The 54,706-nt window shown below is 68.8% G+C and carries 59 protein-coding genes (2 of these 59 cut by a window edge); 38 read left to right on the forward strand and 21 right to left on the reverse strand.

What is annotated here, in order from left to right:
- Nucleotides 1–76, forward strand: partial view of a GNAT family N-acetyltransferase gene (locus tag KV397_RS17025; protein WP_131491688.1) — the end only. The gene continues 428 nt to the left of window position 1, outside the view; only the last 76 of its 504 coding nucleotides appear in the window; its start codon lies off the left edge, out of view; the stop codon is at nt 74–76.
- Between the two features lie 6 nt (nt 77–82).
- On the opposite strand, the gene KV397_RS17030 is transcribed toward KV397_RS17025, so the two are convergent.
- Entirely contained in the window at nt 83–994 is a 912-nt protein-coding gene (locus tag KV397_RS17030; protein ID WP_131491689.1) for a LysR family transcriptional regulator, read from the reverse strand.
- Between the two features lie 106 nt (nt 995–1,100).
- Here KV397_RS17030 and KV397_RS17035 point away from each other — a divergent pair, with 106 nt between their 5' ends.
- Entirely contained in the window at nt 1,101–2,462 is a 1,362-nt protein-coding gene (locus KV397_RS17035) for an MFS transporter (protein ID WP_131491690.1), read from the forward strand.
- 18 nt (nt 2,463–2,480) lie between these two features.
- Nucleotides 2,481–3,227 carry a 3-hydroxybutyrate dehydrogenase gene (locus tag KV397_RS17040; RefSeq protein ID WP_131491691.1) on the forward strand — a complete coding sequence of 249 codons (747 nt, stop codon included), beginning with the start codon at nt 2,481–2,483 and terminating at the stop codon, nt 3,225–3,227.
- A gap of 85 nt (nt 3,228–3,312) precedes the next feature.
- On the opposite strand, the gene KV397_RS17045 is transcribed toward KV397_RS17040, so the two are convergent.
- A complete protein-coding gene (locus tag KV397_RS17045; protein WP_261811820.1) occupies nt 3,313–3,813 on the reverse strand; it encodes a GNAT family N-acetyltransferase in 501 nt (166 codons plus the stop codon).
- 124 nt (nt 3,814–3,937) lie between these two features.
- Nucleotides 3,938–4,579, reverse strand: coding sequence for a TetR/AcrR family transcriptional regulator (locus KV397_RS17050; RefSeq protein ID WP_131491693.1), 642 nt, complete (start codon nt 4,577–4,579; stop codon nt 3,938–3,940).
- 64 nt (nt 4,580–4,643) lie between these two features.
- Here KV397_RS17050 and KV397_RS17055 point away from each other — a divergent pair, with 64 nt between their 5' ends.
- Nucleotides 4,644–5,957 (forward strand): glycosyltransferase, encoded by a 1,314-nt coding sequence (locus KV397_RS17055; protein ID WP_261811821.1) that lies wholly within the window; start codon nt 4,644–4,646, stop codon nt 5,955–5,957.
- A gap of 23 nt (nt 5,958–5,980) precedes the next feature.
- On the opposite strand, the gene KV397_RS17060 is transcribed toward KV397_RS17055, so the two are convergent.
- Entirely contained in the window at nt 5,981–6,265 is a 285-nt protein-coding gene (locus tag KV397_RS17060; RefSeq protein WP_131491695.1) for a DUF1905 domain-containing protein, read from the reverse strand.
- Nucleotides 6,266–6,283: 18 nt separating this feature from the next.
- Nucleotides 6,284–6,664, reverse strand: a complete 381-nt coding sequence (locus tag KV397_RS17065; RefSeq protein ID WP_261811822.1) for a DUF1761 domain-containing protein — start codon at nt 6,662–6,664, stop codon at nt 6,284–6,286.
- 75 nt (nt 6,665–6,739) lie between these two features.
- On the opposite strand from KV397_RS17065, the gene KV397_RS17070 reads away from it, so the two are divergent.
- Entirely contained in the window at nt 6,740–7,354 is a 615-nt protein-coding gene (locus KV397_RS17070; RefSeq protein WP_261811823.1) for a TetR/AcrR family transcriptional regulator, read from the forward strand.
- 221 nt (nt 7,355–7,575) lie between these two features.
- On the opposite strand, the gene KV397_RS17075 is transcribed toward KV397_RS17070, so the two are convergent.
- Nucleotides 7,576–8,679 carry a DUF3137 domain-containing protein gene (locus KV397_RS17075; protein WP_248569970.1) on the reverse strand — a complete coding sequence of 368 codons (1,104 nt, stop codon included), beginning with the start codon at nt 8,677–8,679 and terminating at the stop codon, nt 7,576–7,578.
- The gene (locus KV397_RS17080) at nt 8,676–9,644 is read right to left on the reverse strand and encodes a hypothetical protein (RefSeq protein WP_261811824.1); all 969 of its coding nucleotides are present in this window, start codon (nt 9,642–9,644) and stop codon (nt 8,676–8,678) included. Before KV397_RS17080 ends, KV397_RS17075 begins: the two co-directional genes overlap by 4 nt.
- Nucleotides 9,645–9,721: 77 nt before the next feature.
- Here KV397_RS17080 and KV397_RS17085 point away from each other — a divergent pair, with 77 nt between their 5' ends.
- Nucleotides 9,722–10,078 carry a hypothetical protein gene (locus KV397_RS17085; protein ID WP_226533924.1) on the forward strand — a complete coding sequence of 119 codons (357 nt, stop codon included), beginning with the start codon at nt 9,722–9,724 and terminating at the stop codon, nt 10,076–10,078.
- A 13-nt stretch (nt 10,079–10,091) separates the two neighbouring features.
- Here KV397_RS17085 and KV397_RS17090 read toward each other — a convergent pair whose 3' ends face one another.
- Nucleotides 10,092–10,772, reverse strand: a complete 681-nt coding sequence (locus KV397_RS17090; RefSeq protein ID WP_261811825.1) for an Lrp/AsnC family transcriptional regulator — start codon at nt 10,770–10,772, stop codon at nt 10,092–10,094.
- A 57-nt stretch (nt 10,773–10,829) separates the two neighbouring features.
- Between KV397_RS17090 and KV397_RS17095 the strand changes: the two genes are divergently transcribed.
- From KV397_RS17095 to KV397_RS17140, 10 genes are all read left to right on the forward strand, one after another.
- A complete protein-coding gene (locus KV397_RS17095) occupies nt 10,830–12,416 on the forward strand; it encodes an ABC transporter substrate-binding protein (protein ID WP_261811826.1) in 1,587 nt (528 codons plus the stop codon).
- 11 nt (nt 12,417–12,427) lie between these two features.
- Complete coding sequence (locus KV397_RS17100) at nt 12,428–13,489, forward strand: ABC transporter permease (RefSeq protein WP_153243187.1); 1,062 nt, start codon at nt 12,428–12,430, stop codon at nt 13,487–13,489.
- Nucleotides 13,486–14,397, forward strand: a complete 912-nt coding sequence (locus tag KV397_RS17105; RefSeq protein ID WP_131491701.1) for an ABC transporter permease — start codon at nt 13,486–13,488, stop codon at nt 14,395–14,397. Before KV397_RS17100 ends, KV397_RS17105 begins: the two co-directional genes overlap by 4 nt.
- Nucleotides 14,394–15,212, forward strand: coding sequence for an ABC transporter ATP-binding protein (locus KV397_RS17110; protein WP_153243186.1), 819 nt, complete (start codon nt 14,394–14,396; stop codon nt 15,210–15,212). The genes KV397_RS17105 and KV397_RS17110 overlap by 4 nt, the downstream gene beginning before the upstream one ends.
- Nucleotides 15,205–16,044, forward strand: coding sequence for an ABC transporter ATP-binding protein (locus tag KV397_RS17115; protein ID WP_261811827.1), 840 nt, complete (start codon nt 15,205–15,207; stop codon nt 16,042–16,044). Before KV397_RS17110 ends, KV397_RS17115 begins: the two co-directional genes overlap by 8 nt.
- Nucleotides 16,045–16,305: 261 nt before the next feature.
- Nucleotides 16,306–16,674, forward strand: a complete 369-nt coding sequence (rpsF, locus tag KV397_RS17120; protein WP_047523969.1) for a 30S ribosomal protein S6 — start codon at nt 16,306–16,308, stop codon at nt 16,672–16,674.
- A 5-nt stretch (nt 16,675–16,679) separates the two neighbouring features.
- On the forward strand, nt 16,680–17,192 hold the full coding sequence (locus tag KV397_RS17125; protein ID WP_045262453.1) for a single-stranded DNA-binding protein: 513 nt from the start codon (nt 16,680–16,682) through the stop codon (nt 17,190–17,192).
- Between the two features lie 56 nt (nt 17,193–17,248).
- A complete protein-coding gene (gene rpsR / locus KV397_RS17130) occupies nt 17,249–17,503 on the forward strand; it encodes a 30S ribosomal protein S18 (RefSeq protein ID WP_017203799.1) in 255 nt (84 codons plus the stop codon).
- Nucleotides 17,504–17,514: 11 nt separating this feature from the next.
- Nucleotides 17,515–17,967 (forward strand): 50S ribosomal protein L9, encoded by a 453-nt coding sequence (rplI, locus tag KV397_RS17135; RefSeq protein ID WP_047523968.1) that lies wholly within the window; start codon nt 17,515–17,517, stop codon nt 17,965–17,967.
- Nucleotides 17,968–18,110: 143 nt separating this feature from the next.
- On the forward strand, nt 18,111–18,842 hold the full coding sequence (locus KV397_RS17140) for a GntR family transcriptional regulator (protein WP_052193777.1): 732 nt from the start codon (nt 18,111–18,113) through the stop codon (nt 18,840–18,842).
- Nucleotides 18,843–18,966: 124 nt separating this feature from the next.
- Here the strand turns inward: KV397_RS17140 and kynU are convergent, their stop codons facing one another.
- From kynU to KV397_RS17185, 9 genes are read right to left on the reverse strand one after another with little or no spacing between them, the layout of a single operon-like run.
- Nucleotides 18,967–20,241 carry a kynureninase gene (gene kynU / locus KV397_RS17145; RefSeq protein ID WP_261811828.1) on the reverse strand — a complete coding sequence of 425 codons (1,275 nt, stop codon included), beginning with the start codon at nt 20,239–20,241 and terminating at the stop codon, nt 18,967–18,969.
- Nucleotides 20,242–20,270: 29 nt separating this feature from the next.
- Entirely contained in the window at nt 20,271–21,263 is a 993-nt protein-coding gene (locus tag KV397_RS17150) for an amidohydrolase family protein (protein WP_261811829.1), read from the reverse strand.
- Nucleotides 21,264–21,269: 6 nt separating this feature from the next.
- A complete protein-coding gene (locus tag KV397_RS17155) occupies nt 21,270–21,794 on the reverse strand; it encodes a 3-hydroxyanthranilate 3,4-dioxygenase (protein ID WP_248569976.1) in 525 nt (174 codons plus the stop codon).
- Nucleotides 21,791–22,243, reverse strand: a complete 453-nt coding sequence (locus KV397_RS17160; RefSeq protein WP_047523964.1) for a RidA family protein — start codon at nt 22,241–22,243, stop codon at nt 21,791–21,793. Before KV397_RS17160 ends, KV397_RS17155 begins: the two co-directional genes overlap by 4 nt.
- A complete protein-coding gene (locus KV397_RS17165; RefSeq protein ID WP_261811830.1) occupies nt 22,240–23,043 on the reverse strand; it encodes a 2-keto-4-pentenoate hydratase in 804 nt (267 codons plus the stop codon). The genes KV397_RS17160 and KV397_RS17165 overlap by 4 nt, the downstream gene beginning before the upstream one ends.
- Nucleotides 23,040–24,071, reverse strand: coding sequence for a 4-hydroxy-2-oxovalerate aldolase (dmpG, locus tag KV397_RS17170; protein WP_261811831.1), 1,032 nt, complete (start codon nt 24,069–24,071; stop codon nt 23,040–23,042). The genes KV397_RS17165 and dmpG overlap by 4 nt, the downstream gene beginning before the upstream one ends.
- Nucleotides 24,068–25,006, reverse strand: coding sequence for an acetaldehyde dehydrogenase (acetylating) (locus KV397_RS17175; RefSeq protein ID WP_261811832.1), 939 nt, complete (start codon nt 25,004–25,006; stop codon nt 24,068–24,070). Before KV397_RS17175 ends, dmpG begins: the two co-directional genes overlap by 4 nt.
- On the reverse strand, nt 25,003–25,821 hold the full coding sequence (locus KV397_RS17180) for a 2-keto-4-pentenoate hydratase (protein ID WP_315972133.1): 819 nt from the start codon (nt 25,819–25,821) through the stop codon (nt 25,003–25,005). The genes KV397_RS17175 and KV397_RS17180 overlap by 4 nt, the downstream gene beginning before the upstream one ends.
- Nucleotides 25,818–27,326 carry a 2-hydroxymuconic semialdehyde dehydrogenase gene (locus KV397_RS17185; protein ID WP_261811833.1) on the reverse strand — a complete coding sequence of 503 codons (1,509 nt, stop codon included), beginning with the start codon at nt 27,324–27,326 and terminating at the stop codon, nt 25,818–25,820. Before KV397_RS17185 ends, KV397_RS17180 begins: the two co-directional genes overlap by 4 nt.
- 83 nt (nt 27,327–27,409) lie before the next feature.
- Here KV397_RS17185 and KV397_RS17190 point away from each other — a divergent pair, with 83 nt between their 5' ends.
- The 14 genes from KV397_RS17190 (at nt 27,410) to KV397_RS17255 (ending at nt 41,993) form a co-directional block, all read left to right on the forward strand.
- Nucleotides 27,410–28,378, forward strand: a complete 969-nt coding sequence (locus KV397_RS17190; protein ID WP_047524465.1) for a LysR substrate-binding domain-containing protein — start codon at nt 27,410–27,412, stop codon at nt 28,376–28,378.
- A 124-nt stretch (nt 28,379–28,502) separates the two neighbouring features.
- Nucleotides 28,503–30,116: an LVIVD repeat-containing protein gene (locus KV397_RS17195; protein WP_261811834.1), complete on the forward strand. Its 1,614-nt coding sequence runs from the start codon at nt 28,503–28,505 to the stop codon at nt 30,114–30,116.
- Nucleotides 30,117–30,227: 111 nt separating this feature from the next.
- Entirely contained in the window at nt 30,228–31,718 is a 1,491-nt protein-coding gene (locus KV397_RS17200; protein WP_131491714.1) for a DHA2 family efflux MFS transporter permease subunit, read from the forward strand.
- A 56-nt stretch (nt 31,719–31,774) separates the two neighbouring features.
- On the forward strand, nt 31,775–32,899 hold the full coding sequence (locus tag KV397_RS17205) for an ABC transporter ATP-binding protein (RefSeq protein ID WP_248569983.1): 1,125 nt from the start codon (nt 31,775–31,777) through the stop codon (nt 32,897–32,899).
- A gap of 59 nt (nt 32,900–32,958) precedes the next feature.
- A complete protein-coding gene (locus KV397_RS17210; protein WP_261811835.1) occupies nt 32,959–34,119 on the forward strand; it encodes an ABC transporter substrate-binding protein in 1,161 nt (386 codons plus the stop codon).
- A 2-nt stretch (nt 34,120–34,121) separates the two neighbouring features.
- A complete protein-coding gene (locus KV397_RS17215) occupies nt 34,122–35,987 on the forward strand; it encodes an ABC transporter permease (protein WP_261811836.1) in 1,866 nt (621 codons plus the stop codon).
- 163 nt (nt 35,988–36,150) lie between these two features.
- The gene (locus KV397_RS17220; RefSeq protein WP_261811837.1) at nt 36,151–37,143 is read left to right on the forward strand and encodes a TIGR03557 family F420-dependent LLM class oxidoreductase; all 993 of its coding nucleotides are present in this window, start codon (nt 36,151–36,153) and stop codon (nt 37,141–37,143) included.
- Nucleotides 37,140–37,955 (forward strand): coenzyme F420-0:L-glutamate ligase, encoded by an 816-nt coding sequence (gene cofE / locus KV397_RS17225; RefSeq protein WP_261811838.1) that lies wholly within the window; start codon nt 37,140–37,142, stop codon nt 37,953–37,955. The genes KV397_RS17220 and cofE overlap by 4 nt, the downstream gene beginning before the upstream one ends.
- Nucleotides 37,952–38,965, forward strand: a complete 1,014-nt coding sequence (fgd, locus tag KV397_RS17230) for a glucose-6-phosphate dehydrogenase (coenzyme-F420) (protein ID WP_047524719.1) — start codon at nt 37,952–37,954, stop codon at nt 38,963–38,965. The genes cofE and fgd overlap by 4 nt, the downstream gene beginning before the upstream one ends.
- Nucleotides 38,966–38,975: 10 nt before the next feature.
- Nucleotides 38,976–39,647 carry a 2-phospho-L-lactate guanylyltransferase gene (gene cofC / locus KV397_RS17235; RefSeq protein ID WP_261811839.1) on the forward strand — a complete coding sequence of 224 codons (672 nt, stop codon included), beginning with the start codon at nt 38,976–38,978 and terminating at the stop codon, nt 39,645–39,647.
- Nucleotides 39,644–40,657: a 2-phospho-L-lactate transferase gene (gene cofD, locus KV397_RS17240; RefSeq protein ID WP_261811840.1), complete on the forward strand. Its 1,014-nt coding sequence runs from the start codon at nt 39,644–39,646 to the stop codon at nt 40,655–40,657. Before cofC ends, cofD begins: the two co-directional genes overlap by 4 nt.
- Before the next feature lie 112 nt (nt 40,658–40,769).
- Entirely contained in the window at nt 40,770–41,048 is a 279-nt protein-coding gene (locus KV397_RS17245; protein ID WP_261811841.1) for a hypothetical protein, read from the forward strand.
- Nucleotides 41,045–41,401, forward strand: coding sequence for a hypothetical protein (locus KV397_RS17250; RefSeq protein ID WP_232763106.1), 357 nt, complete (start codon nt 41,045–41,047; stop codon nt 41,399–41,401). The genes KV397_RS17245 and KV397_RS17250 overlap by 4 nt, the downstream gene beginning before the upstream one ends.
- Before the next feature lie 148 nt (nt 41,402–41,549).
- Nucleotides 41,550–41,993 (forward strand): hypothetical protein, encoded by a 444-nt coding sequence (locus tag KV397_RS17255; RefSeq protein WP_134352551.1) that lies wholly within the window; start codon nt 41,550–41,552, stop codon nt 41,991–41,993.
- Between the two features lie 12 nt (nt 41,994–42,005).
- Here the strand turns inward: KV397_RS17255 and KV397_RS17260 are convergent, their stop codons facing one another.
- Genes KV397_RS17260 through KV397_RS17270 form a run of 3 tightly spaced genes read right to left on the reverse strand, consistent with a single transcriptional unit; the run spans nt 42,006 to nt 44,865 of the window.
- A complete protein-coding gene (locus tag KV397_RS17260) occupies nt 42,006–42,818 on the reverse strand; it encodes an ABC transporter ATP-binding protein (RefSeq protein ID WP_261811842.1) in 813 nt (270 codons plus the stop codon).
- Nucleotides 42,815–43,888: a putative F420-0 ABC transporter permease subunit gene (locus tag KV397_RS17265; RefSeq protein WP_407665271.1), complete on the reverse strand. Its 1,074-nt coding sequence runs from the start codon at nt 43,886–43,888 to the stop codon at nt 42,815–42,817. Before KV397_RS17265 ends, KV397_RS17260 begins: the two co-directional genes overlap by 4 nt.
- Nucleotides 43,885–44,865, reverse strand: a complete 981-nt coding sequence (locus tag KV397_RS17270) for a putative F420-0 ABC transporter substrate-binding protein (protein WP_261811843.1) — start codon at nt 44,863–44,865, stop codon at nt 43,885–43,887. The genes KV397_RS17265 and KV397_RS17270 overlap by 4 nt, the downstream gene beginning before the upstream one ends.
- 230 nt (nt 44,866–45,095) lie before the next feature.
- On the opposite strand from KV397_RS17270, the gene KV397_RS17275 reads away from it, so the two are divergent.
- From KV397_RS17275 to KV397_RS17300, 6 genes are read left to right on the forward strand one after another with little or no spacing between them, the layout of a single operon-like run.
- Nucleotides 45,096–46,061 (forward strand): alpha/beta hydrolase, encoded by a 966-nt coding sequence (locus KV397_RS17275; protein WP_261811844.1) that lies wholly within the window; start codon nt 45,096–45,098, stop codon nt 46,059–46,061.
- A complete protein-coding gene (locus tag KV397_RS17280) occupies nt 46,058–47,464 on the forward strand; it encodes a dihydroorotase (protein WP_261811845.1) in 1,407 nt (468 codons plus the stop codon). Before KV397_RS17275 ends, KV397_RS17280 begins: the two co-directional genes overlap by 4 nt.
- A gap of 1 nt (nt 47,465) precedes the next feature.
- Complete coding sequence (locus tag KV397_RS17285) at nt 47,466–48,440, forward strand: LLM class flavin-dependent oxidoreductase (RefSeq protein ID WP_131493186.1); 975 nt, start codon at nt 47,466–47,468, stop codon at nt 48,438–48,440.
- A gap of 40 nt (nt 48,441–48,480) precedes the next feature.
- Complete coding sequence (locus tag KV397_RS17290) at nt 48,481–49,308, forward strand: ABC transporter ATP-binding protein (protein WP_232763112.1); 828 nt, start codon at nt 48,481–48,483, stop codon at nt 49,306–49,308.
- On the forward strand, nt 49,305–50,138 hold the full coding sequence (locus KV397_RS17295; RefSeq protein WP_232763113.1) for an ABC transporter permease: 834 nt from the start codon (nt 49,305–49,307) through the stop codon (nt 50,136–50,138). The genes KV397_RS17290 and KV397_RS17295 overlap by 4 nt, the downstream gene beginning before the upstream one ends.
- Nucleotides 50,135–50,968, forward strand: a complete 834-nt coding sequence (locus KV397_RS17300; RefSeq protein ID WP_131493192.1) for an ABC transporter permease — start codon at nt 50,135–50,137, stop codon at nt 50,966–50,968. The genes KV397_RS17295 and KV397_RS17300 overlap by 4 nt, the downstream gene beginning before the upstream one ends.
- A gap of 320 nt (nt 50,969–51,288) precedes the next feature.
- On the opposite strand, the gene KV397_RS17305 is transcribed toward KV397_RS17300, so the two are convergent.
- Nucleotides 51,289–52,365 carry an ABC transporter substrate-binding protein gene (locus tag KV397_RS17305; protein WP_261811846.1) on the reverse strand — a complete coding sequence of 359 codons (1,077 nt, stop codon included), beginning with the start codon at nt 52,363–52,365 and terminating at the stop codon, nt 51,289–51,291.
- A gap of 193 nt (nt 52,366–52,558) precedes the next feature.
- On the opposite strand from KV397_RS17305, the gene KV397_RS17310 reads away from it, so the two are divergent.
- A complete protein-coding gene (locus KV397_RS17310) occupies nt 52,559–53,563 on the forward strand; it encodes an alcohol dehydrogenase catalytic domain-containing protein (protein WP_261811847.1) in 1,005 nt (334 codons plus the stop codon).
- A gap of 33 nt (nt 53,564–53,596) precedes the next feature.
- Nucleotides 53,597–54,706 carry the 5' portion of a CaiB/BaiF CoA transferase family protein gene (locus KV397_RS17315; protein WP_131493198.1) on the forward strand. 87 nt of this gene lie beyond the right edge of the window, so the window shows 1,110 of its 1,197 coding nt (coding positions 1–1,110); the start codon lies at nt 53,597–53,599; the stop codon falls past the right edge of the window.

Below are 54,706 nucleotides of genomic sequence, written 5' to 3' on the forward strand. Positions count from 1 at the left end.
TTTCGAACGGTTCCCCGGAGCGCAGCGCTCGCTGTTCCTCCTCGCCCAGGATGCCAGGGCGACGCTTTCGGCGTGACCGACCTCAGCCGCTCACGCCGTCGAGCATCGCCTTCGACGCGCGCGTCTGGGCGCGCAGCGCTGCGGCGAGGGCGGAGACGGCGGGCAGACGCAACGACTCCGGACGGGCGACCAGGTAGTACGGAAGCTTCTCGGCGAAGACCGTGGGCAGCAGTCGCACGAGGTCGGCATGGCGGTCGGCCGCGAAACAGGGGAGGAGCCCGACGCCGGCACCTGCGCGCGTCGCCTCCACGTGCACGAAGACATTGGTCGAGGTGAGGCCGTCCTGCATGCGGGGGACGAGTCGACGGGGCAGATCGAGGGCATCGACCTGCAGCATCGAGTCGACGAAGTAGACCAGGTGGTGCTGCTCCAAATCGGCGGCGGTGCTCGGTGTTCCGGCCCGAGCGAGGTAGTCGCGGGATGCGTACATGCCCAGCGTGTACGTGCCGAGCTTCACCGCGTGTGCGCGACGCGTCTGCGGAGCTCCCACCACCACTTCGAGATCGAGCCCGGCGCGATGCTCGGCAGCGCGCCGGGTCGCCGCGACGATCTCGACCGTGAGCCGCGGATGCGCGATGCGGAGGGCGGCGACCGCGGGAGCCGCGATGTAGGCGCTGAAGCCATCGGTGGCCGACATGCGGACGACTCCCGAGACCGGATCGGGGGTCTCGGCGCCGCTGTCGAGCTGAGACAGCGCGGCTTCGATACGGCCTCCCGTCTCCGCGGCGGATCGGCCGAGGTCGGTCAGCTCCCATCCCGTCGCGGACTGCGCGACCACGCGACCGCCGAGCACGTCCTCGAGGGCCGCGATGCGCCGGGCGACCGTCGTGTGGTCGAGGCCCAGATGCGTGGCGGCACTGGTGTAACGCCCGGTGCGCGCGACCGCGAGGAGCACGAGCAGATCGTCGGCACGGGGGCGCTTGGCGGCATCCATTCTGCAATTATGCACATGCGATGTGCAGCACTGGGCGTTGTTGCAAAGCCGCAGGTGCCTGACACTGGGACGCGGGTGTCACCGGCGACACCCGAAGGAGACAGACATGACATCCTCAGTGAGCGCGGCCCCCGCCGCCCCCTCGGCCCCGACCTCGAAGCTCAAGCGCGTCGTCGCGGCCTCCATGGCCGGCACGGTCGTGGAGTGGTACGAGTTCTTCCTCTACGCCACGGCCGCGAGCCTGGTCTTCGGCACCTACTTCTTCCCGGCCACCGGCTCCCCGCTCGACGGCATCATCGCCGCCTTCGTCACCTACGCGGTCGGTTTCATCGCCCGCCCGCTCGGTGGCATCGTCTTCGGGCAGATCGGTGACCGGTTCGGCCGCAAGCCCACGCTGCAGGCGACGATCATCATCGTGGGCGCGGCGACGTTCCTGATGGGGTGCCTGCCCGGGTTCCAGAGCATCGGCTACTGGGCCCCGGCGCTACTGGTCGCGCTGCGCTTCCTCCAGGGGTTCGCGGTCGGCGGTGAGTGGGGTGGCGCGGTGCTGCTCGTCGCCGAGCAGAGCCCTGACCGCTCCCGTTCCTTCTGGTCGAGCTGGCCGCAGGCCGCCGTGCCGGTGGGCAATCTGCTCGCCACGCTCGTCCTCCTCGTGAGCTCCTGGGTGATGACCTCCGACGCGTTCCTCGAGTGGGGGTGGCGCATCGCCTTCTGGCTGTCGGCCGTGATCGTCCTGGTCGGCTTCTACATCCGTCGTCACGTCGAGGAGGCGCCGATCTTCCTCGAAGCGAAGGCACAGGTCGAGGCGGAGAAGGCCACGTCCTACGGCGTCGTCGAGGTGCTGCGCCGCTACCCGAAGGGTCTCCTCCAGGCGATGGGACTCCGCTTCGCCGAGAACATCGTCTACTACATCGTGGTCAGCTTCACGATCGTGTATCTGAAGACGGTGCACGAGTACGACACGAGTCAGCTTCTGCTCGCTCTGCTCATCGCGCACGTGGTGCATTTCGCGATCATCCCGCAGCTCGGGCGTCTCGCCGATCGCTGGGGACGCAAGCCGGTATACCTGACCGGTGCGATCCTCAGCGCGACCTGGGCGTTCTTCGCCTTCCCGCTGTTCGACACCCTCAACCCGGTGCTGATCGTGCTCGCGGTGACGGTCGGGCTCTGCTTCCACGCGTTCATGTACGCGCCGCAACCCGCGGTGATGGCCGAGCTCTTCCCGACCCGCATGCGCTATTCCGGCGTCTCGCTCGGATCCCAGGTCACGGCGATCCTCGCCGGATCGCTCGCACCGATCCTCGCGATCCAGTGGCTGCGCGACTTCGGCTCCTGGCTGCCGATCGCGATCTACATCGTCATCGCGTGCGTCGTCACCGCCGTCGCCGTGCTGTCGTTGCGGGAGACCAAGGGCATCTCGCTGCAGTCGATCGACGACGCGGACGCGGCGCGCACCGCCGCGGCCTGAACCACGGAGGAGCACGACATGACCGATCTGCACGGACGCAGGGCTCTCGTCACCGGCGGCGCGAGCGGGATCGGCGCGGCGTGCGCCCGAGCCTTCGCCACGGCGGGCGCGCGGGTCATCGTGGCCGATATCGATCGCACGGCGGCGGAGGCGCTCGCCGCGGAGATCGGGGGAGAGGCGTGGCACATCGATCTGTCGGATGTCGCAGCGCTGGCCGACGCGCACCTCGACGTCGACATCCTCGTCAACAACGCCGGCGTCCAGCACGTGAGCCCGATCGAGGACTTCGCGCCGGAGCGGTTCTCGTTCATCCTGCGCCTCATGCTCGAAGCGCCGTTCCTCCTCATCCGGGCCGCTCTGCCCGGGATGTACGAGCGGGGGTTCGGGCGGGTGATCAACGTGTCGAGCGTGCACGGCGTGCGCGCTTCCGCCTACAAGTCGGCCTATGTCGCGGCGAAGCACGGCCTGGAGGGCCTGTCGAAGGTGACGGCGCTGGAAGGCGGCACCCGCGGGGTGACGAGCAACTGCATCGATCCCGGCTACGTGCGCACGCCGCTCGTCGAGAAGCAGATCGCCGACCAGGCCCGGGTGCACGGCATCCCGGAGAGTGAGGTGCTCGAGACCGTGATGCTCACCGAGTCGGCGATCAAGCGGCTCGTCGAACCGCATGAGGTCGCGTCACTCGCACTCTGGCTCGCCGGCGATACCGCGGGCATGGTGACGGGCGCGAGCTACACGATGGACGGTGGCTGGTCGGCGCGGTGAGGTACGAGACGACCAACCCTGCGTGCGACCGCTCACGAGGTGGTCGAGCGAGGGCTGCGACCGGTTGGCTCCCCTGGATCAGGAATCAACCAGAGGCAGGATCCTCGCGGACGTTCCGGCGAAGCTCATACCAGAGCAGACTCGATGCGTCCGAGCCGCCCCAGGTGATCGGTGTGCGCGAGCGAAGAGACCAGCCGCGTTCGCGGTAGAGGCGTTGGGCGTGGTGGCCGTTATCCGCCACTGCGAGGAGCGCCAGTTCCGCATCACCATGGGCCGTGGCCACATCAAGCAATCGCGCTCCGATCCCGCGGCCATTGACCGAAGGTGCGACAAAGAGCCGTTCGACGGTCACCACCCTCGCGTCGTCGTCCGATATCGTCGCGGCGACGTGCCCAACCACCCGACCGTCGATCTCCGCAACCCACGCGGACTCAACTTCCGCGAGCCAGCTCTCGGCATCCGCGGGCCAGTTGACCGGGTACGAATCCCGCAGGTGAACTGCGCGGAGGACCTCGGCGCATTCGGCCATGTCACCCGAAACACGCGGACGGATGATCGGTCCACGGGCGTCGGCTTGCAGATTCATCGATCTTTCTGACACGCTGACAACCCTCTTCGCAACATGTATAGCAGCGTACGACGATCGAGCTTCCTCCTCGAAGAAGGGGGTGGGTCCTCGAGGGAACCTCTACACGATGGACGGCGGCTGGTCAGCTCCTGGCGGCGATCTCGGCGTGCACCGCGCGGCGGAGCCACTCGGCGTAGCGCTCACTCGTCCACCCCGACTGCGTGACCAGCTGCTGGTAGCTTTCGGGGGAGAGCAGGAACGACAGGGCATCGGCGACTGCGGAGTCGTCGATGTCCGGTGAGGCGAGGTCGCGGCGGCGCAGTTCCGAAACCAGCCCCCGGTAGTCCGCGCTGCGGTGCTCGAGGATCCGGCGGAGCGCTTCGTCGACGACGGGATCCGACAGCGCAGCCCCCAGCAGCACCGTCCACAAGCCGTGTCCGCGCGCGTTCGCGGTCGTGATCTGCGTCAGCACGGTATCGAGGAAGACGTCGTCCGGCAGGTCCAAGAGTCCGTTCGCGACTTCGGTGTCGGCGAGCGTCTCCGCTCCTTCCGAGCCGGAGAAGGTGACCTCGAAAGCGGCGATGAGCAGCTCGGCTTTCGATGCCGTCGTCTTCACGGTCTCGGCCGAGACCCCTGCCTCGCGTGCGATCGCGGCGATCGTGGTCGCCTGGTAGCCCTGCGTGGCGAACAGGCGGGCGGATGCGGAGACGATGCGCTCGCGGGTCTCCAGCGCCTGGCGTGCACGCAACTCGGATCGATAGGCGCGGGGAGCGATCTCAACCATTGACTTTCCTGTCAGTGTTATGAATACTACGACGGTACATTCAATCTTAGCGAAAGGGCTCGGCATGTCCAGCTACCTCCTCACCTGCACACCGGCTCACGGTCATGTCCTGTCGCTGTTGCAGGTCGCGCGCCACCTCCTCTCCCGCGGCCACGAGGTGAGCTTCCTCACGAGCAGCCGCTACGCCGAGCGGGTGGCCGATGCAGGCGCACGCTTCCTCGCTCTGCCTGCCGAGGCGGACGTCGACCTCGACGACGCCGACGGCTCGTTCCCGGAGCGCGCGGGACTCACCGGCCCCGCCGCGCTGCGGTTCGACATGAGCACTCTCTTCGTGCGTCCTGGCGCGGCGCAGCTCGCTGCCGTCCGGGCCGAGCTCGACGCCCACCCGGTCGATGCCGTGCTCACGGAGCCGCTCTTCGTCGGGGGTGCTCTCCTGCAGCTGATGCCCGTCCACGAACGACCGCCGGTCGTCGTCCTCGGCATCTTCCCGCTCGGAGTGCGCAGCAGGGACACGGCGCCGTTCGGCCTCGGGGCCGCGCCCATCCCGGGGCCGTTCGGTCGCCTCCGCAACGCCGCCCTGCGTGTGATCGCCGAGAGAGCGATCTTCGGGGGCGTGCAGAAGGAGGCCGACGAGATGGCGCGCCGCACGGTCGGCCGTGAGCTCGGCGGTTTCGTGCTCGACTGGGCCGGCCGCGCCGACGCCTACGTGCAGTTCACCGTGCCCGAGTTCGAGTACCCGCGCGCCGACCTGCCCGCGACCGTGCACTTCGCGGGACCATTGCCGGCCGCGACGTCGACGGCGGGCGTGCCGGAGTGGTGGCCCGATCTCGATGGATCCCGTCCCGTGGTGCATGTCACCCAGGGCACGATCGCCAACTCCGACTTCGGGCAGCTCGTCCTCCCGACGGTCACGGCGCTCGCGGGCTCCGATGTCCTCGTGGTGGTGACCACCGGCGGACGACCGGTCGACGCCCTGGGGATCACGCTGCCGGACAACGTGCGCGTGGCGGAGTATCTGCCCTACGACCGCCTGCTCCCGCTGGTCGACGTGCTGGTCACCAACGGTGGCTACGGCGGCGTCCAGCAGGCGCTCGCCCACGGGATCCCGCTCGTGGTCGCGGGCCAGACCGAAGACAAGGTCGAGGTGTCGGCGCGTGTCGGGTGGTCGGGTGCCGGGGTGAACCTGCGAACGACCAACGCGACGCCGGTTCAGGTCTCCCGTGCCGTGGAGCGTGTCCTGTCGGAGCCCGCGTTCCGTGCGAACGCGGAACGCATCGGCGCCGCCATGCGCGATGCCGATGCAGGACGCGCGCTCGATCGCGCCCTGGCCGAAGTCTCGGTGGGGAGGGGGCAGTCGCGTCGAGACGTGCGACGGTGAGGGGCGCGCCGACGCGGACGGTGTCAGCCGTTGAGACGCTCAGTGAGGTGCACGGTCACGTCATCGCCGTCGGTCTTGCCGATGCGCTTGCGGATGGCGGCCGAGACGGGGAGCTTGTGCGTCCCGTCACCGAGAGCCATGAACGCCCCGCGAAAGGGCTCGCCGTCGACGGTGCCGACGACCTTGACGAGACCGCGGGTGCCGAAGATCGTCGCCGAGCCGTCGAGCTGGACGCAGGTCCAGGTGTCTCCCTCGCGCACCTTGCCGAGCGTGGCCGTGAAGGTGATGTCGAGTGGGGTGGTGGTCATGTCTCTCTCCGTTCTCGATCAGAGGAACGATCCGACGATCGCGCCGATGATGGTGAGTTTGAGGATCCAGTCGAGCAGGTGGATTCCAGCCGCGGGCAGTGCGGTGTTCTCGTGTACGACGCCACCCATCAGCAGCACCAGGGGGAGGGCGCACAGCGACAGGCCCAGGAGGGCTCCGCTTCCGGCGCCGTGCCACCCGGCTGCGAGCATCAGGCCTGCCACGAGGCACGAGACGATGAGGCTCCGCAGGACGACGGAGGCCATCTGCGCGGCCATCGGGAGGCCGGGGCGAGGAGTGCTCGTCCTCGAGATGACTGCGGCCACCGGGGGCATGGCGTAGAGCACGGCACTGGCGATGAACGAGGCCACCGTGGCGAGGGAGATTGCGAGGACGATCATGTCCGTCTCCTTTAGTACTTGATGGTACTCAATGTAGGTCGACCGGACGGTACTGTCAAGTACTAAACTTCACTCATGACTGCGACGACTCGTGCACCCGGACGCCCAGCCGGTCGCACCGGGGACGCCTTGCTCGACACCGCCCGCGAGGTCTTCCTCGAGTACGGCTACGCCGGAGCCTCGATGGATGAGGTGGCGAAACGGGCGCGCATCTCCAAGGCCTCGCTCTACCGGGAACACTCCTCCAAGTCCGCGCTCTACGCCGCTGCCGTTCGGCAGTGGGCGCGTGCCGGCAGGGATGCCATGAAGCCCGCACTCGAGGAGCTCACGACGAGCCAGGATCTGAGGCAGGGTCTCGTGTCCCTCGGGGAGACCATGCGGGCGGGGATCCTGAGTCCTCCCGTGGTCGCGATGCGCCGCCTGGTGATCGCCGAGGCGGCCGCGCAGCCCGAGGTGGCGCGGGACTATCTGGCACAGAGCTGGGACACGAACATCCATGACCTCGCGAAGGCGCTGGCGCACCTGGCGGACGCCCACGGGCTGCGGGTCGACGATGCCGACGCGCTCGCGAGCGAGTTCACCTGGCTGGTGGTGGGGGCACCGCTGAACGCGGCGCTTCTGGGCGTCGAGCGCGATCCGCCGCCGGTTGCGAGAGCCGTCGATCTCTTCCTCACCGGCTCGCTGCGCTGACGCCTCGAAGAAAGCGCATTCCGACGCATGGATGCAACGTGTTGCAACCTCTCGCGGTATACCATTTCGGTATACGCCCAGCAGCGTCAGTCCCCAGCTGACCGTGGGCGGGGCGGCTCAGCCGCCATGCGGAGGGAGAGTCGATCTTCTTTCGATCCCGAGGGGGGATGGGGTGGGAGTTCGGTCCCCAGCCGGCACCCACCCCCACACTCGGTTCTGCGTCAGATGATCCGGCTCACGATCCAGAACGCGATGAACCCGATCACGATGATGATCGGCACCCAGGTTCCGCCGCGCTTCAGACGCCGCCCCTGCGGCGCGACGCCCGGCGGCGGTGTGAGCAGGCCCGCGGGTGGTGCAAAGGGGAGTGCCTGGTTCGGCGGGGCGGCGGATGCCGTGGCCCCCGGATTCTCCGCGATCAGCCGGTCATCACGCCACCGCGCCCACTGATCGAACTTGGTCAGCAGCGCGCCGACCACGCCGAACAGCCAGGCCCAGGTGGCGGGATCGAGGGTCGATACCTTCCGCTGCGTGTAGAGGAACAGCCAGTCGTCGACGATCTCGACGTCGAGCTGGGCGGCGTTGTCGATGAACCGCGCCATGATGTCGGGCGTGAACAGGTACAAGGCGTCGCGCTCGTACCCGGCGGGGCAGTACAGGGTGAAGTGCTGGTCGAAGTCGCCCTCGAGCGACAAGCGTTGCGCCTTCTGGAACGACGCGGGCAGGTTCGACCCGAAACCGTTGTTCCCCTTGGCGTCGAGGACGATGTTCGGCAGCGGCACGTCGAGCTTCACGGCGACGTAGCCCCAGCGGTAGGTCGTCGAGTTCTTCCCCGACTGCACCGTGTACTGGTAGTTGCCGAACTCGACGAAACGTGGCCGGGTGCCCCGGATCAGATCGGTCGACTGGCGCGCGCGGCCGAGACTGAAGATCATGCCGGGAAGAGGCGGATCGACGATCTTCGGCTCGTACGACATGCCGTTCGCCCGGGCGAAGCGATCGAGTCGGTACCGCGTCGCCTGGGCGTTGCGCACGCTCAGCCAGATCATGACCCCCACTGCCGCGAGCAGGAGCAGGATGAGCACCAGCGGGATGGCCGCGGTGGCGGGAGAGCCGCCGAAGGACGCGAGCGCCAGCACCACGCTCACGAAGATCGGGATCATCACGACCGCGGCGATCACCGCCACCGCGATGCCGATGACGGTGGACGCCGACATGCCTGCAGTGCGGCGGGAACGGAGCTCCGCGGCGAACGCGCGCACCGATGCTGCGTCGACCGGCTCGGTGAGCGGCCGCGGGTCGAAGCTCAGCTGCGGCGGGGTCACCGGTTCACCGTGTCGGCATCCCACGTGAGCGCGGCACCCTCGGGGATCGGCAGGGCCTCCAGGCGTTCGTCCGCGCAGATCGCGTCGATCAGGGCGGACGAGCCGGCCACGATCGTCGAATCGAAGTCGACCTCGCTCACCAGGACCCACGAGCGGTCTTCCGGCCACAGCATGCTCGGACTCTGGGCCGACGGCAGGAACCCGTGCTCCTCGGCCACGTGATCGCGCCAGGGAACGTGCAGGATCCAGTCCGGGTCGGCGAAGGCGCTCGGGGCGGCGGAGAACAGCACGTGGGCGCGGTCGGTCAGCTGAAGGCGTGGCCCCTCGGAGATCTCGCGAGACAGGATGCCCTCCTGCCACGTGGGTTTGCGGAAGACGTTGTTGAACGGGTCCTTCGTACTGCGATCGAGCATCGCCTGATGGTTCGGGTCATCCGAGAAGGTCAGGAACGCCCGAGAAGGCGACATGCCGACGAACCCGAGCAGGCCGCCTCGTCCCTCCCAGAGCGCTGCGACCCCGGCGCCGGGGGTCTGCGTGTGGTCGGCGAGATGTTCGGCGACGGCCGCCAGGAGGTCCGGGTCGAGCTCCCCCTCGATCGGGGCCGAGAACTCGCGGCCGTCGGGGGCGATCCTGACGCCCCAGTCGCCACCCGCGGGCGTGCGCACGATCCGTTGCCACTGCGCGAGCGGATGCAGGACCGTGCCGAATGCGGCTGCCGTCTGCGCCCAGGTGACGGGCTCATCCACGAACCGGGCGACGAGGGCCTGATGCTCCGCCTCGGGCATCCGCACCAGTTCCTCGGCCGTCGGCACCGCGCGATCCGGCAGGGTCCGGGCGATGGCGGGATGCAGCACCCGGGCGTAGGCGGCATAGCCGCGGGGGACCACCCCGTGCATCGTCTCGTGACCTGCGTCGAGCCGCTCGCGCAGCCATGCCCCCGCCGAGGGATCGGAAATCCACTCCATGCCACCACGCTACCCGGGGGCAGTGCCTCCGATGCTCGCACGGACGACTCGTGGCGGGATCCCCCATAATCGAGGGTGTGACTGCGACTGCAACCCTCCCCTCCCTCGACGGCCGCCGCTTCCGGATGATCTCGTCCACCACCTCGGCGGTCGACCCGGAATCTCCGAGCATCTTCGAGTACTTCGAGCGCGACGGCGCGATCTGGGGCGGGTACGAGGGTGACACGGTCACGTTCGGCAAGTTCGTGGGCACCCGCACCGGTGACACGATCTGGGTGTCGTTCGTGCACGTGCTCAAGGCCGACGGCACGGTCGTGACCGGAGACGGCGAGAGCGAGCTCGAGCTCACCGACGACGGTGGCATCCGTCTGGTCGAGCACTACGAGATGCACGGACTCCCGCAGCTGAGCGTGTGCGAGGAGATCGCAGCCTGACGTCGAGCCGGCCTCAGCGCGGCGGCAACGTGTCGCGTCCGGGTGAGGCCGGTGTCCAGCGCGTCATCCCGAGCGGGATCTCGGTGTCGCGCTCGGGCAGGTCTCCCGGCAGCAGATAGGGCCGGCGGATCACCTCGTCGAGCACGACGACGCTGACGACCGTTCGCACCTCGGGAAGCTGCGCGATCACCCCGGTCGAGAATTCGTGCACGCCGCTGACGTCGACCGCGCGGATCAGCAGCATGGCATCGTGCTCGCCGGTCGTGATGGCGCACCACTCCACGTCGGGCATCTCAAGTACCCGCTCGCGGAACGACGCCCAGGCCTGGGGCATCACGGTGACGAACACCAGCGCTCCGATCGAGAGCCCCGCCTTCGCCTGATCGACACGCGCCGTGAATCCCGTGATGACGCCGTCGTGCACCAGCGACTCGACCCGGGTGTAGGCGTTCGCGCGCGATATTCCGATCTTCTCGGCGAGCGCCGCGATCGAGACGCGACCGTTATCCCGGAGGACTTCGAGGATTCTGTATGCCGTCTCGTCCAAAGGGGCAGCACTTCGTCCAGAATGCTTCGAGTGTTCCGCATCCTTGCTGGACATATTGTTCCTCACGGTCGAGGTTCTGGACAGAGCGTGTCGACGTGACCCACTCTTGCTGGACACATCGTCGCATATGATGCGAATCTGATCCACGGTCGTCCACATCGGTGGCGACTCACCCGAATGTACTCCTCGCCTCTGGAGGCCCTCATGTCGTCACGCCGTATCACGCCGGTCATCGCGCTCGGAGCCGTCGCGCTCCTCGCGCTCGCAGGATGCTCGGGAGGGAACTCCGCCAACAACGGCGACAACTCCTCCGGCTCCGACTCCCTCGTCATCGACACCGCGTTCTCGATCGAGACCACCGACCCGGGTCACACCTACGACCCGACCGGCAACATGATCGCGAAGGCACTGTACGAGACCCTCGTCGACTTCGAGGGCTCCGATGTCTCGACCCCCGTTCCCGGGCTCGCCTCGTGGGAGCAGAACGACGAGGCCACCGAGTTCACGTTCACGCTCGAGGGCGACCGCGTCTTCTCCGACGGGACGCCGATCGAGGCCAAGGACGTCGTCTTCTCGTTGCAGCGCATCCAGGGCATGGAAGACGCCAAGCCGAACTTCCTCCTGGGCGGCCTGACCATCACCGAGGTCGACGACAAGACGATCCGCTTCACCTCCGAGACCCCGCTGTTGCAGCTGCCCGCGATCCTCGCGAACCCCGCCCTGGGCATCGTCAACTCCGATGTCGTGCTCGAGAACGGCGGTGCCACTGACGGCACCGACTCGGCGCAGAAGTTCCTCGACGGTGCCTCCGCGGGCTCCGGCCCCTTCGTGCTCGACACCCTCGACCTCAGCTCGCAGGTCGTGCTGACCAAGAACGACGAGTACAACGGCGACGAGGCATCGGACTACAAGCGCGTGGTCGTGCGCAACGTGTCGGAGAGCGCCACGCAGCTCGCCAACCTCAAGGGCGGCGACTCCATGGTCGCGATGGACCTGAACGGCGACCAGGTGGCCGGTCTCGGCGACGGCATCACGGTCGACTCGGTCCCCTCCGGCCAGACGATCTTCCTGCTGCTGAACCAGTCCGAGGCCGTCGCCGGTGACCTGGCGAACGTCAAGATCGCCGAGGCCATCCGCTACGCACTCGACTATGACGCGCTGCTGGAGCTGGCCGGAGCCGGATCCGTGCAGGCGACCGGTGTCATCCCGCCCGGATTCGAGGGCGCACTCGACAGCGGCGTGGAGCAGGACCTCGACAAGAGCGCGGCCGCACTCGAAGAAGCCGGCTACACCGGGCAGACGCTGAAGCTGCAGTTCCCGAACGACTACCCGGTCGGCGGCGTGGAGTTCACGCCGCTCGCCGAGCGCATCCAGGCGCAGCTCAAGGACGCCGGCATCACGGTCGACCTCGCCCCCGCGCCGTTCGCGACCGAGCTCGACGCCTACGTCAACGGCGCCGAGGGCTTCGGCCTCTGGTTCTGGGGCCCCGACTACGCGGACTCCGCGAACTTCCTGCCGTTCGGTCCGGGGCTGAAGGTCGGCCTGCGTGCCGGCTGGGCCGCAGAGGCAAACCCGGAGATCGCCGGGATCGCCGCCGGTGCCGCTGCCGCGACCGACGCCGACCAGCGCACGGCCGCCTTCACGGAGTTCGCCGAGGCCATGCAGGCCGAGGGTCCGTTCGTCCCGATGATCGTCCCCGGTCGCAACATCTCCTCCGCCGACAGCGTGAAGGGCGCCGTGTACAACTCCGTGTGGGAGATGGACATCGCCGAGATCGCGCCGGCCGGCTGAGCGGACATCTCATGACGACAGTGGCGGTGCAGAGGCAGGCGCAGCGGCGTCGATCGCCTCTGGTCGGATACCTGCTGCGGCGGGCCGGCACCTCCCTGCTCCTGTTGGTGGGCGTGACGATCGTCACGTTCGCGCTCACCAACCTGGTGCCGGGGGACCCGGTCTCGGCCGCGCTCGGTGAGGGCGCGTCGCAGAACCCCGCGACGCGCGAAGCGTTCATCAAGGAGCAGGGTCTCGACCAGCCACTGTTCGTGCAGTACTTCATCTACATGGGGAATCTGCTCCGCGGAGACCTCGGCACGTCGCTGGTGACCGGACGCCCGGTCACCAGCGACCTCGCCACCGCGGTGCCGGCGACCATCGAGATCGCGATCGGTGCGATCATCGTCAGTCTCGCTGTGAGCATCGTGCTCGGCACCCTCGCCGCCTACCGTCGCGGACTGGTCACCGACCAGGTCATCCGCGTGGTCACGCTGGTGGGCCTGAGCGTGCCGACGTTCTGGCTGGCGCTGGTCAGCTTCTACGTCTTCTTCCTGGAGCTGCGGATCGCTCCGGGCTCCGGGCGCATCTCGCCGTCGATCACCCCGCCGCCGCGCGTGACCGGGCTCTACACGGTCGACTATCTCCTGAACGGAGACGCGGTCGGGTTCTTCGACGCCCTCGCGCACCTCGCCCTCCCCGTCATGGTGCTCTCGCTCGTGACGATCGGCCTGCTGACCCGCTTCATCCGCACCTCGGTGCTCGAGGTCCTGGGCAGCGACTACGTGCGCGCCGCCCGCGCCAAGGGGCTCCCGGCCATGCGCGTGATCGTCGGCTACGTCCTGCGGGGCGCCTCGCTGCCGATCCTCACGGTCGTGGGTGTCGCGTTCGGAGCCCTGCTCTCGGGCACGGTGCTCGTCGAGTCCGTGTTCGCCTGGCCCGGACTGGGTACCTACGCGTACAACTCGGCAGCGAACCTCGATCTGCCCGGCATCATGGGGGTCGGTCTCGTGGTCGGCATCATCTACCTCCTCATCAACTTCATCGTCGACATCCTCTACGGCGTGCTCGACCCGAGAGTGAGGATCGCATGAGCCGCATCGCCGCCGCCACCCCGGCCGGTCGCTTCCGCTTCCGCTGGCCCCGAGCCTGGCGCACCCCGCTCGGCATCATCGGCACCGTCATCGCGGGCGCCTGGGTCATCGTGGCCTTCACCGCCCAGTGGTGGGTGCCGTATCCGCCGAACGCGCAGGTGCTGCCCCGTCTGCAGGCACCGGGGATCGACACGCTCCTCGGCACCGACGGCAACGGCCGCGACATCTTCTCCCGGCTGATGACGGGCGCGACGGTGAGCCTTCCGCTCGCGCTCATGCTCGTGATCGCCGCCATGATCATCGGCACGGTCATCGGCGCCGTCGCCGGGTACTTCGGCGGCTGGGTCGACGAGACCCTGATGCGCATCACCGATCTGTTCATGGCGTTCCCGACCGTGATCCTGGCCATGGTGGTCGCGGCTTCGCTCGGACCTTCCCTCTTCAACGCGGTGATCGCCGCGATCGTCGTGTCCTGGCCGCAGTACTCGCGTGTCACACGGAGCATCGTGCTGGGGCTGCGCGGGCAGAACTACGTGATCGCGGGCCGGCTCCTCGGACACTCGCCGGTGCGCACGCTGGTCGTCGACATCCTGCCGAACATCGCCGGCCCGATCCTGGTCCTGGCCACGCTCGACATCGGCGCGGCCATCCTCCTCCTCTCCGGACTCTCCTTCCTCGGTCTCGGTGCACAGCCGCCGACGGCGGAGTGGGGGTCGATGATCTCCGCAGCGATGCAGAACTTCGACGCCTGGTGGCTCGGGGTGTTCCCGGGCCTCGCGATCCTCACGGTCGTGCTGGCGTTCAACTTCCTCGGTGACGCGATGCGCGACGTGCTCGACCCGACCGCGGAGATCACGCACGAGAAAGCCGACGAGCACGCGGCATCGGCGACGGGGGCGACGGCATGAGCGCCCAGGGAGCCACGGTCCTGCGCATCCGCGACCTCACGATCGACATCGGCCGTCCGCTGGTGAAGGGCGTCTCGCTCGAACTCGAGGCGGGTCGTGTCCAGGGGCTCGCGGGGGAATCCGGATCCGGCAAGACCCTCACCTCGCTCGCCGTGCTGGGGCTGCTGCCGCGGCAGGCGCGCACCGGGGGATCGATCCTGCTCGGGGACGAGGAACTCGTCGGCCTGCGTCGCCGCGCGCTCAACCGCGTGCGGGGCAAGCGGATCGCCATGGTGTTCCAGGATCCGTCCGCCTCGCTGCACCCGCAGCTTCCGGTCGGCCGTCAGCTCACCGATCACATGCGCGTGCACCTCGGGCTCACGGGCGCCGCCGCACGGGCGCGGGCGGTGGAGCTGCTCGAGACCGTGCAGGTGCCGAATCCCGCCGAGGCGCTGAAACGCTATCCGCATCAGTTCTCCGGCGGACAGCGCCAGCGCATCGCGATCGCGTGCGCCCTCGCGTGCGACCCCGAGGTGCTGCTGGCCGACGAGCCCACGACGGCCCTCGACGTCACGGTGCAGGCCGGCATCCTGAAGCTGCTGCGCGACCTCGCGGTCGAGCGGAACCTCGCGGTGCTGCTCGTGACGCATGACCTGGGCGTGATGAGCGCGATCGCCGACAGGGTGGCCGTCATGAAGGACGGGCGGATCGTCGAGCTCGCCGACCGGGAGACGCTCTTCCTCGATCCTCAGCACGACTACACGCGCATGCTGCTCGCGGCCCTGCCGGGCTCGCGGGTCGACGAGGCACCGGAACAGGAGTCCGCAGATGAGTGAGGTCGCCGTCCTCGACGCGCAGGACGTGGTCGTGCGCTACCCGGGACATCCGCCCGTCGTCGCCGTGAACGGCGTGTCGATCAGCGTGGCCGCGGGGGAGACCGTGGCTCTGGTCGGCGAGTCCGGAAGCGGGAAGTCGAGCCTCGCCCGCGCCGTCGTCGGCATCGAGAAGATCGCGGGCGGTGCCGTCCGTTTCCGCGATGTGCCCGTCGCACCGCTCGGCATCCGTCGTCGACCGACCGCGATGACCGGTATCCAGATGGTGTTCCAGGACCCGTCCACGTCGCTGAACCCCCGACGGCGTGTGGGCGACCAGATCGCGGACGGCATCGCGACGGCACGGGCCCGCGGCGAGGCCGGATCGACGGTCGATGAATGGCTCGACCGCGTGGGGCTGCCGACCGAGGTCAGCACGCGCTTCCCCCACCAGTTCTCGGGCGGGCAGAAGCAGCGCCTCGCGATCGCGCGGGCGTTGGCTGCGCGGCCGTCGCTCCTCGTGGCCGACGAGCCGATCTCCGCCCTCGACGCCTCGACGCAGACGAGTGTCGCCCGGCTCATGCGCGACCTGGTCGCGGAGTCGGGAGCGGGGATGCTGTTCATCTCGCACGACCTCGCGGTGGTGCGACGCATCGCCGACCGGACCCACGTGATGTTCGGTGGTCGTGTGCTGGAGTCCGGGCCGACGGCGCCGCTGTGGGCCGCGCCGCAGCACCCCTACACGCAGGCGCTGCTGGCGGCGATCCCGGAACCGGACGGGGCCGGCCGCATCCCCGCAGCGCCCTCGGTCGACGACCGCACCGTGTGGGCGGAAGTGCCGCCGGTCACGTACTGATCCTTTGAGGACGGGGCGGCCGAAACGGAGACGAACCGCGGGCGGGGCGGCGTGCCTCGCCCGGACACGCCGCTCCACGCGCGGATGCGCTCCGTTTTCGCACAGCGGCCGCCGTTCAGCAGCCCGGGGCGCAATCCGCTAGACTGTCCAGGTTGTCTGCCTTCCGGACTCCAATCGGGAATCCTGGGGCAGACACGTGCACACACCCTCCTGCTCCCGGGAAAGTCCCGAGAGCCGTTCTAGTCCGAAGGAGGTGGGTAAGTGACGCACCAGTACGAACTCATGGTCATTCTGACCCCCGAGATCGACGAGCGCCAGGTCGCCCCGACGCTCGACAAGTTCCTGAAGGTCATCACCAACGATGGTGGCTCTATCGAGAACGTCGACATTTGGGGCAAGCGCCGTCTCGCATACGAGATCCAGAAGAAGAACGAGGGCATCTACGCCGTCGTCAACTTCACCGCGACCAGCGCCGCCACGCAGGAGCTCGACCGTCAGCTGAAGCTGAACGAGCAGATCATGCGCACCAAGGTCCTCCGCGCTGAAGAGGCTCAGGCGATGATCGCTTCCGAGGCCAAGCGCAGCGAAGAGAAGGCTGCTCGCAAGGCCGCCAAGGCTGCGAAGGCCTGACGTCCATGGCTGGCGAAACCGTCATCACCGTGGTGGGAAACCTCACGGCCGACCCCGAGCTGCGCTACACGCAGAACGGGCTGCCGGTGGCGAACTTCACCATCGCTTCGACGCCTCGGAACTTCGACCGCGCTGCGAATGAGTGGAAGGACGGCGATGCGCTGTTCCTCCGTGCATCCGTGTGGCGCGAGTTCGCCGAGCACGTGGCGGGCTCGCTGACGAAGGGCATGCGCGTCATCGCGCAGGGCCGTCTGCGTCAGCGCTCCTACCAGGACCGCGAGGGCAACCAGCGCACCGCGATCGAGCTGGAGGTCGACGAGATCGGCCCCTCGCTCCGGTACGCGACCGCTCAGGTCACGCGCGCGGCCTCGACCGGCGGTGCCGGTGGTGGCGGCGGCGGACAGTCTCGCCCCGCGCAGCAGCAGGTGTCGGAGGAGCCGTGGTCCACGCCCGGCTCGTCGACCAGCGCGGATGCCTGGAGCACTCCGGGCAGCTTCGGCGACGACACTCCGTTCTGAACAACTTCTGGATCCGGTCCGCAGGGCCGGCATCCGCTCATCACTAAGGAAAAACAATGGCTGGAAAGTCGAGCGGCGACCGCCGCAAGCCGCGGAAGGGCGCGAAGAACGCTGCTCCCGCGAAGTCCATCCGGGTCGGTGTCATCGATTACAAGGATGTCGCCACCCTTCGCAAGTTCGTCTCGGAGCGCGGCAAGATCCGCGCCCGTCGTATCACCGGTGTCTCGGTGCAGGAGCAGCGTCTGATCGCCACGGCGATCAAGAACGCGCGCGAAATGGCGCTCCTGCCCTACGCTGGCGCCGGCCGGTAAGGGGTATCGAGATGGCAAAGCTGATTCTCACGAATGAGGTCGCCGGGCTCGGTAGCGCCGGTGACGTGGTCGAGGTCAAGAACGGGTACGCCCGGAACTTCCTCATCCCCCAGGGTTTCGCTACGGCGTGGACCCGTGGTGGCGAAAAGCAGGTCGCATCGATCCAGGCCGCGCGTCAGGCACGCGCGATCCACGATCGTGACGACGCTGTCGCGCTGAAGAACGCTCTCGAGGGCACCAAGGTGCGCCTCACGGTCAAGGCCGGCAAGGAGGGTCGTCTCTTCGGCTCGGTCAAGACAGACCACGTCGCGGATGCTGTCGCAGCCGCCGGCCTGGGGTCGATCGACAAGCGCAAGGTGCACATCACCTCGCCGATCAAGTCGACCGGCGACCACGAGGCGACCGTGCGTCTGCACGAAGACGTCACTGCAGTCATCACGCTGCAGGTCATCGCCGCGAAGTAACGCTGTTCTCGAACGCCCCCTCTCCTTCGGGAGAGGGGGCGTTCGGCGTCTCCGGGGCGTGAGTGCACGGCCGCACGAGGACACGGACGTGATTTTGGATCCAGAATGCAGAGTTCGGTGCGATCATCCGATACTGTCGCTCCATGGTGCAATCAGGAAACGTCGCGTCGGCGAAGGATCGGGCCGACGCGCTGCAGAGACTCGCGCAGCGGCACGGAGCCGGATACCGGTCGGTGGGCGCGATGGCGTACGACATCATCCGCGATGCGATCCTCGACGGCACGCTCCCGCCCGGGATGAAGCTGCGGCAGGAGACGCTGGCCGAGTCGATCGGCATCTCGCGCCTGCCGATCCGATCCGCGCTGATCCAGTTGGAGGCGGACGGCCTCGTGATCTTCCACGCCCGCCGCGGGGCGATGGTGCGCGCGTTGTCGGTCGAGGAAGCCACTGAGGTGTACCACCTGCGCACCCTGCTCGAGAAGGAGGCGCTGCGGCTGGCGATGGCCGAGATGACTCCGGAACGGGTCGCAGCTCTGCGTGAGCTCGCCCGGACCGCCGACGACATCTCCGAAGGCGGGGAGTTCGTGGAGGCGCGCACCGAGTTCTACGCGACGCTCTACGACGCGCAGTCGCGTCCGCTGATGTGGGAGATGATCGAGCAGCTCCGTCTGAAGCTCGGCCGCTACGTGCTGGGCTGGCGTCTGGTCTCACCCGGCAGCCATGACCACTCGCACGGCGAGTTGATCGACGTGGTCGCCGCGGGCGATGCGGAGGAGGCGCTGCGCGTGCTCGAGTCGCACCTGAACCACGTGCGCGACGGCGTGATCGCGCTCCTGGACGCCGCCGCCACGGAGGCCGCAGCCGACGGATCCTGACACGCACAGTTCCGCGCCTCCTTCCGGGCACACCTGTATGACTCCCGCACGGATGCATGGCGGGAACGCCGGGCACGGTCATACAGGTGTCCCCGGGTCATGCAGGTGAGGCAGGGCCCGGGGCTCAGGTGACGGTGCCGCGGCGCGCGAAACGGGGTTCGCGCCAGATCTCACTGTGCAGCACGTCCTCCAGGGCCTCCACGGCATCCCACACGTCGGTGTAGGAGGTGTAGAGGGGGGTGAAGCCGAAGCGGATGAGGTCGGGAGCGCGGAAGTCGCCGATCACGCCGCGCTCGATCAACGCCTGCATCACCGCGTAGCCGTCTTCATGGCGCAGGGAGACCTGGCTGCCACGGCGGGCCGATTCGCGAGGAGTGACCGGCTCGATGCCCCAGCGCGGGGTCAGGCGCGTGTCGACGAGGGACAGGAAGAGCTCGGTGAGGCGCAGGCTCTTCTCCCGCACGAGGGTCAGATCCACGTCGTCCCAGATGTCGAGACTCGCTTCGAGTCCGGCCACCGAAAGCAGCTGCGGGGTGCCGACGCGGAAGCGTTCGATCCCCGCGGCGGGGGCGTAGTCGACCGTGAAGTCGAACGGGCGTGCATGGCCGTGCCAGCCGGTCAGAGCCGGCCGAGCGGTGCCGTGGTGTCGGGCGGCGGCCCAGATGAACGAGGGTGAGCCCGGTCCGCCGTTGAGGTATTTGTAGGTGCAGCCCACCGCGAAGTCCGCCTCCGCAGCGTTCAGGTCGATCGGCACGGCGCCGACACTGTGGCAGAGGTCCCAGATGACGAGCGCGCCCGCGGCGTGCACCGTGCGCGTGACCTCGGCGATGTCGTGCATCCGCCCCGTGCGGTAGTCGACCTGGGTGAGCACGACGACCGCGACACGGTCGTCGAGCACCTCGTCGAGGGTCGGTCCGTCGTCGGCGATCAGTCGACGCTCCAGCGGAACCCCGCCGCCCAGGAGCTCCTGCACCGCCTCGAGCATGTAGAGGTCGGTGGGGAAGTTCCCCCGCTCCGCGACGATCACGCGGCGACCGGGGCGGAGCCGGACCGCCGCGACCGCCGCTTGGAACAGGCTCGCCGACGTGGAGTCGCCGAGCACGACCTCGCCGACGTCGGCGCCGATCAGCGGTGCGATCCGGTCACCGATCGTGCGCGGCTTGGCGAACCACCCGGCCTCGTTCCAACTGCGGATGAGCCCCGTGCCCCATTCTTCGGTGATGACCTGCTCCAGGCGTGCCGCGGTGTGGCGGGGGAGCGCACCGAGCGAGTTCCCGTCGAGGTAGATCACATCGTCCGGCAGCACGAACCGTTCCCGCATCGGTGCGAGCGGGTCGGCGTCGTCGAGGGCCAGGCACGTGGCGCGGTCGATGGCGGTGCGGGTCGGGGTGATGCTCATGGAACAGTCCGTTCGAAGTCGATGCGGGGTCAGCGCCCCAGGAACCGCAGCGCGTTGTCGCGGCGGATGGCGCGCTTCTGCGCCTCGTCGAGGAAGTCGGCCCGGTCGACGACGCTGCCGACCGGACGCTCGCCGAGCGGGTACGGGTAGTCGCTGCCCACCATCACCTGACTCGTGCCGAGCGTCTCCACCAGCGCCCGCAACGCGACCGGGTCGAAGACGACGCTGTCGACGCTGAAACGTTCGAGGTACGCCGACGGCGGCCGTTCGCTGACCCCGATGAGGTCAGGGCGCTGCAGCCACGCGTTCTCGAAGCGCCCGAGCCAGAATGCGAAGGAGCCTCCTCCGTGCGCGAACGCGAGACGGAGCGTCGGCGGCACGCGATCGAAGACACCGCCCAGGATCATGGCGATGATCGACAGGTGTGTCTCGGCGGGCATGCCGGTGAGCCAGCGTGCCATCCATCGGTCGAGCCGCGGCGAACCCGGCATGTCCCACGGGTGCACGAACACCGGGATGTCGTTGTCGGCGCAGTGCTGGAGGAACATCACCATGCCCTCGTCGTCGAGGTCGCGGTCACCCACGTGGTTGCCGATCTCGACGCCCGCGTGGCCGGACGCGAGCGCACGGTCGGCCTCGGCGCACGCGGCATCCGGATCCTGCAGCGGCACCTGGGCGAACGGGATTAGCCGCTCCGGTGCGGGGGCGCAGATCTCGAGAGCGAGATCGTTGAAGATGCGGGCGACCTTGACCGCTTCATCCCCCGACTTGTCGTAGGAGAAGAACAGCGGGGTGGGGGAGACGACCTGCATCTCGACGCCGTCGGCGTCCATGTCGGCCAGGCGCGCCGAGGCATCCCAGCAGTCGTCGCCGATGCGGCGGAACTCGGTCTCGCCGAGCATGATCATCGCGTCGCGTTCGGAGTCCACGCGAAGGGTCGGCCAGAGACCTGGCCCGACCTGTGTCGACAGGTCGGGCCAGGCGCTCGGCACGAAGTGCGTGTGGACGTCGATCGTGCCCAAGGGGCTTCAGCCCTTGCCGGGGTGGACGGTTCCGCACTGCGGGCAGGTGCGCCCCTCTTCGCTCTCGTAGAAGTCACGGAACACCGGCGGCAGGTCCTCGACGATGTCGCGCACCTGCAGCTCGACCTCGTGCACCTTGGCGTTGCAGTTCGGGCAGAACCAGGCGAACTTCTCGAGCGTGCCCTCTTCGCGGATGCGCTCGATCACGATGCCGATGGAGCCCTCTTCGGGGCGCTGCGGAGAGTGGAAGACGTTACCCGGCAGCAGCCACATCTCGCCCTCGCGGATGTCGACGCGCTGCAGACCGTCCGGCGTCTGGATGTTGACGTGCATGTTGCCGCGGTACTGGTAGAACCACTCCTCATAGGGGTCGAAGTGGAAGTCCGTGCGCTGGTTGGGTCCGCCGACGACCTGCACGATGAAGTCGCCCATCGGTGCCCAGGCGGCCTTGTTGTTGACCGGTGGCTTCAAGAGATGCTCGTTCTCCTTGATCCATGCGGGGAAATCGATGACGGGTGGGATGGTGCTCATTTCTCCTCCTCGAGAGTGGCAGCGGTGATGGGGTCGGGCCGGCGCGCGATCGCCTGGATCTCGATGCGCAGGTGCGGATGGGGCAGGGCGTGCACGGCGACCGTGGTGCGGGCCGGGCCCTGCTCGTCGAAGTACTCGGCCCAGACGGCGTTGTACGCGGCGAAGTCGTTCATGTCGACGAGGAAGGTGGTCGCCTGGACCAGATCGCCGAGGTCGCACCCGGCGGCGGCGAGCACCGCGCGGATGTTCTCGATGACGGCGCGGGTCTGCACCGCGATGTCGAGACGCGTGGCGCCGAGCTCGTCGACCTCCGCACCGGCGATCGTGTTGTCGGGGCGCCGGCTCGACGTCCCGGAGACGAACACGAGGTCACCGGAGACCTTCGCGTGCGGAAAGCGCCCTCGGGGCGTCGCCTTGCCCTCGACGAGGATCCCTCGTGAATCGGTCATCGTGCTCCCTCCTCGGGCTCGTCGGATCCCTCGTGCGTGCGGACGCCGACGCGCCCGAGTCCGGCGATGGACGCCTCGACGACGCCGCGGTCGGGCAGGGGGACGGCGGCGGTCGCGGCTCCGGCGAGCAGCACCATGCCGGCACGCAGTGCGAACCCGTACCGCGCGGCGAGTCGTGCGGCCGCGGCGACGGCGCGCGCCGGGTCGCCCAGGATGGCGGCCGTCGAACCCGTGGCGCTGACCCGACCGTCGACCTCGAGCAGCACCGCTCTGTTGTCGAGGTCGCCGGCGCGGTCGAAGGGAGTCCAGGGACCGGTCGCGTACGCGGCGGCGGACGTGTTGTCGGCCACGACATCGGCGAGGCTGAAGCGGAAGTCCCGGTACCGCGAGTCGATGATCTCCAGGGCGGGAGCGACCGCCGCGATGAGGTCGGACAGCGGGCGCCCGGGGGCGGAGCCGTCGATGTCGGTCGCCAGGAGATACGCGACCTCGGGTTCGATGCGCGGGTGGATCGCGGATCGACGGTCGAAGACGGCGTCGTCGTCGAGGCGCATGGCATCGGTCAGAGTGCCGAGGATCACATCATGCACGCCCATCTGCTGGGCCTTCGCCTGACTCGTGAAGCCCAGTTTGAGGCCGGTGATGCGCTCGCCGCGGGCGAGGCGGCGGGCGATCAGCGCGTGCTGTGTGGCGTAGGCGGTGTCGAGACCGACCTCCTCCTCGGAGGAGAGCTGAGCGATCGAGGTCGCGGTGCGCTGAGCGGTGTCGAGCGCGGCGGCGAACACGGCATCGGCGGTCATGCGGTCGCCCCCGTCCGCGCGGCGACGAGGTCGAGGGCGACGTCCACGATCATGTCCTCCTGGCCGCCCACCATGCGGCGGCGACCCAACTCCACGAGGATGTCGCGGGCGTCGAGGCCGTGCTTCTCGGCCGCGCGCTCGGCGTGCAGCAGGAAGCTCGAGTACACGCCCGCGTAGCCGAGCGTGAGGGTTTCGCGGTCGACACGGACGGGGCGGCGCTGCAGCGGCCGCACGAGCTCCTCCGCCGCATCCTGCAGCGCGAACAGGTCGCAGCCGTGCTCCCAGCCGAGCAGGTCGGCCACCGCGATGAACGCTTCGATCGGGCAGTTCCCCGCGCCCGCCCCTTGCCCGGCGAGCGAGGCGTCGACACGGTACACGCCGTGCTCGACGGCCGTGACGCTGTTGGCCACGCTCAGCGAGAGGTTCTCGTGGGCGTGGATGCCGATCTGCGTGCCGGGGTCGAGGACCTCGCGGTAGGCGTCGACGCGGTCGGCGACATCGCGCATCGTAAGGCGCCCGCCGGAGTCGGTCACGTACACGCAGTGCGCGCCCGCGGCCTCCATGATCGTCGCCTGCGCGGCGAGGCCGCGCGGGTCGTTGAGGTGGCTCATCATCAGGAATCCCGAGACGTCCATGCCGTGCTCGCGTGCCCAGGTGATGTGCTGGATGGCGACGTCGGCCTCGGTGCAGTGCGTCGCCACCCGCACGCTCGCGACACCAAGATCACGGGCGCGGGCGAGGTCGTCGATCGTGCCGATGCCGGGCAGGATCAGGGTGGTCAGGACGGCACGGTCGAGCACCCCGGCCGCCGCTTCGATCCACTGCCAGTCGGTGTGCGCGCCCTGTCCGTAGGCGACGCTCGACCCTCCGAGACCATCGCCGTGGGCGACCTCGATGGCATCCACTCCCGCCGCTTCGAGAGCGCGGGCGATGCCCTGCACCTGATCGGTCGTGTAGCCGTGGCCGATCGCGTGCATGCCGTCGCGGAGGGTGACGTCCTGCACGTACACGCGGGGAGTGGTGGTCATGCGGGAACCCCTGTCCGTTCGGCGACGAGTCGCTCGGCCGTGCGCAGGGCGGCCGAGGTCATGATGTCGAGATTGCCCGCGTACTCCGGAAGATAGTGGCCGGCGCCCGCCACCTCCAGCAGGACGGCCACGCGGGTTCCTCGGAACGGACGGTCGAGAGCCGGCACGTACGCCTCGTCGACCGCGTCGAACTGCACCTGTTGCTTGAGGCGATAGCCCCCGACATAGGCCTGCACGTCGGCGACCATGGCATCGACCGAGGCGCTCACGGCATCGCGATCCAGCGTGGCGGGGTCGCCCTCGACCAGGCAGAACACCGTGTCGCGCATGATGAGGGGCGGGTCGGCGGGGTTGAGCACGATGATGGCCTTGCCGTGCTCGGCGCCGCCGATCACCTCGAGCGCGCGGGCAGTGGTCTCGGTGAACTCGTCGATGTTGGCCCTGGTGCCGGGGCCGGCTGACTTCGAGGCGATCGAGGCCACGATCTCGGCGTAGACCACCGGGGCGACGCGTGACACGGCGGCCACCATCGGCACCGTGGCCTGGCCGCCGCAGGTGACCATGTTCACGTTGGTCGCACCGAGGTGGGCGTCGAGATTCACGACCGGTACGACGTACGGCCCGATGGCGGCGGGGGTCAGGTCGACCATGAGGCGTCCGGCGTTGCGCACGAGCGCGTCGTTGCGGGCATGGGCTCCCGCCGAGGTCGCGTCGAACACCAGCTCGACGTCGGCGAACTCCGGCATCGCGATGAGCCCGTCCACCCCGTCATGGGTGGTGGCGACACCGAGTCGACGTGCGCGGGCCAGGCCGTCCGAGCGCTCGTCGATGCCCGCCATCGCGACCACGTGGAGGCTCGTCGAGAGCCGCTTCACCTTGATGAGCAGATCGGTGCCGATGTTGCCCGAGCCGATGATGGCAATGCCGATGGTCATGCTGCAGCCCTTTCCGATACGGTGCCGAAGAAGTCTGCTCGGACGTCGCCGAGTCCTTCGAGGCGCGCGCGGAACACTCCGGCGGTCGCGTCGACCATCGGGCCGAGCGCGCCGGAGAGGATCACTTCGCCCGCGCGCAGCGGCTGTCCGCGCCGGGCGACCTCACGCGCGAGCCAGGCGACCGCGATGACCGGACTCCCGAGGCACGCGGCACCGGATCCGGTCGAGACCGGGCGGCCTTCACGGTCGAGGGTCATGCCGAGCGTCGTGAGGTCGAACCCGTCGAGGCGCCGGGGCGTCGTACCGAGCACGACCGCCCCGCTCGACGCGTTGTCGGCGATGGTGTCGGTGATGCGGATGTCCCAGTCGGCCACGCGGGAGTCGACGACCTCGATCGCGGGCAGCACGAACTCCGTGGCCCGGATGACGTCGGCGACGTGCGTCGTGGGGGAGTCCAGGTCGCGGCCGAGCACGAAGGCGACCTCGGCCTCGGCGCGCGGCTGCAGGAAGCGCGCGAGGTCGATCGGCTCGCGGTCGGCGAAGATCATGTCGTCGAGCAGCACGCCGTAGTCGGGGCTGTCGACGCCGAGCTGCGTCTGCACGGCGGGGGACGTCAGCCCGATCTTGCGACCGACGAGGCGTCGTCCCTCCTTGAGTCGCCGGGCGATGCCGAGCGACTGGACCGCGTACGCGGCATCCTGATTCGTCTCGCCGAGCAGGTCACGTACCGGCGCGCACGGCCGTCCGGACTCGGCGGCCCGCCGCAACCGCTCGTCGGCGGCGCGGACGGCGTCGACGTCGTGCTCGGTGCTCACAGCTGCACGCACACGTTCGTCGGCTCGGTGTAGAACTCGAGCGAGTGGTGGCCGCCCTCTCGGCCGATGCCGGAGAGCCCGACCCCGCCGAACGGGCTGCGCAGGTCGCGCAGGTACCAGGTGTTGACCCACGACATGCCGGTGCGCATCTGCTGCGCGACGCGGTGTCCGCGGGTGAGGTCGGTCGTCCAGGTGACGGCGGCCAGTCCGTAGTCCGTGTCGTTCGCCAGCGCGATCGCTTCCTCCTCGGTGTCGAACGGGATGAGGGCGGCGACCGGGCCGAACACCTCTTCGCGTACGGTGCGGTGGCTGTTGTCGAGGCCGGTCCACAGCGTCGGCTCGATCCACGATCCGCCGTCGAGTCCGTCGCCGAGCGTGGGGATGCCTCCGCCCGCGAGCACGGTCGCGCCCTCGGCGACGGCGAGGTCGAAGTACGACAGGACCTTGTCGCGGTGGGCTTGCGAGATGAGGGGGCCGGTGGTCGTGGCCGGCTGCTCCGGACGGCCCAGGCGCAGGCGGGCGGCGTGCTCGGCGAGTCCGGCTGCCACGTCGTCGAAGACCGCGCGCTGCACGTAGATGCGCTCGGTGCACAGGCACACCTGGCCGGTGTTGAGATACGTGGAGCGGGCGAGCCCGGCGACGGCCGCGTCGAGATCGGCATCGGCGAACACGAGCGCGGCGTTCTTGCCGCCGAGCTCGAACGAGACGGGGCGCACGCGCGGCGCCACGGCCCGCATGATCGCGGATCCGGTGGACGATTCGCCGGTGAAGGTGACGCCGTCGATGCCCGGGTGCGTCGTGAGCGCCTCGCCGGCGGAGTCGGCGCCGAAGCCGTGCACCACGTTCACCACTCCGGCGGGGACCCCGGCCTCCGCCAGGATCTCGGCGAGCAGGGTCGCGGAGGAGGGCGTCTCCTCCGAAGGCTTGATGACGACGGTGTTCCCGGTGGCGAGAGCGGGTGCGAGCTTCCACGTGAGCAGGAGCAGCGGCAGGTTCCAGGGCACGATCACCGCGACGACGCCCAGCGGCTTGCGCACCGCGTAGTTCAGGGCGCGGCGGCCGTCGGGCAGCTCGGTGAGGAACGAGTCGAGCCCGGCGGTCGAGACCGTGTCGGCGAACGATCGGAAGTTCGCGGCGGCCCGGGCCACGTCGAGGTCGCGGGCCAGGGTCTCGGGCTTGCCGGTATCGCCCACTTCGGCCGAGACGAGTTCGTCGGCGCGGCGGTCGATGGCGTCGGCCACTCCGCGCAGCAGGCGGGCGCGCTCGGCGACGGTCATCCGCCCCCAGGGGCCGTCGAACGCGGCACGGGCGGCCGCCACCGCACGATCGACCTGTTCGGTGCCGGCCTCGTGCACCTCGGCGACGACCGAACCGTCGACCGGACTGATCTTGGTGAAGGTGGCGATTCCCTCCACGCGCTCGCCGGCGATCATGTTGTGGATCGCGCGGGGCGCCTGGCCCTGCTCCGCAGCACGGAGGGGAGGCGTCATCGTCTCGAAAGGCATGGGCTCAGGCTAGGAAGGTTCGAGGGATGCCGACAAATACTCTCTTGATGCACTGCCATGCCCGTACGGCTATAGTCCCGATCATGGTCACCGATCGACTGCTCGACGGACGGGTCAAGATCCGCCACCTCGTCCTCGTCACCGCCATCGCCGACGAAGGCACCCTGGTGCGCGCCGCCGAGTCGCTGCACATCACGCAGCCCGTGGTCACCCGAGGGCTCCGTGAGGTCGAGGAGGTGCTCGGCGTGCCCCTGTTCGAGCGGATGCCCCGGGGCGTGAAGCCGACGCCGTACGGTGACTCGTTCATCGAGCGCGCCCGGTCGGTGCTCGCCGAGCTGCGCGCCGCGGGCGAAGAGGTGCGGCTGCTGCAGTCCGGTCAGCTCGGCACCGTCACGGTCGGCACGCATCTCGCCGGATCGAACCTGCTGCTGCCGCGCGCCATCGCCGCGCTGAAGGTCGAGCATCCGCGGTTGACGGTGGTCGTGCGCGAAGGCACGCCCGACACCCTGCAGCAGCTTCTCCTCGCAGGCGACCTCGATCTCACGGTCGGACGGCTCTCGCCGACGGTCCCGGTCCGTCTCGAGCAGGAGCGGCTGCACCAGGAGCCGATACGTCTGGTCGCTCGCGCGGGGCATCCCGTGCTCGGCGGTGTCAAGGCGAACTCGCTCGCCGAGCTGCTCGCGTACCCCTGGATCTTCCCGGTCGCTCAGACCGCGCTGCGCGCCGAGCTCGAAGCGGTGTTCTTCCATGAAGGGCTGCCGCTGCCGCCCGACCGGGTGGAGTGCACGTCGATGCTGACGTTGCGGACTCTGCTGATCTCGACCGATGTGATCGCGGCGCTGCCGATGTTCATCGCCGTCGACGACCGCGAGCTGCGGATCCTGCCCACCCCCCTGAGCTCGATCCGTCGATCGGTCGGAGTGACGCTGCCGAAGGATCGGGCACCGTCGCCGGCGGCGTCCGCGCTTCTGAGTCATCTGCGCGAAGAGGGCGCGCGGCTCGCCGAGTTCGAGCGCGAGTACGCCCTGACGGAGTCCCGACCGCTCGGCTGATATGCCCGAATGGTCATAGCTCTGGCCCGTATGGATATTGGACAGCATCGCTTCTCCAGGGTGAATCTGAGGAGGACGACACGACGTCGTGACGATCTCACCCGATTCAGCCAATGGAGGCGACATGGCCGGCTCTCCCTACGTGCCCGACGCGAAGAAGTACCGCCCGGAGGATTTCCGCCGGGTCGCGGGCGAACCGGCCGATCCCGACCCCTCGACCTGGGGTATGCAGCCGGACGGGACCTTTCTGCCGCCGGCGCATACGCCGTCCGTCCCGCGTGACGTGTTCGTCGACTGGCCCGGTCAGCTCGACTATCGCGACCCCGAGACGTACACGTTCAATGCGAGCGCCGAGGCGTTCTACCCGATCGTGGTGAACACGAGCCACTCCTGGCAGTGCATCTACGACTGGGATGGCCGACGCCTCATGCTGCACTACGGCGGTGGCAACCACTGGAAGCTGTACGACATCACCGACCCGCGCGACCTCACGATCGTCGACGAGGAGCAATGGGGGTGGGATGATCCGCGTCCGCAGTTCGGCGCGACGACGGTGCAGTGGAACGAGAAGCTCGGGAAGCACATCGCCATCCAGGCGAGCGAGACCCCGCGGTACTTCCTCAAGGGGCGGGTCGCCAACAAGTGGATCGACGACACCGTCGAGGGTCAGTTGAAGGAGTGGCAGGGCCTGCGCGGCTTCCGCACCTGGGAGATGAACGGACCCAGCCCGCGGGAGTGGACGCTCCTGACCGAGGTCTCGACCGATCCGAACCACGGGCCGGACGAGATCCAGGAGGGCAACGGCGTCCTCGACCTGCCGGTCTACTACGGCGACAAGTACCTCTTCGTGGCGACCGCGCCCGACAACACGTTCACCAACCAGCCGTACAAGACCACGCTGTGGACGGCGGGGCATGCAGCGTACGACGTCTCCGACCCCGCGAAGCCCGAACTGCTCTCGACCTGGTGGGTGCCCGGATCCCGCGCCGGCGAGGAGGCCGACTCCGAGTACCTCGCCGACAACGACCGCTGGAACAACAAGACGAGCTGGTTCGGCTCTCGCATGGGCGTCTTCATGCCCCGCTCCGTGGAGTCGGGCTATCGCTACGCCTACGCCGCGCAGGGGGGGCAGGGCTTCTTCGTCCTCGACGTCTCCGATCCGACGAACATCCATCACGTCGGATGGTGCCCGCTGCCCACGAGCGTCGCCGGGACCGAAGGCGACAACGTCGACACCACCCAGGTCGAGGAGACCGGGTACGTGTACGTCTCGGGCTACCCGATGAACACCGACTGCTACGAGCCGGCCAAGGAGATCTACCAGATCGACGTGTCGGACCCGACGAATCCGCGGGTGGTGCGCACTCTGCCCCGACCGACGCCGCCGGCAGAGGCCGCGTTCACCGACTGGGCACAGCGCCGCGGCTCGTTCGGCCCGAAGCGTTCGGGGTACTTCACGAACACCGGAACCCCGCACGGCGGCGTCGTCCCCTACGCGTTCTACGCCGCGGGGCTGCAGATCTTCGACGTGCGCGATCCCGAGAACCCGCAGGTCGGCGCCTACTTCGTGCCTCCGATGGGTCTGAAGGACGACGATGACCTCGCCGCCCCCGTGCACGGGATCTTCGTCGAGTGGGACCGGAACCTGATCTGGCTCTTCGCCAATCACGGCATCTACGCGGTCTCGACCCCGCTGCTGGGCGAGCCCGTCATCGGCATCCCCGCCGCCGACGGCTGACACCCGTCACCCCGGAACTTCGGCGCCCGCCCTGCACATAAGGGGCTTGCAGGGCGGACGCCGAATCCCCGCTCCCGTACCCTCCGCGACGATCCCTCCCGAAAGTGATCCATGACTCAGACAGTCAGGCCCTGGCCAGCCCTGTGGGCGCTGTGCATCGGCTTCTTCATGATCCTCGTCGACACGACGATCGTGGCGATCGCCAACCCGGTCATCCTCGCGGCCTTCGACGCCGACCTGACCACGGTCATCTGGGTGACCAGCGCCTACCTCCTCGCCTACGCCGTCCCGCTGCTGATCACCGGCAGGCTCGGCGATCGCTTCGGGCCCAAGCGCGTCTACCTCATCGGTCTCGTGGTGTTCACCCTCGCTTCGCTCGCGTGCGGCCTGGCCGACAGCATCGGCATGCTGATCGCGGCCAGGGCGGTGCAGGGTTTCGGTGCGGCGCTGATGACGCCGCAGACCATGGCGATCATCGCGCGGGTCTTCCCTCCGCGCGGACGCGGTCAGGCGATGGGTGCCTGGGGCGCGGTCGGGGGGCTCGCGACGCTCGTCGGTCCGATCCTCGGCGGCGTGCTCACCGACACGGTGGGCTGGGAGTGGATCTTCTTCGTGAACGTGCCCGTCGGGATCGTCGCCTTCCTCGTCGCCTGGCGTCTGGTGCCGAACCTGGAAGGACACCCGCATCGGTTCGACTGGCTCGGCGTCACGCTGTCCGGCGTCGGTCTCTTCCTTCTCGTGTTCGGCATCCAGGAGGGTGAGGTCTACGACTGGGGTGTGATCCTCGGACCGATCACGGTGTGGAGCCTGATCATCTCCGGGGTCGTACTGCTCGTGCTCTTCGTCGTCTGGCAGCGCGTCAATCGCGCCGAACCGCTCATGCCGCTCGCGCTGTTCCGTGACCGCAACTTCTCGGTCGCGAACGCCACGATCTTCCTGGTGGGGGTCGGTATCACGGCGATGCCGGTGCCGCTCGCCTTCTACTTCCAGGTCGGCCGGGGTCTCGACCCCACGCTCGCCGCACTCATGCTCGCGCCGATGGCCGTCGTCTCGGGGGTGCTCGGCCCGTTCGTCGGCAAGCTGAGCGACCGGGTCGGGCCGCGCTGGGTGACGTTCGCGGCTTTCGTCGTCTCGGCTGCGGCCATGGTCTGGTACGCGGCGACGATGACGCTCGATGCCCCGTTCTGGCTCCTGCTGCTCCCGTCCGCCCTGTTGGGGATCGGTGTCTCGGGGATGTTCGGACCTCTGGCGTCGACGGCCACCCGCAACCTTCCGCACACGCAGGCCGGAGCGGGATCGGGTGTGTACTCCACGACCAGGCAGATGGGCTCCGTGATCGGGTCGGCGTTGCTGGCCGTCCTGATGAACGCGACGCTCGCCCTGCATATCTCGGGCTTCGTGCCGGGGGCGATCCACCCCGGCAGCGACCTGTCGGCGGAGGACGGCAGCGGGCTGGCCACGGCCATGTCGCAGTCGCTGCTGTTGTCGGCCGTCGCTTTCGCGGTGTGCGCGATCGTCGTGGTGCTCTTCGAGAAGCCGCGGCCGTGGGGTGCGCCGGCAGCCCCCCAGACAGTGGAATCCGTCGTGAGAGAGGGACGATGATGGTGGCGATCGCAGTGGATCCAAAATCCAGAATGAAGAACGACGAGAGGGTTCCGATGACCGCGAAATCCGGAGGCGGAAGACTCGTCGTCGACGCCCTCAAGAAGGACTACGAGCTCGACGGTGCCGCCGTTCCCGTGGTCAAGGACGTCACGTTCACGATCGAGCCCGGGATGTTCTACTCCCTCCTCGGCCCGTCGGGATGCGGCAAGACGACCACGCTTCGCTGTGTCGCCGGGCTCGAGCGGAGCAACGGCGGGGTCATCTCGCTCGACGGCGAGGTGCTCTCCACCGGCACCGCGCACGTGTCGCCCGACAAGCGCGACATCGGGATGGTGTTCCAGAACTACGCGATCTGGCCGCACATGACCGTGTTCGCCAATGCGATCTTCCCGCTCCAGGTGGCCGGCTCCCGTCTTCCCAAGCAGGAGGCGCGCAAGCGGGCGATGGAGTCACTCGAGCTCGTGCAGCTCGATCACCTCGCCCAGCGTCCGGCCACCGCACTGTCGGGCGGCCAGCAGCAGCGCCTCGCTCTCGCACGGGCGCTGGCCCACCGGCCGCGGTTGCTGCTGCTCGACGAGCCGCTGTCCAACCTCGACGCGAAGCTGCGCGACACCATGCGCAATGAGTTGCGCAGTCTGCAGCGCACCCTCGGGATCAGCGCGCTCTACGTCACGCACGATCAGTCCGAGGCGCTGTCGATGTCGGACCGCGTCGCCGTCATGAACGGCGGGCGCATCGTGCAGGAGGCTTCCCCTCGGGAGCTCTACGATCAGCCGGCCGACCGCTTCGTGGCGGACTTCGTCGGTCGCGCGAACATGATCCCCGCCCTCGTGATCGATCGCGACGGCGCGGGTGACGCGGTGGTGGAGGCCTTCGGGACCCGGCTGCGCACGCCCGTGCCGGACGAGGTCTCGGCGGGCGACGACGTCACGTTGACCTTCCGCCCCGAAACCGTGCGCTGGCATGAGACCGACGCCGACCGTCCCAATGTCGTTCCCGTCCGCATCGTGCGGGTGGAGTTCCTCGGCGAGATCGTCGAGTACGAGGCCGAAGTGCTCGCCGAGGGCGAGTCCGTCGGCACCATCGTCGGCCGCGGAGCACCGCTGGCGACACCCCCCGAGGGCGGCAGGGTCTTCCTCGAACTCGTCCCGCACGCCTGCCGCGTGCTGGCTGCATGACGCAACCCCGCACCACACCCGTAGATCACATTCCTGATGTCAGAGAGGACATTCAGATCATGAAGAGAACACTGGGAGCGACCGCCGTCGTGGCGGTCTTCGCACTCGCGCTGAGCGGATGCAGCACGCCGAGCGAAGCAACCGGGGGCGACAGCGCCCTGAAGGGCGACGCCGCCGAGGCCGTCTGCGACGCCGTCGAGATCGGCGCGATCACGCGCTGCGAGAACTTCTACGACGACTACTGGCCGGAGATCGACAAGCAGCTCGACACCCTCTACGAAGAGGCGAAGAAGGCCGATGGCGGCACGCTGGTCATCTGGGACTGGTACGAGCTGGCGCCCGAGGTGATCGCGCAATTCAACGAGCGCTTCCCCGACATCAAGGTCGAGACCCGGGGTCTGACCTACAACCTGTCCTCGGCGATCATCTCGGCCAAGGCCACCGGAGCCCGCAACACCGACGTGGTGTCCGGTTCGATCACCTCGATGGCGGCCATGTACGACGAGGGGTTCTGGGAGAAGGTCGACTGGGAGAGCTTCGGTGTTCCCGCGGAATACCTGACCATCGGTGCTCCCGAGCTCATGCCCGACAGCATCAACGGCACCCTCATGCAGTACAACACCGAGAAGGTCGAGTCGGTGCCCGAGACGCTCGACGGTCTCCTCGACCCCGAGTACAAGGACAAGGTGTCGGTCGCCGGCTACAACGCGGTGGTCTTCGCCGGATACGGGATGGCCGAGGGGGAGGACAAGATGGTCGCCCTGATCGGCGACCTCATGTCGTCCGGCAACCTGAAGCTGCTCGAGGATCAGGGCGCTCCGCTGTCGAGCGGTGACGTGCCGATCGCCCTCAACCAGACCCTCTTCAACCCGAACCCGGCGCTCCAGGTCTCGCCGTTCGAGCACGCCGGCGTCTGGGCGCAGTTCTCCGGTGTGAACTCCGACGCCAAGAACAAGCCGGGCGCGGCGCTGTGGACCCTGTGGAACGCGTTCGACCCGGACTGGATCGACCTCCGCATGACGGACGAGCGCTTCGCCAGCACCCAGGTACCGTTCGCCGGGCTTCCCGCTGCGACGTTCGCCGAGGCCACCGGGCTCATGAAGACGAACTCCGACGCACTGCTGCTCGGCCTCGAGAACGGGGCCGAGACCGAGACGCAGGCCACTCGTGACGACTGGCAGGCCATGATCAACGCCGCCGACAAGGCGCTGAACGGATAACGATGTTCCAGGCAGGACGGACCACGGGGCGAAAGCGTCCCACCACGATGACGATCGCGATGATCGTCTCGGGCGCGGTCATCTTCATCCTTCTCGCGGTACCGCTGATCGTCCAGGTGATCACCGCGTTCCGTGGTCCGTTCCTGCCCTTCGGCGTCTCGTCGGCGAAATGGGGCGTCGAGAACTTCGTCACCCTGTGGCAGCTGCGCGAGGACTTCTGGGGTGTGCTCGGAGCGACCGGCGCGTTCGTCGGCGGCTCGACGCTCCTCACGCTCCTGATGGCTTTCGGCCTCGCCTGGGTCACGGTGCGCACGGATGCGCCGTGGCGTCGCCTCATCTCGGTGCTGGTGATCGTGCCGTACATCATCCCGCCGATCGTGAAGGCACAGGCCTACCTGCTGATGCTCTCGCCCGAGTCCGGGGTGCTCAACCAGCTGCTGCGGTTGCTCCCGTTCGCGAGCGACGTGCCGATCGATCCGTACGCCTTCCCGACGATGATCTTCATCCAGGCGCTCACGAACGTCACCTTCCCCTACCTGATGATCGTGCCCATCCTGACGAACATGGACGGCTCGCTCGAGGAGTCCGCGCGGGTGTCCGGGGCCTCCTGGCCGCAGACGCTGCGACGGGTGACCCTGCCGATGCTCTGGCCGGGCCTGCTCGGGGTGACCGTGCTCACCTTCATCCTCGGCCTCGGCAGTCTCGAGGTTCCGCTGCTGTTCGGTCAGGAGTCCGGGCGCAACATCTTCGCCCTCAAGCTCTGGACGCTCATCAGCTCCAACGCGGGCGAGCTGCCGCAGTATGGCCTGGCCGCCGCGTGGGGACTCGTGTTCCTGGTGATCACCACCATCGCCTTCGCGGTCTATCTCCGCGCGACCCGCAATGCCGAGCGCAGGGCATCGGTCTCGGGCAAGGGCTTCCGGCCGTCGACCATGCGGATGGGGCCGTGGAAGATCCCGGTCATGCTGCTGGTCGCCGTGTTCGTGCTGCTCACGGGCATCCTCCCGCTGCTCGCCCTGCTGTGGGCGGCGATCACGCCCTATCCGGTGGCGTTCTCGATCGATGCGATGCTCGGCAGCACCGACTTCGGTGCGTTCGGGGTGGTGCTCGCGGATCCGGAGTTCTGGGTGTCGCTGGGACGCACGGTCCTCATCGCGGGCGGCAGCGCCACGATCGCGGTCGTGTTCGCCACGGTCCTCGCCTACGGCATCGCCCGCAGCAAGAAGACCGGCTGGGTGAAGGCCCTGGACCTGTTCGCCTCGTCGTCGGTCGCTATCCCCGCGACCATCGCCGGCTTCGCCATGTTCCTCACCTTCATGGTGATCAACCCCTACATCCCGATCGCGGGAACCCTCCTGGCACTGGTGATCGCCTACTCGTATCGGGTGTCGATCGCCTACCGTTCGTCGTACAGCGCGACCCTGCAGATCCGGCCCGAGCTGGAGGAGGCCGCGCTCACCAGCGGGGCGAGTCGCTTCGAGGGGTTCCGCCGCATCATCGCTCCGTTGCTGATGCCCACCGTGATGGCCGTCTGGATCCAGATGTTCATCCTCGGCACCAACGAGTTCACGCTTCCCGCGTTCCTGGCCACCCCGTCGTCCCGTCCTCTGTCGATGTACATCTACGCGATGATCAACCCGCGCTCCGCACAGCTCTATGCGCCGGATCAGGGTGCCGCGATGGCGCTGATCTTCACGCTGATGGTTTTCGCGATCGGATACGGCCTGCAGTGGGCGCTGTCTCGTCGCGCGATCGGTCGGAGCCGCAAGGCGGTCAGTGCCGGTCTCCCCGACCTCGCGACCCCTCCGGCCCCCGCCGCGGATTCCGCGACCGCAACCCTGGCCGTCCAGTCCCGCCCCCGCCCCTGACCCCCGTCCCCCGCCCCCCGCCCGCGCTGTTGCGGGATCGAAAACGCGCCTCGGGGCGGGTCTGGAGGCGCGTTTTCGCACTTCGACGCGGCCCGGAAGCTCACACGCTTGACTTTTGGATCCAGTATCCATTCAATGGAGACAGAGAGGCGAGGAGGCCGACATGCACATCGGATACGCCGCGATGCTCGAGCAGGTCGAGCCGACCGCCGCGATCGAGAACTGCGTCCTCGCCGAGGCGCACGGGTTCCGCGGGATCATGGCCACCGACCACTTCCAGCCCTGGTTGCCTCGCCATCGCAACGCCGCGCACGTGTGGACGATGCTCGGCGCGATCGGTGCCCACACCACCGGCGACCTCGGTCCCGGTGTCACGACCCCCGGTTTCCGCACGCACCCCGCGGTCGTCGCGCAGGCCGCAGCGACCCTTGCCGCGCTCTACCCCGGTCGCGCCTGGCTCGGCGTCGGTTCGGGGGAGGCGCTGAACGAGCACATCGTCGGCGGCTACTGGCCCGAGCCCGCCGAGCGGATCGACCGCATGTTCGAGGCCGTCGACCTGATCCGCAAGCTCTTCACCGCCTCCCTCGCCGGGCGCGACGCACGCCACCGGGGTGAGCACTTCCGGATGGAGACCACTCGGCTGTGGACGATGCCGCCCACCGCGCCGCCGGTCTACATCGCCACCGCGGGACCCGCCACCGCACGTCGTGCCGGCCGCAATGCCGATGGGCTGATCACGACTTCCGCCGAGGTCGAACGCCTCGAACCCCTGCTCGCGCGGTTCGCCGAGGGTGCACGGGAGGCGGGCCACGATCCCGACGGTCTCCCGAAGGTGCTCCAGCTCCGCCTCTCCTGGGCGCCGACCGAGGAGCAGGCGCTCGCCAACGCGCTGTCGGAGTGGCCGATCGCGGGTCTCCGGATGCGCCGGGGCGACGTGCGCTCGCCGTATGACTTCGAACAGCTGGTGCGCGGGGTGACGGCGGAGGACCTGCGCGCGTCGATGCTGATCTCCGCGGACCCCGACGTGCATCGGGCGCAGATCCAGCGCTACGCCGACCTCGGTTTCACGCGCATCTACCTGCACAACGTCGGCCCCGACCAGAGGTCGTTCCTCGAGGTGTTCGGTCGAGACGTCCTTCCGAAGGTGCACGCATGAGCGCCCCCGCGATCACCGTCTTCGCCCTCACCGGCATGGGCGAGGTGCAGCCCGGTGACGACCTCGTGGCCTTGATCCTCGACACCGGCGTCGAGCTCGCGCACGGCGACATCCTCGTGGTCACCTCCAAGATCGTGTCCAAGGCCGAGGGCCGCTACGTGCAGGCCGCCGACCGCGAGGAGGCGATCACCGCCGAGACCGTGCGCCTCGTCGCCTCCCGCACCGCCGACGGCCACACCATGCGCATCGTCGAGAACCGCCTGGGGATGGTCGCCGCGGCCGCCGGTGTCGATGCCAGCAACACTCCCGACGGCTGGGTACTGCTGCTCCCCGAAGACCCCGACCGTTCGGCGCGGACGCTCGCCGCGGGCCTGCGTGCGGCCACGGGGGCGGAGGTGGGGGTGATCCTGAGCGACACCCTCGGGCGTCCCTGGCGAGAGGGACAGACCGACGTCGCGATCGGTGGCGGAGGCGTGCGGATGATCGCCGACCTCCGCGGCACGACCGATCAGGCGGGCAAGGTGCTCAGTGTCACGACCCCGTGCCTCGCCGACGAGCTGGCTGCGGCTTCCGACCTCGTCAAGGGCAAGGCGAGCGGCAACCCGGTCGCCGTGGTGCGCGGACGCCCCGATCTCGTCGGTCCCCTCACCCTGCCCGGTGCGTCGAGCATCGTGCGCCCCTCGGAGCGCGACCTCTTCTGGCTGGGCACCGCCGAAGCACTCGACCAGGGGTACCGCGACGGCTACGCCGCCGCCCTGGCCGCCGTCCACGCACACGAACCGCACGAACACGAACAGAAGGATGCGACATGACACTGACCCTCGGATACAAGGCCAGCGCGGAGCAGTTCGACCCCCGTGAACTCGTCGAGATCTCGGTGGCGGCGGAGGCGCACGGCATGCAGTCCGTGTTCGCCAGCGACCACTTCCAGCCCTGGAGGCACACCGGCGGGCACGCCCCGTTCTCCCTGACCTGGATGGCGGCGGTCGGCGAGCGCACGTCGAGCATCCGCATCGGCACCTCGGTGCTGACTCCGACCTTCCGCTACAACCCGGCCGTGCTCGCGCAGGCGTTCGCGAGCCTGGGCTGCCTGTACCAGGACCGGATCATCCTCGGGGTCGGCTCCGGTGAGGCGCTGAACGAGATCGCGACGGGCTTCCGCGGCGCGGGGGAGCAGGAGTGGCCCGAGTTCAAGGAGCGCTATGCGCGACTGCGGGAGTCGGTGCGCCTGATGCGGGCGCTCTGGTCCGGGGACCGGGTGAACTTCGACGGCGAGTACTACTCGACGCACGACGCCTCGATCTACGACCGGCCCGAGGGCGGTATCCCGATCTACATCGCCGCGGGCGGGCCGATGGTCGCACGCTACGCCGGGCGCGCGGGCGACGGCTTCATCTGCACCTCGGGCAAGGGACGCGAGCTCTACGTGGACCAGCTGCTCCCGGCGGTGGCGGAGGGACTCGAGCAGGCCGAGCGCTCGAGCGACACGTATGACCGGATGATCGAGATCAAGCTGTCCTATGAGGAGACGCGCGACGCGGCACTGGAGAACACCCGCTTCTGGTCGCCGCTATCGCTCTCGAAGGAGCAGAAGCACGACATCACCGATCCGGTCGAGATGGAGAAGGCCGCCGACGCGCTGCCGCTGGAGACGATCGCGAAGCGCTGGATCGTCGGGAACGACCCGGATGCGGTGGCCGCCGAGATCCAGCAGTACATCGACTGGGGCTTCAACCACCTGGTCTTCCATGCGCCGGGTCATGACCAGCGCCGTTTCCTGCAGCTCTTCGAGCGCGACATCGCGCCCCGACTGCGCGGCTGAGGACGCCGACATGCTCCGCGGTGGTGGTGTCGGGCCCTCGGTGCCGGGGGCACCCGTGCGTGAGTGGGTGGTCGTGATCCCGGTCAAGCGGGCCGAGATCGGGAAGTCGCGCCTGCGACTGCCGGGGGTCGAGCGCGAGCCGCTCGCTCGGGCGATCGCACTGGACACCGTCGAGGCCGCCGCGGCCTGTGAGCGGGTCGCCGAGGTCATCGTCGTGACGAGCGACGAGATCACGGCGACCGCGCTCCGCGTGCTGCCCGGCGTGCGGGTCGTGCGGGACCGGGGAGAGGGGTTGGGCGCGGCGATCGCGCTCGGCGTGAGCGCGGCACCGGATGCTCGTCCGCGGGCCGTGATGCTCGGTGACCTCCCGGCGCTGCGCCCGGACGAACTGGCCAGGGCACTCGCCTTCGCGTCTTCGCATCCTCGGGCGTTCGTTCCGGATGCGGAGGGGACGGGCACCGTGCTCGCGACCGCCCGCGCGGGCTTCGAGCTGCGCCCGTGTTTCGGCGATCGCTCGGCCGTCGCCCATCACGAGGCCGGCTTCGCGGAGGTCGGGTTCCCGGTGCTGAGCGGACTGAGGCGTGACCTCGATCATGCCGAGCACCTCCGTGCGGCACGCCGCGCCGGTCTCGGGCCGCGGACCGCGGCGCTCGTGGATCGGCCCCTGGTGCTGGCGTCATGACACTCCCCGCGGCACCACGCGTCGTGGTCCTCGCCGGCGGTGTCGGCGGATCGAAGTTCGTCGTCGGCGTGCGAGAGGCTGCGCGCCGACGTTGGCCCGACGGGGAGGGTGGCACCCGCGCCCGGATCACGGTGATCATCAACACCGGTGACGATCTGTGGCTCAGTGGCCTGCGCCTGCAGCCGGACGTCGACTCGATGATCTATGCCCTCGCCGGGGTGAACGATACCGGGCGGGGGTGGGGCCGAGCCGGAGAGAGCGAGCGAGTGGCAGCGGAACTGGGAGCCTGGGGGGCCGGCTGGCCGTGGTTCACACTGGGGGATCTCGACCTCGGAGCGCATGTCGCGCGCACGGGGTGGCTTCGTGACGGTGCGACGGTCACCGAGGTCGTGGGTCGTCTCGCCGGGCGCTGGCCGCTCGGTGTCCGGTTGCTCCCGATGACGGACTCCGAGGTCGACACGCACGTGACGACCTCGCAGGGGCGCATGCACTTCCAGGAGTGGTGGACGCGGCATCGGGCGGGTCTCCCCGCACAGGGCTTCGACTGGCCGGGCATCGAGCGGTCCGCGCCCGCGCCCGGGGTGCGGGAGGCTCTGGCGGAGGCGGACGCTGTGCTCTTCGCGCCCTCGAACCCCGTGGTCTCGCTCGGCCCGATCCTCGCCGTCCCCGGGATCGCCGAGGCGGTGCGTTCCTCTCCCGGAGCGGTGGTAGGGGTTTCTCCGATCATCGCCGGTGCGCCGGTGCGGGGAATGGCTGATGCGTGTCTCGCCGCGGTCGGAATCCCCGCTGCCGCCGATGCGGTCGGGCGCCACTACGGTGCGCGGACATCCGGGGGGCTGCTCGATGCGTGGGTGATCGCCGAAGAGGATGCCGCGCTCGCCGTCGCGCTCGAGGCCGAGGGGCTCTCCGCCCCGGTGCATCCGCTCTGGATGCGCGACCGCGACACCGCCGCCGCGCTCGCCGGAGCCGTGCTCGACCTGGTCGACGAGGTCCGGAGGACGCGGGACTAGGTCCTGATGTGCCTGTCCACACCTCATCCAACGCTGCCTATCGGTTCGGGCGTGCGTCTCGGCCCATTTTATCGGCTTACTTTATTGGCTCGGATTGGATAAGATCGAGGCCGTGGCACCATCCTGGGCGAAGTCGGCGGGCAAGCACGGCGTCGATCGTCGAGATGCCATGTATGCGCTCCTGCATCCGAACTATGTTCGCGACATGGAGGACAACGGCGACGGCACGGTCAACCGGCTCTTCATCGGTCCCGAGCACGCACAGACCGAGCGGGAGCTTGAGGTGATCGTGCGGGTGGCTGTGGACGGTTCCGGACGAGAGGCGGTCATCTTTCACGTCATGCAGTTGGGGCCGGCGATCCGGCGATACCGAGAGGAGAATCCGGAATGAGTGGGAAGAACATCGATTACGACGCGTTGAGCGATCGCTATGCGGACCCGGACGCGACGTTCACGGCCGTAGGTCCCGCGCTGACCGGCGAGGCGGCCGCTGCCGCTGGCCGTGAGTTCGCGATCGCCGAGTACGGATCGGTCGAGGCAATGGAGGGCGAGATTCGCCGGGGCCGTCCCCGCATCGGTGCGGAGCCCCAGCGCGCGGCGACGGCGCGCACAGTGCGAGCCACGCTCTCCGATCGGGACTGGGAGGCGTTCGAGCAACTGCGTGCACAGAGGGGTGCGCGACAAGCAGAACTGGTCCGTGAGGCCGTGCACCAGTACCTCGTGGGCCAGCGACTGGCCGGGTGACTCCGCCCCCGGACCTTAGACGTTCGGCGAGAGATCTGGACGAAAGTCGCCAATATATCGGCGTAATGAGACGTGCCCTCGACCCGTCTCATCAGTGGGAGCAATGCTCGGCCGATCACGGTGCGAGCTCATCGGGCGGAGGGGCCTCATGAACGGACGAAACGGAGTGACTCAGCTCTTCGAGGAGCTGGAAGTCGAATGCGGCGCAAGTGTGGAGTGCATCACGGACCGGGTGTCGGTCCTGCAGGGGGTGGACATCGAGGTCGAGCTGCTCGGCGAGGGGGAGTGGGCGAGCATCGCGCCCTTCGTGCTCGTGAACGGTGATCGCGCGCGGATCCTCCTCCGGGAATCCGACCCGCGGTGGTACCGGCTGCACGTCGTGGTCCACCAACTGGCGCATCTGCTGTGCGGGCACACGCAGTGCGCGGCGCTGCCCATGTCGTTCGAGGGGTCGCCGGATCCGACGCCGGCCGACCGTCTCACCCACGAGCTCCTTCACCGACAGGAAGCAGAGGCGGAAGAGATCTCCCGGCGGCTGAGCGCGTTCGTCCTCGCTGCGGACTCCGCGCCGTCGCGCGCCCTGCTCGTCTAGTCCAGGCGATCGTCACCGTCCCAGGACGGGAACCGGCGCCTCGTCGAACACGATCAGGGGGCGATCGCTGTCCGGTCGGGAGAGGACCACGGCGTCGACGTTCCACACCCGGGCGATGAGCTCGCGGGTGAGGACCTCCTGTGGCGACCCGGCCGCCTGCACATGACCGTTCGCGACGACCACGATCCGATCGGCGAAGGCCGCCGCATGGTTCAGGTCGTGCAGTGCCGCGAAGACGGTCATCCCATCCCCGGCGAGTGAGCGCAGCAGCGTGAGGGCGTCGAGCTGGGCGCGGATGTCGAGATGGTTCGTCGGTTCGTCGCACAGCAGAAGTGCCGGACGCTGCGCCAGGGCCCTGGCGAGGTTCACGCGCTGACGCTCGCCGCCGGAGAGGGTCGCCGCATCGCGGTCGGCGAACGCGAGGGCACCGGCACGGCGCAGTGCCGTCTCCGTGGCCGCGGCGTCCGTCGCCTCGCTCTCGAACGACAGCCAGCCCCGGTGCGGAAGGAGCCCGAGTGCGACGATGTCGCGTCCCGTCATTCCCTCGGCCGCCGACCACTCCTGCTCCACCAGGGCCACCCGCTGCGCGCGCTCCCGGCGCATCATCGTCAGGAGCGGGTCGCCGTGCAGGCGGACCGACTCGACCTCGCCGCGCAGCGTGCCGGCGATCAGTCGCAACAGCGTGCTCTTGCCCGAACCGTTCGGGCCGAGCAGAGCGGTCACCGCCCCGCCCGGTGCGGTGAGATGCATCCCGTCGAGGATGAGCCGATCGCCGCGACGGAAGCGGATGCGCCGGGCGTCGAGCCCGTCTCGGTGATCGGTCATGTCCGGTTCCTCCGCATCCGCAGCATCAGCAGCGCGAACACCGGTCCGCCGATGAGCGCGGTCACGATCCCGACCGGGAGCTCGCGCGGTTCGAACACGGTGCGGGCGATGGTGTCGGCCCAGATGAGGAACACCGCCCCGGCGAGGAACGAGACCGGCAGCAGCGCGCGATGCCGGGCGCCGACGACCGCACGCACCGCGTGCGGGAGAATCAGCCCGACGAATCCGATCGAGCCGCTGACCGCGACCAGCGCACCGGTCAACAGGGCCGTGCAGAGGAAGAGGAGCACCCGCATCCGGGTGACCGGCACGCCCAGGGCTTCGGCGGCGGTGTCCCCGAGCGCGAGGCTGTCGAGCGGACGGGCCGACGCCAGCAGGGGGATGGCGCAGACGAGCACGGCGACACCGGCCAAGGTCGCATCCGCCCAGTTTGCGCCGCCGAGGGAGCCGAGCAGCCAGCTGAGGATCTCGCGGTAGCTGTCGTTCGTCGCACTCCAGAAGATCACCAGGCTGGTCAGCGCGGCGAGCACGGCCGACACCGCGAGCCCCGCGAGCACCACGGCGGTCGGTCCCGCGGAGCCGGCGGCGCGGGCGAGGCCGAGCGTCAGCACGAGAGCGAGCACCGCACCGGCGAAGGCCGCGAACGGCAGCGCCACCGCGGCGCCGAGGACGATCACGATCACCGCGCCCGTGGACGCGCCCGACGACAGCCCGAGCAGATACGGATCGGCGAGCGGGTTGCGGGTGAGTGCCTGCATCACGGCACCGCAGAGGGCCAGACCACCACCGACGGCGGCCGCCGTGAGCACGCGGGGCACACGTCCCTCCCAGATGATCGCGTCGCGGATCGGGGTGAGGCCGCTGGTCGCCCCGGTCAGGTGCGACCACACGCTCGCCAGGAGCTCGCCAGGGGTGATGTCGGCCGGTCCGATCGCGACGGCCGCGATCACGGTGACGGCGAGGGTGGGCAGCAGCACGGCGATGGCAGAGACCGTGCGCCGCCGTCTCGGGTGGGTGGTCGATGCCGCCGCGACCGGGACCGCCGCCCGCAACGGGACAGTGACGCTCACTGTTCTCCGAGCTGGGTCACGATCGACTCCACGGCGTCAACGTTGCGGATCCCCGCCTCGGTGGCGGGGAAGTCGACGATCACGAACCGTTGGTTCTGCACGGCGTCGAGCTCGGATGTGACCGGGTTCGACGTGAGCAGCGCGATCTTGGACTCCGCGGTGTTCCACGCGGCATCCACCAGCACGATCACGTCGGGGTCGGCCTCGGCGATCAGCTCCCAGGAGCTCGACGTCCAGGTGTCGTGCACGTCGGCGAACACGTTGTCGAGGCCGGCCGCCGACATGATCATCTGCGGTGCCCCGATGCCCGCACCGACGAACGGCTGGTCCGTGCCCGAGGAGTACCAGAGCGCCGTGAGTCCGCGCTCGTCCGGGGCGATCGCGTCGAGGGCGGCGCGCTGCTCCGCGATCAGCGCGGACGCGGCATCCTGTTCGCCGAGCAGCTTGCCGGCCTCGGCGAAACCGTCGAAGACGGCGTCGAAGGTGAGCGGGTCGGGCATGTAGCCCGGCGCCTTGCAGGCGGCGGGCGCGACGTAGGTGGTGATGCCGAGCTTCTGCAGGTCGGCGCGCTCGCCGGCACCGTCGACCGAGAAGTTCGACTCCCACCCGGCGAACACCAGGTCGGGCTCGAGCTCGAGCACGGCCTCCTTCGACGGCACCTTGTCGGAGACGACGTCGATGCCTTCCGCGCTCGCTGCGAGATCGTCCGGCAGGGGTCCGTCGGAGAAGGCGGAGCCGATGATGCGGTCGCCGGCGCCGAGCGCCAGGGCGAGTTCGAGCGTCGAGGACTTGATGGTGAGGATCCGCTGCGGGGCGGCCTCCACAGACACCTCGGTGCCGCAGTTGTCGAGGACGAGGGGTTTCGGATCGGCGGCGGCGGCGGGCGTTGTGGGAGCGCCGTTGCATCCGCTCAATCCGGCGGCGACGAGGAGGGCGAGGAGCGGGGTGGCGGCGAGGGCGCGGGTGGTGGCAGGCATGGTTCTCCGGAAGACGAGGAAGGGAAGGGCGCAAGCGAGAGCACGTTCGCAGTCCAAGTCGGGACCACCGGCGTCGGCCAATCGGGTCGACGCGATGCGGTCATGCTAGCGCGGATTTTGGATCCAAATCAATACTGGATTCTGGATCCAAAATGAGTGATGATGGGAATCGCCCCACCGCAGCGGCGCAGATCGCCGATCGCGACGCCGCGTTCAGCCGAGAGGAACCCATGCAGACCACATCCGTCTCGTACTTCAGCGAGGGGCAGCGCATCTCCGCCGTGTGGCGCACCCCCGATCACGCGGGCCCCTACCGTGCGCTCGTGCAGGGGCCGGGCTGGCTCGGGCTCAAGGATGCCAAGCTCTACGTCCGCTATCACGAAGCCCTCGTCCAGGCGGGCTTCGCCGTGCTCGTGATCGACTACCGCGGTTTCGGCGACTCCGAGGGCGACCGCGGCTACCTGTCCCCGGCCTGGCAGCTCGAGGACCTCGTGAACGCCGTGACCTACCTCACCACGCGCGAGGACGTGATCGCCGACGCGATCGGGGTGTTCGGAACGGGCGGGACGGGAGGCGGCAACGCCGTGCTCCTGGCCGACGCCGACCCGCGCATCAAGGCCGCTGTGAGCCAGGTGCCCGTCGCCGACGGTGAGGACTGGCTGCACCGCATGCGCAGCGAGTATGAATGGCTCGACTTCCAGAAGTCCCTCGCCGAAGACCGCCGGCTGCGCGTCACCGAGGGGAAGGGGCGGATCGTGCACCCCCGCGAGGAGATCATGATCCCCACGGCCGAGCGTCGCGCCACGAAGATCAAGGCCGACGTCGACGACCGCATCCCGACCGCCGTCCCGCTTGCGTGCGCCGAGGGCATCCTCGCCTACCGGCCCATCGACGCGGCGTCCCGCCTGACCACGCCGCTGCTCGTGATCGGCGTCGAAGGCGATGCGACCACGCCGACCGACCACGCCGAAGCGCTGTACGAGGCCGCCCGTGGCCCGAAGCAGCTCATCATGCAGCGGCACACCACCCACTACGCCGCCTACGACGCCTACTGGGAGCAGACCACTCCGGTGATCGTCGAGTGGTTCGACCGGTACGTGCGGCCGGCGCATCTCATCCACCGGTCGTCGCCGTCGCCCGCGATCGGCGAATCCATCACCACAGAATCCGTCAGCAAAGAGGAGGTCGCGCGATGAGCGTGGATCTGAAGATCACCGGTGGCACCGTCGTCACCCCCGCAGGGCCGGTGCAGGCCGACCTGCTCGTCGCCGACGGCAAGGTCGCCGGCATCGTCGCGGGAGGCACCGAGATCCCGGCCGCGCGCACGATCGATGCCGCGGGAAAGCTCGTGCTCCCCGGAATGGTCGACGTGCATGTGCACACCCGCGAACCCGGTTACGAGCACAAGGACGACATCTACACGACGAGCCTGCAGGCTGCGGCCGGCGGCGTCACCACGATGTTCGGGATGCCGAACCTCAAGCCGCCGACGACCGACGTCGCGACGCTGACCGACGTGTTCCGTCGGTACGAGGAATCATCGATAGTCGACTGGAACCACAACCCCGCGCCGACGAAGTTCGACGAGATCGCCGGCATGAGCGAGATGGGGATCCGGGCGTACAAGATCTACATGGTCGTCGACACCGGCCGCGACTATCCGCACCCCTCCGGTACCGGCATCCACAACCACGGGCACCTGCTCGAGATCATGGATCACATCGCCCAGACCGGCAAGCGCTTCATCGTGCACCCGCACGACCAGGCGCTCATGGACTACATCGAGGGCGCCTATCTCGCCCGTGGTGAGAACACCCCGGAGGGCTACGCCTCGGCCTACGCGGCTCGCGAGGGCGTGATCTGGGACACCGCGATCGACGTCGTGCTGCGTCTCGCGGAGGCCTCCGGCTGCCCGGTGCACATCGCGCACATCCAGACCCGACGCTCGATCGAGGCCGTGCGCCGTGCCAAGCAGAACGGCATCGACGTCACCTGCGAGGTCAACCACTGGGCACCGTTCCTGTCGACGTGGAATGACGTCGAGACACTCGGACCGTACGCGCTCAGCTACTGGGTGCCCGACGACAACCGCGCCGCCGTCTGGGAGGGCATGCGTGACGGGACGATCGACATCGCCGCGAGCGACCACGCCCCGCACACCCGCGAGGAGAAGGAGGTCGGGTGGACCAAGATGTGGAGTTCGCACACCGGCACACCCGGCATCCAGTACTACTACGAGCTCATGCTCGACGCCGTGAACAAGGGTGAGCTCGACCTGCAGCGCGCGATCGACATGGTCGCCCACATCCCCGCCGCCAAGTTCGGCCTGGAAGGGGTCAAGGGCTCTCTCGCCATCGGGGCGGACGCCGACATCGTGATCGCCGACCTCTCCGAGGAGTGGACCATCACCAACGACGGCGTGCTGTCGAAGATCGGCTGGACCCCGTATGACGGACGCACCATCAGTGCGCGCATCCAGCGCACCCTCGTGCGCGGCGTCGACGTCTACGTCGGCGACGAGGTCACCGGCGACCGCACATTCGGAAAGCTCGCCGCATCGGCGGAAGACAGGGCGGCGTTCGCCGCGGAAGGGAACTGACATGAAATTCGGACTGCTGCTGCCGCACTTCGGCGAGGAAGCGAGCAAGGAGAAGCTCCTGGAGGGGTCGAAGCTCGCCGAGAGCTTCGGATTCGACTCCGTCTGGGTGCGCGACCACCTGGTCTTCGAACCGCACGGGGAGATGGAGAAGCCGAACCGCACGTTCTACGACGCGCTGACCACCCTCACCGCCATCGGCGCCGTCACCGAGAAGATCGAGCTCGGCACCGGATCGCTGATCCCGTTCCGTCACCCGCTGGTCACGGCGCTCATGGCGGGGACGATGACGCAGCTGCTCGGCCCGCGCCTGATCCTCGGCTTCGGTGCCGGAACCTTCGACCACGAGTTCGAGGCGATCGGCTGGGGCGACCTGGACCGCGTCGAGATGGTGCGTTCGAACGCCGAGATCCTGCGCCGGGTGTTCACCGAGAACGACGTCACCTACGACGACGGCATCTTCTCGTTCGAGAACGTCACCATCGAACCGAAGCCCGTGGGAGGACGCATCCCGTTCTGGTACTGCGGCGCCACCCCGCGTTCGGCCCGTCTCGCGGCGGAGTTCGCCGACGGATGGATGCCCGGACGCACCGGACTCCTCACGATGGAGAAGCGCATCCAGACCATGCGCGAGATGACGGACGAGAACGGCCGACCGATGCCGACCGTCGCCGTCATCCCGCCGACCTCGATCGAGGACACGCGCGAGGAGGCCTTGAAGCACGTGAACATCCCGGGGCTTCTCGCCTGGGCCAACAAGGCCAAGTTCGCGGTGAAGCCGCCGTCCGGCAGCTTCGAAACCGTCGAAGACCTCGAGGGCCAGCTCATCGTGGGTGACCCCGACCAGGCCGTCGAGCAGATCCGGCGGTTCGAGGAGGTCGGCACCGAGCACCTCGTGTTCGACTTCCGGTTCAAGTTCGATCGGTTCTTCGAGCAGATCGAACTCCTCGGCACCGAGGTGCTTCCTAAGCTGCGATAAGCCGCGCACCGACGCGCGGCGATGAGACGAGAGGTCGACGATGACTGACGTGAACCACACCGTACGGGACTCGGCGGATCCGCTGATCTCGGTCACCGGGCTCTCGGTGAGCTATGACGTCGCGCGGACGGGGAAGAAGCTGATCGCCATCGAGAACGTCGACCTCGACGTGTTCGAGGGCGAGTTCATCACGGTGCTCGGCCCGTCGGGGTGCGGCAAGACGACGTTCATGAACGTCATCGCCGGCCTCGTCGCGCCGAGCACCGGATCCGTCCTCGTCGATGGGCAGCAGGTCGAGGGGCCAGGGCCGGACAGGGCCGTCGTCTTCCAGGACTACGCGCTCCTGCCCTGGCGCTCCGTGTTCGACAACGTGAAGTTCGGACTCGAGATGCAGAAGGGCCTGCGCACCGCCGACTGGCGGGCGAAGGTGCAGGAGGCCATCGACATGGTCGGGCTCAAGGGGTTCGAGTCCTCGTATCCCCGAGAGCTCTCCGGTGGCATGCAGCAGCGTGTCGGCCTCGCCCGCGCGTTCGTCGCCGAGCCGCGCATCCTGCTGATGGATGAGCCGCTCGGCGCCGTCGATGCGCTGACCCGCGAGGTGATGCGCGACGAGATCGAGAAGCTCATCGAGGCGACGGGCAAGACCGTCCTCTTCATCACGCACTCGATCGAGGAGGCGATCCTCCTGGGCGACCGCATCGTCGTCTTCAAGAGCCACCCCGGGGCGATCAAGGAGATCATCACGACCGACATCCCGCGCCCGCGCTCGGAGCGCTCGGTGCAGCACGACCCACGCTTCCTCGAACTCCGCGACCACCTCTGGGAGGCGCTGGAAGGGGAGGCGACGGCGGCGGCGGTGTCGAAATGACCGCGCTCCTGGCCACCGGTCCGAATCTCGGCAGGGGTGGTGTCGCCGCCTGGCTCGCCGGGCTGAGCGCGAGGGGCAAGGCCGCCGTCATCGCGGTCGAGGTCGTGATCCTCCTCGTGCTGTGGCAGTTGGTGGTGGGTGTGCTCGGGTGGATCAGCCCGGTCTTCCTCCCTCCGCCCCTGGCCATCGCGCAGGGGTTCGGGGAGATCGTGGCCAACGGATCACTCGCCGCCAACGCCGGGGTCTCGGCGCAGGCATGGCTGACCGGTTTCGCGCTGGCCGTGGTCGTCGGCATCCCGGTCGGACTCCTCATGGGCACCTCGCTCCCGGTCGATCGGGTGATCGGGCCGATCGCCTGGACGATTTACGCCACGCCGTCGATCGCGTATCAGCCGCTCGCGAAGGCCTGGTTCGGCTTCGGGATCGGTCCGGTGATCTTCCTCGTGACGATCAGTGCGATCTTCCCGATCCTGCTCAACGTCGCCGCCGGTATGCGCACCACGAACCCCTCCATCATCCGCGCCGCGCGTGTGTATGGCGCGGGACGAATGCGGCTGTACCGCTCGGTCTACCTGCCGTCGACGATCCCGTTCCTGTTCGCGGGCCTCCGGCAGGCGGTGGTGCTCGCCACGATCGGCATGGTCGTGGCGGAGCTCGCCGGTTCTTCGAGCGGCATGGGCGCACTCATCATCCGCGCCTCGAACACGTATCAGACCGATCAGGCGTTCGCGGCGATCGCGGTCGTCGTGCTGTGGAGCGTGGGGATGACGCAGGTGGTCACGGCCATCGAACGCGGCGTCGCACCGTGGACGAGGAAGGGCAAGCGATGAGCGTGGTCTCGGCAACCGGAACGGTCCGAATCGTGCGGCCACGGCGCGTGGTGCGCTCCGGGGAGGGCAGGTGGACGCTGCTCCTGATCGGCGTCGTCGCCGCGGTGCTGCTCCTCTGGGAGGCGGTGGTCAGCTGGTTCCAGTGGATTCCCGCCGCGTTCCTGCCGGCCCCCAGTGCGATCGCCGTCGCGTTCGGTCAGCTCATGGTCGACCCGGAGTTCTGGTCGGCGTTCGTGTTCAGCGTCACGAACCTCCTGATCGGCCTCGCCATCGCGATCGTCGTCGGCGTGGTCGTGGGGCTCGCGGTCGGCTGGTCGCCGGTGCTGCGCTTCATGGTCGCGCCGTTCCTGTGGGTGCTGTACTCGACCCCCAAGGTCGCGTTGGCCCCGCTGTTCATCCTCGGACTCGGGCTGGGCAGCGAGTCGAAGATCGCGCTCGTCATCCTGTTGGCCGTGTTCCCCATCCTGCTGAACACGATGGAGGGCGCGGTCACCGTGAACCCATCGCTCGTCAACGCGGCACGGGTGTACGGCGCCAAGGGGATCGGACTCGGCTGGAAGGTGATCTTCCCCGCCACGCTTCCCTACAGCCTCTCCGGGATCCAGCGCGGTGCTGCGCTCGGCTTCACGGGAGAGGTGCTCGGTGAGTTCCTCGGCGGGACCGGCGGCCTCGGTCACCTGCTGGAGTTCGCCGCCTATCAGTTCCGGATGGATGAGGCGATCGCGATGGTCGTGGTGATGGTCATCATCGCGAACCTCACGCTGCTGCTCATCTCGGTTCTCCGCCGTCGACTCGCTCCCTGGTACGACGAGCGCAAGATCGTCGGCTGATCCGCCACTTCGACTCCCGGTCCCCGTCTCATGCGCGACGGGGGCCGGGTCTTTCGTCGCGTCGTCCGCCCCTTTCTTGCTGCGGGATCAAAACCGCACCTGAGACACACCTCGAAGGTGCACTTTCCGTCCCGCAACCTGCGGCGCGAGCCCCGGGCCCGAGCCCCGGACACGGCTCGCAGCACATGCGAAGAGGCCCCACCGCCATGCGCAACGGTGGGGCCTCTTCGTGTGACGGGTGCCGAAAGCTGTTCCCGTCGCGATATGTCACGCCAAACAGCGAAGTAGCGTGCGTTTTCGCGACGGGAACAGCCTGTCGGTCACGGGTAGGGCAGTGTCGCCGGTCCTGCGTTGTCGAGGCCGAGGAGCTCCTGAGCCTTGAACAGGTACGCCAGTTGAGCGTCGTCGAAGTCGAGGGGCTCGAGCTTCTGCGTCTCGATGGTGGTGTCCCACGCCTCGCCGTCGAAGTACAGGTTCGGGCAGGCGAGGTGTCCGTCGAGGATCCAGACGCTGTCCGACTCACGCAGCTCCGCGACGTCGAAGTCGTTGGCCTCGTAGATGTCCAACGCCTCCTCCGCGTTCTCGGGGAACTCGCCGGGCGCGGGAGCCGTCATGAAGTCGGTGCCCTTGAGCGTGGCGCGCAGGAACCGGACCAAGGTGTTCGGATTCTCCTGCGCCCACTGGGTGCCGGCGATCTGCACGTCGTTGGCCCAGTTGCGCAGCGATTCGACGACGATGTTCGCACCGTGTTCCTCGAGGGCGGCGCGATCATCGGCGTAGAAGGGCTGCAGCGAGATCTTGTCGTTGACGAAGAACTCCGTCCACGATTCCGATCCGGGGCCGGGGTAGACGACCTCGGTGTTGACGGACGAGACGTCCCAGCCCTCCTCCTTGAGCACCTGGGCTCGCTGGAACTCGGCCGGATCGCCGGGGGTGCCCGCCAGCACGATGGAGGTGCCGTCGAGGTCCTCGACGCTCTCGATGTCGGACTGCACCGCGAAGTCGAAGTTCTGCCGGCAGTAGTGCCCGGAGACCAGGTCGATCTCGACGCCGCCGCGGATGGCGTCGATCACGGTGCCGGTGGATTCGACGCCGATGTCGGCACTGCCGCTGGCGACGGCGGCGGTGACGTTGTCGGCGGTGATGACCTCGACGGTGAGGCCCTCCTCCTCGTAGTAGCCGAGATCCGTCGCGAGGACGTACATCGAGTACATCGTGACGTCGGGGAAGGGGATCGCCACCGTGATGTCGGTGTCTTCGGCGGCTCCGGGTTCACCGTCGCCGAGCTCGACGGGTTCTTCCGGTGTCGGCGTCGGCGAGGCGCAGGCGGCGAGCAGCATCAGTGCTGCTGTGCCGCCGACCACGGCGAGGCCGAGTCTGTTTCGTGTCGTGCGCATGACTCTCCATTCGGGCAAGTGCGTGCGACTCCTCCGTGGAGTGGGGCGCCTCACGCGGATTTTGGGATACGGTATCCAATTTGGGTTCCGGTGTCCATCGTTTGGGGGATATCGTGCTCGAACAGGGTCTAGACGTCCGAGATGAAAATTGGATACAGTATCCGAAACAGATTCCCGCGATGAAGAGGTGAAGATGCGAGCCGCTGTGCTGAGCCGCCATGATCTGGACGGTCTGACCGTCGCGGAGACGGCTGTGCCGACGCCCGGCACCGGCGAAGTGCTCGTGCGCGTCGACACCGTCGGGGTGAATCAGCTGGACCTCAACGTCATCGCCGGCACCGGGCCGGGCGCGCAGGCGCAGCTGCCCCGCATCCTCGGGATCGATCCTGCCGGCGAGATCGTCGCAGTCGGAGCGGGTGTCGATCCGGAGCGCGTCGGCCAGGCCGTCGTGGTCAAGCCCAACATCGCCTGCGGCGTCTGTGCGCACTGCCAGGCGGGCGACGAGGCCGACTGCCCGCGTCAGACCGTCGTCGGCGTGCATCGCGACGGGGGAGCAGCGGAGTTCGTCGTCACCCCCGCGCGCAACGCGATGGACCGTCGGGGCCTCGACGCTGCGCAGGCGACCGCCGTCGTCCACAGCGCGTCCATCGTGATCAACGCCGTCCGCACCGTCGCACTCACGGCAGGCGAGCGGGTGCTCATCACGGGTGCCGGTGGGACACTCGGCCGCGCGGCGGTCGCGATCGCCCTCGCTCGCGGCGCAGACGTCGTCGCCGCGTCTCGTCGAGCCCTCACGGCGCTCGGCGAGGAGCAGATCATCCAGGCTCCGGATGCTGCGGCTCTGGGCTCTGCGGTCAGCGGAGGAGAGGGCTTCGACGTCGTCCTCGACGTGTCCGGGCACGCTCCGACGTTGAGAGCCGGGATCTCGGCCCTGCGGTGGGGAGGCAGAGCCGTGTTCTGCGCCGCCTCCGTCGACAGCGATCTGCGCATCGACGCTCGCGACTTCTACCTGCGCCGCAAGCGGCTGGCCGGCGTGGCCAGTGCCCGCTACGACGACGTGGCTGAGGCGCTCGCACTCGCGGCTGCCGGTGCGCTGCCCTCGCTCGTCGGCAGCCGCTACGCGTTCGACGACGTCGCCACGGCGTATCGCGACTTTCCCCGCAAGGGCGAGGGGAAGGTCATCGTCGATGTGCGATGACCGCCCTCGGTATCGAAGAGGAGACCAGACGTGATGAGCACTGCACTGCCGGGCGCCGGAGCGCTGGCCGGGATCCGCGTGATCGAACTCGGTCAGTACATCTCGGGTCCGTTCGCGGCGAAGCTGTTGGCCGACCTCGGTGCCGACGTGGTCAAGGTCGAATCGCCCGAGGGCGACCCCATGCGCCGATGGGAGGGGCGGGCGACGATGAGCCCGCAGTTCGCTGCGTACAACCGGGGCAAGCGAGGGGTCGTGCTCGACCTGAAGAGCGCTGAGGGCCTCGCCGCGCTGTTCGCCCTGGTCGATGACGCGGACATCGTGCTCGACAACTTCCGTCCGGGTGTCGCCGCACGGCTCGGATTCGGTCCGGAGGACCTGCACGCCCGCAACCCGCGGATCATCTCGTGTTCCATCACCGGTTTCGGTCCCACCGGCCCTGCCGCGAAGCGTCCCGCTTACGACACCGTGATCTCCGCCACCGGCGGCATGTACAGCCAGGTCGTCCCCGCGTCCACGATCCGCCCGCTCGGTCCGGCGTTCTCCGATCTGCTCTCCGGGATGTCGGCCGTGCAGGCGGTGCTCGCCGCACTGCACGCTCGCGATGTGAGCGGGGTCGGGGAGCATGTCGAGGTGACGATGGTCGGCGCACTGCTGGACTTCCTCACCGAGTCGGCGTCGGCATTCCTCGAGACGGGGCAGGTCTCCTCGCCCGATTCGCGGCCGCGTCGGGCGCAGGCCTACGCGTGCCGGGGGTCAGACGACAAGGCCTTCGTGATCCACATGTCGGTGCCGGAGAAGTTCTGGACCGGGCTGCTCGACGTGCTGGAGCGGCCCGACCTCGCCGAGGATCCGCGCTTCTCGACCCGTGAGGGGCGTGTGCGCAACTACGACGAGCTGGACGCGGTGCTCAAGGAGATCGCGGCGGCCCGTCCCCGCCAGTACTGGCTCGACCGGCTCGCCGCGCACGACATCCCGCATGGGCCGCTGAACACGATGGGTGATCTGTTCGATGACCCGCAGATCGCGAGCATGGGGCTGGTCGAGGAGATCGACGGGCCGGACGGCGCACTGCGCGTGCCGGCCCCCAGCATCCGCTTCCAGCGTTCCGGTCGGCCGGAGCTGCGCTATGCACCCGCACTCGGG

Source organism: Microbacterium aurugineum (genome assembly GCF_023101205.1).
Classification (GTDB): Bacteria; Actinomycetota; Actinomycetes; order Actinomycetales; family Microbacteriaceae; genus Microbacterium; species Microbacterium aurugineum.

Excerpts from the sequence above, each read along its gene's own strand:
- KV397_RS17030 (WP_131491689.1), bottom strand. The coding sequence starts at position 994 with ATGGATGCCGCCAAGCGCCCCCGTGCCGACGATCTGCTCGTGCTCCTC.
- KV397_RS17035 (WP_131491690.1), top strand. The coding sequence starts at position 1,101 with ATGACATCCTCAGTGAGCGCGGCCCCCGCCGCCCCCTCGGCCCCGACC.
- KV397_RS17040 (WP_131491691.1), top strand. The coding sequence starts at position 2,481 with ATGACCGATCTGCACGGACGCAGGGCTCTCGTCACCGGCGGCGCGAGC.
- KV397_RS17045 (WP_261811820.1), bottom strand. The coding sequence starts at position 3,813 with ATGAATCTGCAAGCCGACGCCCGTGGACCGATCATCCGTCCGCGTGTT.
- KV397_RS17050 (WP_131491693.1), bottom strand. The coding sequence starts at position 4,579 with ATGGTTGAGATCGCTCCCCGCGCCTATCGATCCGAGTTGCGTGCACGC.
- KV397_RS17055 (WP_261811821.1), top strand. The coding sequence starts at position 4,644 with ATGTCCAGCTACCTCCTCACCTGCACACCGGCTCACGGTCATGTCCTG.
- KV397_RS17060 (WP_131491695.1), bottom strand. The coding sequence starts at position 6,265 with ATGACCACCACCCCACTCGACATCACCTTCACGGCCACGCTCGGCAAG.
- KV397_RS17065 (WP_261811822.1), bottom strand. The coding sequence starts at position 6,664 with ATGATCGTCCTCGCAATCTCCCTCGCCACGGTGGCCTCGTTCATCGCC.
- KV397_RS17070 (WP_261811823.1), top strand. The coding sequence starts at position 6,740 with ATGACTGCGACGACTCGTGCACCCGGACGCCCAGCCGGTCGCACCGGG.
- KV397_RS17080 (WP_261811824.1), bottom strand. The coding sequence starts at position 9,644 with ATGGAGTGGATTTCCGATCCCTCGGCGGGGGCATGGCTGCGCGAGCGG.
- KV397_RS17095 (WP_261811826.1), top strand. The coding sequence starts at position 10,830 with ATGTCGTCACGCCGTATCACGCCGGTCATCGCGCTCGGAGCCGTCGCG.
- KV397_RS17100 (WP_153243187.1), top strand. The coding sequence starts at position 12,428 with ATGACGACAGTGGCGGTGCAGAGGCAGGCGCAGCGGCGTCGATCGCCT.
- KV397_RS17105 (WP_131491701.1), top strand. The coding sequence starts at position 13,486 with ATGAGCCGCATCGCCGCCGCCACCCCGGCCGGTCGCTTCCGCTTCCGC.
- KV397_RS17110 (WP_153243186.1), top strand. The coding sequence starts at position 14,394 with ATGAGCGCCCAGGGAGCCACGGTCCTGCGCATCCGCGACCTCACGATC.
- KV397_RS17115 (WP_261811827.1), top strand. The coding sequence starts at position 15,205 with ATGAGTGAGGTCGCCGTCCTCGACGCGCAGGACGTGGTCGTGCGCTAC.
- KV397_RS17125 (WP_045262453.1), top strand. The coding sequence starts at position 16,680 with ATGGCTGGCGAAACCGTCATCACCGTGGTGGGAAACCTCACGGCCGAC.
- rpsR (WP_017203799.1), top strand. The coding sequence starts at position 17,249 with ATGGCTGGAAAGTCGAGCGGCGACCGCCGCAAGCCGCGGAAGGGCGCG.
- rplI (WP_047523968.1), top strand. The coding sequence starts at position 17,515 with ATGGCAAAGCTGATTCTCACGAATGAGGTCGCCGGGCTCGGTAGCGCC.
- KV397_RS17140 (WP_052193777.1), top strand. The coding sequence starts at position 18,111 with ATGGTGCAATCAGGAAACGTCGCGTCGGCGAAGGATCGGGCCGACGCG.
- kynU (WP_261811828.1), bottom strand. The coding sequence starts at position 20,241 with ATGAGCATCACCCCGACCCGCACCGCCATCGACCGCGCCACGTGCCTG.
- KV397_RS17155 (WP_248569976.1), bottom strand. The coding sequence starts at position 21,794 with ATGAGCACCATCCCACCCGTCATCGATTTCCCCGCATGGATCAAGGAG.
- KV397_RS17160 (WP_047523964.1), bottom strand. The coding sequence starts at position 22,243 with ATGACCGATTCACGAGGGATCCTCGTCGAGGGCAAGGCGACGCCCCGA.
- KV397_RS17165 (WP_261811830.1), bottom strand. The coding sequence starts at position 23,043 with ATGACCGCCGATGCCGTGTTCGCCGCCGCGCTCGACACCGCTCAGCGC.
- dmpG (WP_261811831.1), bottom strand. The coding sequence starts at position 24,071 with ATGACCACCACTCCCCGCGTGTACGTGCAGGACGTCACCCTCCGCGAC.
- KV397_RS17175 (WP_261811832.1), bottom strand. The coding sequence starts at position 25,006 with ATGACCATCGGCATTGCCATCATCGGCTCGGGCAACATCGGCACCGAT.
- KV397_RS17185 (WP_261811833.1), bottom strand. The coding sequence starts at position 27,326 with ATGCCTTTCGAGACGATGACGCCTCCCCTCCGTGCTGCGGAGCAGGGC.
- KV397_RS17190 (WP_047524465.1), top strand. The coding sequence starts at position 27,410 with ATGGTCACCGATCGACTGCTCGACGGACGGGTCAAGATCCGCCACCTC.
- KV397_RS17195 (WP_261811834.1), top strand. The coding sequence starts at position 28,503 with ATGGCCGGCTCTCCCTACGTGCCCGACGCGAAGAAGTACCGCCCGGAG.
- KV397_RS17200 (WP_131491714.1), top strand. The coding sequence starts at position 30,228 with ATGACTCAGACAGTCAGGCCCTGGCCAGCCCTGTGGGCGCTGTGCATC.
- KV397_RS17205 (WP_248569983.1), top strand. The coding sequence starts at position 31,775 with ATGACCGCGAAATCCGGAGGCGGAAGACTCGTCGTCGACGCCCTCAAG.
- KV397_RS17210 (WP_261811835.1), top strand. The coding sequence starts at position 32,959 with ATGAAGAGAACACTGGGAGCGACCGCCGTCGTGGCGGTCTTCGCACTC.
- KV397_RS17215 (WP_261811836.1), top strand. The coding sequence starts at position 34,122 with ATGTTCCAGGCAGGACGGACCACGGGGCGAAAGCGTCCCACCACGATG.
- KV397_RS17220 (WP_261811837.1), top strand. The coding sequence starts at position 36,151 with ATGCACATCGGATACGCCGCGATGCTCGAGCAGGTCGAGCCGACCGCC.
- cofE (WP_261811838.1), top strand. The coding sequence starts at position 37,140 with ATGAGCGCCCCCGCGATCACCGTCTTCGCCCTCACCGGCATGGGCGAG.
- fgd (WP_047524719.1), top strand. The coding sequence starts at position 37,952 with ATGACACTGACCCTCGGATACAAGGCCAGCGCGGAGCAGTTCGACCCC.
- cofC (WP_261811839.1), top strand. The coding sequence starts at position 38,976 with ATGCTCCGCGGTGGTGGTGTCGGGCCCTCGGTGCCGGGGGCACCCGTG.
- cofD (WP_261811840.1), top strand. The coding sequence starts at position 39,644 with ATGACACTCCCCGCGGCACCACGCGTCGTGGTCCTCGCCGGCGGTGTC.
- KV397_RS17250 (WP_232763106.1), top strand. The coding sequence starts at position 41,045 with ATGAGTGGGAAGAACATCGATTACGACGCGTTGAGCGATCGCTATGCG.
- KV397_RS17255 (WP_134352551.1), top strand. The coding sequence starts at position 41,550 with ATGAACGGACGAAACGGAGTGACTCAGCTCTTCGAGGAGCTGGAAGTC.
- KV397_RS17260 (WP_261811842.1), bottom strand. The coding sequence starts at position 42,818 with ATGACCGATCACCGAGACGGGCTCGACGCCCGGCGCATCCGCTTCCGT.
- KV397_RS17270 (WP_261811843.1), bottom strand. The coding sequence starts at position 44,865 with ATGCCTGCCACCACCCGCGCCCTCGCCGCCACCCCGCTCCTCGCCCTC.
- KV397_RS17275 (WP_261811844.1), top strand. The coding sequence starts at position 45,096 with ATGCAGACCACATCCGTCTCGTACTTCAGCGAGGGGCAGCGCATCTCC.
- KV397_RS17280 (WP_261811845.1), top strand. The coding sequence starts at position 46,058 with ATGAGCGTGGATCTGAAGATCACCGGTGGCACCGTCGTCACCCCCGCA.
- KV397_RS17285 (WP_131493186.1), top strand. The coding sequence starts at position 47,466 with ATGAAATTCGGACTGCTGCTGCCGCACTTCGGCGAGGAAGCGAGCAAG.
- KV397_RS17290 (WP_232763112.1), top strand. The coding sequence starts at position 48,481 with ATGACTGACGTGAACCACACCGTACGGGACTCGGCGGATCCGCTGATC.
- KV397_RS17295 (WP_232763113.1), top strand. The coding sequence starts at position 49,305 with ATGACCGCGCTCCTGGCCACCGGTCCGAATCTCGGCAGGGGTGGTGTC.
- KV397_RS17300 (WP_131493192.1), top strand. The coding sequence starts at position 50,135 with ATGAGCGTGGTCTCGGCAACCGGAACGGTCCGAATCGTGCGGCCACGG.
- KV397_RS17305 (WP_261811846.1), bottom strand. The coding sequence starts at position 52,365 with ATGCGCACGACACGAAACAGACTCGGCCTCGCCGTGGTCGGCGGCACA.
- KV397_RS17310 (WP_261811847.1), top strand. The coding sequence starts at position 52,559 with ATGCGAGCCGCTGTGCTGAGCCGCCATGATCTGGACGGTCTGACCGTC.